Here is a 57,671-nt window from a genome sequence, read left to right as displayed (position 1 = left end):
GTTCCAGCCCGTCGAGCACCACGCCCGCTTTCACGTAACGACGGCCCGGTTCATAAAGCCGCTCCAGCAGGCGCCGCCCGTAGGCGAGTAGCCGCAAGGTGTCACTGATCGGTCCACTCGGCAGCGTGAGCGTGGCCGAACGGGTATAGGGCGGCGGCACGCGGGTATCGTAGCGGTCCTGGGTGAGAAAAACCGTCAGTAGATGGGCCTGGTCACCCTGGGCGCGCAGCTTCTCGGCCGCCCGGCTCAGGTACGTGCTCACCGCACCCCACAGATCCTCCACAGCCGTGAGCCGCTGCCCAAAGCTGCGGGAGCACCTGATGCTCTGGCGGGCCAGCGTACCATCTTCGCTGGCCTGCAGGCCCTGACAGGGCTGCCCGCGCAGTTCCTGCACGACGCGCCACCCGACCACGCCACCCAGGTGTTTGCGGGCCCAGCCTTCCGAGACCTGGCTTAGCGCCCACGCTGTACCGATGCCATGGGCCGTGAGCAGCTGGGCGTACTGACGGCCGATACCCCACACGTCGGCGGCGGGCAGGGCCCGTAGCGCCCGCTCCCGGCGGCTCGGGGTATCCAGGCGCAGGATGCCCTGCAGCTCGGGGTATTTCTTGGCCAACCGGTTGGCCACCTTGGCCAGGGTCTTGGTCGGGGCCATGCCCACGCAGGTGGGGATGCCCGTGCAGGCCAGCACGTCGCGGCGCAGGGCCTGGGCGCGGCTGTCCAAGGTGCCGCACCAGGTTGTGAGCCCGTGCAGGTCCAGAAAGGCTTCGTCGATGCTGTAGACTTCCACGGCCGGCACCTGCTCGGCGAGGCGGGCCATCACGCGCCGGCTCATGTCCCCGTACAGGGCGTAGTTCGAGCTCAGCGCGTGGCCCTGGTGCTGGCGCAGCAGCGCGCGCACCTGGAAGTGGGGCGCCCCCATGACGATGCCCAGGGCCTTGGCCTCGGCGCTGCGGCTCACCACGTTATGGTCAGCCGGGGAATCGCTCCCCCGGCTGCCACTTCAGAACCGTGCGTGAGACTTTCACCTCACACGGCTCCTCGTTGTGCACCGCTACTGCGGGCTGCCATACTGCCGTCCTGCCTGGTCTTTTGGTCGTGACAGTGCCGGTGCAGCAGTTGCAGGTTCGCCAACTCCTCCTTGCCGCCACGTATTCGGGGTACGCGGTGGTCCTGTTCGAGTACGTCCGTATCCGTAAAGTAGAGCTTGCACCACCCGCAGCGCCCTGCCTGGCGCTTCAGCAGCGCACTCGTGCGCCGGCTCAAGCCGTGGTAGTCCCGCAGGCGGGCGCCCCAGTATGTCCATCGACCGTCGAAGGGGGAGCGGCTGCCCGCCACTTTGACGTGTCGTTTGATACGGGTGAGGCTATGCGTGTGCAGCCGCACGCCCTCCGGCGTGTTGAATTTCCAACTGCCTTGCTCTAGCCGCCAGTATTTGTGGACGATACGGCGTGTGTGCCTGCCGCTGTGCCGACGTGTGGCCCAGCGACGCAGCTTGTGGTGCAGGGTATAATCCAGTCGGGAGAAGACGTCTTTGGCCACCACGCCCGCGTAGTAGGCGCACCAGCCGCGTATCACCGGGTTCAGTTCCCGGATCAGAGCGGCCTGGGGTGAGCCACGCTGCCGGTACACGATTTCACCTAACCGGCGGTCGTGGCGCTGCTGCGCGGTACGCGAGGGCTTAATAAGCGTCTTGTATCCCAACGGGATGCCCCGTGGGCTCTTCCCCGAGTGGGTACGCCCCACCGGGAATTGCCGGACCGTCATGCCCAGAAAATCGAAGCCGGCCGCCTGCTGCGGCGCGTGGTGCAGGGTGTGCACGACGCGCGTTTTGGCCGGTTTCATGGCCAGTCCCAACGGCGCCAGCCAGTCCGCCAGCACCTGCCGACACGCTTCCACGACGTGTCGGTCTTCGTGCAGGACCACGAAGTCGTCGGCGTAGCGGATCAGGGTTACTTTCGGACTCAGGCGGGTGCGGCTGATGCGCCGTTGCCGGAAGTGCGTCTGGATGACCGTTTCCATGCCGTGGAGGGCGATGTTGGCCAGCAGCGGCGAGATGACACCCCCTTGCGGGGTGCCGGCTTCGACCGGCTGAAACACGTCGCCGTCCAGTACCCCGGCCCGCAACCAGCCGTTCAGCAGGCGTCGGAACAAGGGCATGGTGGCCACTTTGGCTAAGAGCCGTTCGTGGTCGATGCGGTCAAAACACTTCTCGATATCGGCGTCCAGTACCCACTTTGCCCGCTGGTTGATGCAGTTGTAGATGGCCCCTATGGCGTCGTGCGCTGACCGGCCGGGTCGGAAACCGTAGCTGTTGGGCTCAAACCGGGCTTCCCACTCGGGTTCCAGCGCCAGCTTGACCAGGGCCTGCAAGGCCCGGTCGCGCATGACGGGAATGCCCAAGGGGCGCTTTTCGGTCGAACCCGGCTTGGGTATCCAGACCCGGCGCAGGGGCTTGGCCGCGCACCGGAACGAAAGCTGACGGCTGAGCCGCAGGCGCTGCGTGTCGGTGAGCGATTTTACCCCGTCGATGCCGGCCGTGCGTTTGCCTTGGTTGTCCTGGGTGACTTTGCGAACGGCCAGGAGTTTGGCCGCCCGGGACTTACTCAACAGTTTTTGGAGTTGGCGCACCTGGCGGGAATCCCCCCGGAGGCTGGCCTGGTAAATGCGTTTTTGCAGTCTGAAAACCGTGCGCTGGAGTTTCTTCCAGGGCAGGGCCTTCCATTCATCCATCTGCGGGGAGGCAGTGTCCATCGTCTTGACTGCTACTGGCTACATGTACCGATACACAACGGGCGCAAGTGGGCATATCCGCCGGCTTTCCCGGCGGCGTTGGCTTCTTGCGCCATCCTGCCACGGGCCGGCATGTAGCTGGCTGCCCACTGCCGAAGCAGAGCCGTCCCGTGGTTTCCCTGTTCCATCTGTCTGTTTCACGAAAGGGTAGCGCCCCACTTTGTCACCGGGTTGTGCTGCGAATGAGCAGCGATGGTCGGAAACGCATTACCACCGCTCGACAACCAGTCCCTTTTTGGGCAAGCTTCTCATACTGGCTAAGCTTGGTCAACGTAACGATGAGTAGTGGATTCAGAATTCTTGCGCATGCTTTCACACTTGCGGGGATGGCCGGCCAGTCTCCGGCGTACCCGCGTTCTTTCCCGCTTCACCCGCCCAATTTGCCACGTCGGGCCGATGGGGAAAGCGTTTTCGCCCGCTCATCAGGGCGGCAGAGAATTGAACTCTGCACCAGACAGATAGTTATTCTTCAGCCCGAGCTAAAGAACGCCTGCTTAGGTAGTTCGCAGGCAACAGGTCGCACGTTGCCATCGTTATTGCTCAGGACCACGACGGGGCGGCCGTCGAGGCGGGGCTGGAAGACCCGCTCGCAGGAAACGTAGAAATTGTTGCCGTCGACGAGGCCGTACATAGAGGAAGGGGCCGCCGCGGGCGACTAAAGAAATGAGAGTGAAACGGCAGGAAGCGCTTGGGGGCTAATCACGGCTACGCAGCAGGGCCGTGAGCTTGCCAGGCAACAGTTCGTGTACCACATGCGTCACCACGCCCCAGATGCGCAAGCTCTCGGGCTCGGTAATTTCGTAATCAGGGTAGGCTGGGTTCTCAGCCTGCAACCACCAGCTACTCCCCCGCCGTACGAGGCGCTTGACGGTGCATTCGCCCTCGACGACGGCCACCACGATGTGGTTGTGGTCGGCCTCCAAGTGTTTATCGACGGCGAGCAGGTCGCCGGCGTGGATTTCCGCACCCTGCATGCTCTCGCCAGCGACGCGCACCAGATATGTAGCCTCGGGATGGCGGAAAAGCAGGTGATTTAGGTCGAACAGCTCTTCTAGCTCATCAGAGGCGGGTGAGGGAAAGCCTGCCGGCACGAGGCAGGCAAACAAAGGAAGCCACACGGTGGTGGTAGGGCTACTAACCTTGATTAATTCAATGGTTGTCATACGGCACGAAATCAGGACAGGAACAGCAAGTATACTAAAAATATTAGCATATTGTTTGCGTTCCGTTTCATGAAGTACATAAACTTTGCACATAAACAATTTTTTAAAATGTGTATGACATCGGCTAACGATATACTATGCAGATTTTTATCCTTCTTCAGCATAGGTTACTTTCTAAATAATCAACTAAATATTATAGTAATTAACGAACAACTTCTAGCTAAATAGGACCTGAAAAGCGATTTTTCACTGCTCAATTACGAGTAGGTACAGCTACTTGCGCATCAGGTAGATTCCTATTTCTAATTTTCAGGTCGCATACTACAGAGACATTTTAGAGACGGCGGCTCTACTTCACATTCCCAGGCCTATGGCACTGGATTTCATTTTGCCTAAATCACAAATGTTGGGCAGTTGGGAGAACGGTGTGGCTTACAAAAATTTGTTGATTTTTATGCCATAACTTGTTGTATAATAGTCAACGTTATATAATAAAATTTCGTATATTCATTACACAAATAATTGACAAACAGATTATTATGTTTCAAGTTATGAAAAAGCACCTACCTCCCTCCTCCCCTACACGGCCTGACGTGTATCAATTGGTCACCGACCGCTTGCTGGCCGCTTTGGAAGCGGGCGTTATTCCGTGGCGCAAGCCGTGGAACCATCAGTATGGGTTGCCGCGCAATTACGTCAGCAACCGGGCCTACAGTGGAATTAATGCTTTTCTGCTGCACATAGCGAACGACGGCCTCCCCTTTTTTGTGACGTTCCGCCAAGCCCGCGCGTTAGGGGGATATATTCGCAAAGGTGCGAAGGGGCTGCCAGTCATCTACTACCATACGCTGGTCAAAGAAGACCCTGAAACGGGCGAGCAGCAACGCCTCCCGTTTATCAAGCATTACATAGTATTCAATATTACGGATGTAGAAGGCGTAAACCTTGCACTTCCGCCAGCATCTGCTACTATGCAGCATGCCCCCTTAACGGCCGGTGAAGCCATTGTGAGCGGCTGGGCGAACCGGCCTTTACTGTGCTTGGGTGCCCGCAATGCCAGCTACAGCCCGTTACTGGATTGCGTACGCTTGCCCCTGTTGAAGCATTTTCATAGCGCGGAGGAATACTACGCAACCCTATTTCACGAATTGACGCCCGCCACCGGGCATCCCAAGCGCCTGCACCGACCCGATTTGGAGGAAGCGCTTCGCCCTAATGGCCAAGCAGGCTATGCACGGGAGGAACTAACCGCTGAAATGGGGGCGGCTTTTCTCTGCGCGCATGCCGGCTTCGATCCGGCCCGCACCACAGACAACGCCGCAGCCTACGTGCAGTTCTGGCTCGACCAGCTTCACGGAGACAAAAAATTAGTGGTGCAAGCAGCCAGCCGTGCGCAACGTGCCACTGAGTTGATTTTGGGTATCCTCCCAAGTGAGTCGGCTCTTGAAGCCCCCTGTGCGCCTGCCGCAGCTGCCTAGCAGCTCCGGCAACTAGGGGATCTTAGTGAGCAGCGTATCCCCATTCTGATATTAGGAGGAGTTAAGAATCTTTTTTTCTGTAAATAACTGATTTCTGCTGCGTAGCTCTTATCTTTCATAAGCTACCTGGTTTTGTGAAGAGGAAGCTTATTTCTCTCGGTGCTTAGGCGTATTATTGCCCTGCTTTCATCTCTCTGCCTCCCCTGCCGGAGCCCCGTTTAACGCTACTACATAACGCGTTTCCGATTTTCTCTTCTGAAAGAAACCAGTTGGTTCGACCTGCCCTGCTTTGACCTATTCTATTGCAACCACGAAAAAATGAGTATTCACTTCATTGCTTCTTGGTCTAATGTTATCTACTCCTCCATTTTCGGTTCCCTCCGCCGTTGTGGGCCAACCCTATGCGTGCGCGAACGATAACCCAGGGACAGAACGCGCCCAGGCGGTATTCACCAAAGGCTTCATTAATTTCCTCTATTACTTTCCAGCGCCGACCCCTGACGACAAAGCCTTCTTTTCCTGCGCGCCACTGTACTACGGAGCCGCTATCCTCGGCACCGGTTTGCCCTTTGTCGCCTGTGAATTCGCCGGCACCGGCTGGGCCTTTGAAAGTGGCTTGAATCTGCTGGATATGACCGAGGCAGAAGCCGCCCGATGGCTGAGAACTAAATCGGGTACCGTGCTGGAGCTAATTCTACTAGAGGCCACAAGCAATATGGTCTTGGCAGTACGGTCTATTCGTCCTCATCCGACTTTTGTAAGCCGCCTTCGCCGCAGCCTAGCACAACAACGCCCCAGTTTTTCGACGAGCCCAGCCGTTCTGGCCGCGCAGGCCGCCGCGCTGCTTCACCGTCGCTCCTGCCCCGGCCGCTTACTAGATGAAGCTACTGCATACCGCTCTGCCGTTACACAAGGAGAGTCAGCCCGTATTGAGCATTTATTAATTCATTAATTCTATAATTAATGAATTATGTAATTCACTTCGTGCGCTGGTTGGCGAAGTACTGTTCTTGCATTTTTTCCTTCCGAAACGGTTGAGGCTATCTACTTACAACGGTTGTTGCGTAGTAGGTGTGCTACCTCATCCTACTTGTTTGCTGCTTGATGCCTCCCTCCCGACGCACCTCCCCACGACCAAAAGTCACCGTAAATCAAGCTGAACCCGTGCCGCCGGAACAAGCCCAAGCGCTTGCTACGCCTCTTTACTATACCCCCACTGCAACGCAGATTCACACACTCAGCGAACTACTGGATGCTACGAAGCTGACCGTGCGGGAACTCACTGCAGCCTGGAAGCTGGATTACCGTTCCATTCAAAAACGGCGAAAGCATCCGGAGTTAGTAACGGTAGTGCAGGTATACCGCCTAGCCCTTATTGTCAACTTGGCACCCGACGTTCTTTTTGAACTCATTCGAAGGGAACTGGTTGCGAAGGGTGAGCTACCTGAGACCAAGCTAGCAGACTCTGACCACGCTTAACCCTATCCAGTTGGCTTATAGGGGCTATATAAGCCTGCATAAGTATAAGAAAGACTGCCTACCCCCTCCCCTACCCCATCGTAGCCGGTGCAAAGGACAAGCAGGCAGCGTTTCTTACTCAATCGCGCTAGCCGCTATTCCGCAGCAGGCAGTATTCCTTGTTTGCGCAGGTGCTTGATATAAAACCGAAGTGCCTCTTCCGTAAAACTCCGGTGGGACTTCTTTTCCCCTTGCCGCCGGAGCGTAACGAGGTGCTCGGCTACTTCCAGGTTGAGGCTGGCGCCAATGTACACCGCAACCCGCTCGGTTTCCCCTTCCGCCGTATGCACCGGTGGCCGGCCGCGCCGTGCCGGAGCAGTAGCTGGCTTTTCGGCGGCGGGCTTGCGCTTGCTAACGGGGGCTGATGCAACTGGTGGTGAAGGTGGCGTTAGATCATCCTCGTTTTCTACGGCCGGTGCAGCTTCCTCGGCGGGCGGATTCGGCATTTGACTGCGAGCGGAGGCGGCAATATCCGGATCCGTGGATTCCAGGGTTGCTAAGGCTTCGGCAGGGGTGAGGCGGGGCCGCCGGGGGCTTTGGGCTGCTTTGGATGGAGGTAATTTCATGGCAGGTAGGAGAAGTTAGGCGGCGGATTCGGCCGTAAGCCCCGTGCGCGCAATTAATTCATCACATAAGGCACGCAATTCGTTTGCGGCCGTTTTCTCGCCCCCGCGCCAACGCAAGAACGAGGGTTCCAAGTGGCTGTACAAGGTGGAAGCACGTTTAAAAATGGCCCGCTCGCTCAAGAAGGCATTCAGGCGCGGAATCTGATATTCCTCAATCATTTTATCCAGCTCCTCCTCTTCCTTCGCGCGGGTCCGTTTGTTGGCTACCCCATAGAACTCAAAGGGTAGGTTTCGCTCCGCGTAGCGCTGCTTGATGCCCGCCAGCACATGCAGAAAAGAAATGGTGCTCTGCCGCTCCCCTAAGTCAGAAAGCAACGGCACCAGGATAATGTCGCAGCCCGACAGTACCTCAATCATGGTAGTGTTATCGGCCCGGCCAGCCATATCCACGAAAGCGACATCGTACTGTCCCTCTACGCTGTCCAGGTAGTCGAACACCTTGGCCATGGGCTGATAAACGATGGGATACGGGAAATCCGCTTCCGGATTGGCCGTTCGTAACTCGTCCAGCCACGGTTGATCCTGCTCAGTGCGACGGTCGCTGATAGTCTTCTGTGAGTCGGCCTCTACTACCAGCACGCGCAGGTCATAGGTAACAGCTAGGGCAGAGGCAAGCAGCATGGTGAGGGCCGACTTTCCGGCACCTCCTTTCTGGGTGGCTACGCTGATAATTTTTCCCATAGGTTCGAGAAGCAAGTAAGAAGAATGTGCGCAGCAAATATAATTATTGAATTCAAAAAATCATGAGTGTTTTATTCTTATAATTCATATGCATATTAATTAATGAATTTATGAATTACTTAAAACATGGACTAACAACATCAATATATAATGAATTTATGATTTATTAATTTTTTGAATTCATTATATACATATACAATCATTTCTTTAATTAAAGTATTTTGTATTTATAGAATTCTTTAATTAGGGAGAAAGGAAGTATACTCTACATTCATTGTATTTAATGAATTCATTAAATATTTAACTCATTAAATTACAATCAACATAACAACAGGCGATTACCGCTGCTACATGCGAGCTTATAGACCTCATTATGAACCTGGAGAGGTGGGTTAGCACGTGCCATCTTAAGAACAACAGTAGCAATCCTGTACTGAATAGATGGTTGGCTCAGTACTCATCCGTATTGAGAAGCGCTGCTATACAGAGTGGTTTCTGTAACTTGATTTAGCAAGAAGACCATCGCGCATCTCAAGCTAACTATCTGACTATATGCATTTTACATTAAATAAAAAGGTCAGGTCGGATAATTTTCAGCGTAACATATTGAATATCAGCATTTTTTTGGATAAATTCTTCTACTAAAACCAACTCAGAAGATGGCAGGGGAAGATCAGCGGATGAACGTCAAACTACCAGCAAGTACCCACGCGGTAGCAGCGAAAGAAGCCTTACGGTGGAAGCTTTCCATCCAAGATTACACCGATGCCGCGGTGCGGTATTTCGCCACGCGCAAGCTGAATCCCCAAGCCACTATCGCGCGCGAAGGAGAGCTTATCATGGGCCAAGTACACCAGGTAGGCGAGCGGGTGTTCCGCTACCTGAAAGAACAAGAGCGCGGTATACACGCGGAAGTATTATCAGAGCTGGTGAGGACACGCGTAACGCAGGAGCGTACGCTCCAAATGCTGACGGCAGTGGTTGGCCGGCTGAATAACTGGTCTCCTACAGACATTCACGAGCTGCTGCTAACAGCCCAAAAGGAGATAGAGACCATGGTCGATTTGGTGTTGACTGACCTGCAAAAAGTAGCACCGGAAGCGAGAAAACAGTCTACCAATACACCTAAATAAGACCTCAAATACTAGTGATATGTATTGCAAGATTATCGACCCGCGCACGCATGGAAAGCAAGCTTATCAAAATACCGGCAGCGTGGTACGCACAATAAACTACTTGGTTAAAGAAGCTAAGAAGGATGGGCACGAACCCCAGTTTTTCACAGTTACTCAGGATGGGATAGGAGCAGATGAGATAAAGCAAGCCATAGATCGTAATAGCAAAGGACTACGGAAGGAGCAAGCCAAGTTTTACTCTTTGGTTATCAGCCCGAACGCTAGGGAGCTAGACGTTATTGGTAACGACCTAGAGAAACTGAAGGCTTACACACGGGCCAGAATGGAGCACTACGCGCAGAACTTTGCACTACCCGCAGGAAAGAGACTACAGAGCGCTGATTTGGTGTGGGGAGCTATCCTGCACCAAGAGCGCACCTATCGGGGAACAGACCAGGCCGTAACAGCCGGCAGCGCTAAAGTAGGCGAGCGGCGGGAAGGCTTGCAAACACATGTGCACATCCTCGTGTCGGCCCGCGACGCTACCCGGAAGATTACCCTGAATCCGCAGGGGCCGAAAAAGCGCTTCGACATGATAGAGTGGCAAAACAGTGGGCCGGCCCATTTCGCTCAACAGTTTGGGCCACCGGACTTAGCGGGCCAGTTACGCACCTTCGGTTTTCCTACCGTCAATGAGTTACGGAACGGCGTAAAAGAAGCCATTGCACGCGCGCAGCAACGACGGCAACGGGAGCGTGCAGAAAGCTCGGCAGGCGAGCAGCGACGAATCCAGCACATTGCCGATAGGGTAGGAGAGATGAATCAGCGTTTGGCGCCAGAGCAGCGACTTGAGACGGACCGTATTACACAGATTGGCCAGCAAAGAAGCTATGACAAAACGTTTTATAGCCGCTTAGCTAGGCTCGAGCAACGGGTGGAAGCGGGTGTGCCGGTTGATAACGCCTATTTTCTGTTGCGTACCGGAAGAGAGCGGGAGGAAGCGTCGACAATTGGACGCGGCATGGGAGCTTTGCTGCGGCAGATAGTGCAAAATGAGCGGGACATCAACCGCTACCGAACACAGGATATTGGTGAAAGACACAATCGGGACAAAGGAGAAATTGATTTGTATTAGCACCAAATAGCTTCTCCCTACAACCGCAATTCGCCTAAGGCTGGCATAGAAGCAGCTGGTACACGATCCTCTATAATATCTTACGCCCAACTAAATAAGAACCTGTAAGCAAATACTGAGAAAGATTCTTACCTTATAATAGTTTGTCCAAAGTATCACCACTATTTATCTATATGAGCCAGACACCGACTCCCCGACCACCTGATAAGTTGAGTGTTACAGTCGTTGCGGCTATCATATTGCTACTTACAGCAGGTGGCGAGTATTACACTCTAACAACACCGAAGGCTGCTACCGGAATACGGACGGTTGAAGCAAGCAAGGCACATAGCTCACCTGCCGGAAGACAACCCGAGGTAGTGAGCAGAACAAGTAGCGCGACACAGAGCCAGGCACCTCCCAAATTCGCGGGTATTGAAGAGAAACTGACGCAGCGGGTGCAGGTAGGCATCCAGCGATTTTATGCAGCCTTTGGGCTATACGTTCGCCTCAGCGTAGTAGGGCTGGCAGTGGCGATGCTGTTCTTGCAGAAGGCGCGGGAGGCCAGCGTTACCAACAGCCGCAAACGACCGGCCGGCCGGCTTGTGCGAAAAATCAGCTGGGTGGTTTGCGGCTTGCTTCTTCTGGGTACTTATGTACTGGTCACCATTCAAACTTACAGCACAGAGGTTATTGCAGTACTTTACCCAGCTACTGTTAGCATCCTGCTACTGAGCAGTATGGTGGTTGGTAGTCTGCGAGCTGCGCTGAAGAGAACGGCTTTCGGTTTAGGGAGTGAGGCAAGGGCCCAGAAAACCAGGTACGGAGTCAGTTTTCAGACACGAGATGGCGGCTGGGTGAACATCCCTAATCCGTATCGGGGAACGTTGGTATTCGGCGGCGCTGGGGCGGGCAAAACATATTCCATTGGCGAGCCCATGGTTGAGCAATTCATTCAAAATGGAATGTGCGGCCTCATCTACGACTTTAAGTTTCCGGTGCTGGCCAGTGCGGCGCAGAAAGCAATTGTTGTGGCCGAGCAGCGGTATAAGCGTAAGAAAGAAAGCTTATTATACCGAGTTAGCTCATTGGCAGGAATAGCCCGTCCACTGACCGAGGTAGGGCGGCTGCGGCATCACATCATCAACTTCTCGGATATGGAACGGACGGAGAAAGTCAATCCTATCCGGCCGGAGAACATGCCCGTCATTGCCTACGCCGCCGATGCGAGCAAGACGATACTGAAGAACCTAAACCCCGGTACGCACCGAGGCAGCGACGATTTCTTCGAGGCCAGCGCAGGTGCTTATCTAACGGCTATCATCTGGTTTTACCGGCAGAACTTCCCGCAGTTCTGCACACTGCCGCACGTGGTGGCCACTGCTGTATATTCTAACTATAAACACGTGCTCAGCATGCTCAGCACCGATACAGAATGTGCGGCCCTCATTGCCAGTTTGGTTACCGCCGTGCAGGAGAAGGCCGGCAAGCAGCTGGCGGGGGTAATTGCTACGCTGCAGCTGGCGCTCAGCACCATCAACAGCCCCGAAATCGTGTGGGTACTGAGTCCGGATGAGGAGAGGGGAGAGGGGTTTTCGCTGAACCTGAATGATCCGCAGGAGCCCAAGCTACTCACCATTGGCAACGATGCTTCTCTTAAAGCCACCTTTTCCCCGCTGGTTGCTTTAATCATTGGGACGGCGCTCAAGCTGATGAACCAGCAGTATAAGCATCCCAGCTTTGTGTTCCTGGATGAAGCGGCTACCATCATCATTCCGGACCTGGAGGCCCTCCCGGCCACGGCCCGTAGCAACGAGGTGGCCATGGTGTACATGACCCAGGACAAGTCGCAGATGGTGGATGCGATGGGTGCGGATAAAACAGAAGTGCTGGTGTCCAACCTGAACAATCAGCTGATTGGCAAGGTAAACTCCATGACCACCGCAGAGTACGTGTCGAAGATGATGGGGAAGCAGGACAAGGAGATGGTATCCGTGAGTGCGGGTAAGTCGCAGGGCGGGGCGACGAAGGGGAGCCACACCAACCGTAGCCTCAGTCACAGCGTGAACTTCCAGGAGCGCAGCATCATTCAGCCCACGGACATGATTTCCTTGGAACAAGGAGAGTTTGTGGGGCAGACGGTAGAAACCAATCAGCCTTTTTTCCGGGCGACCTTTGTACGTCAAGAGCACCCAGGAAAGCATCCCATTCAACCTTTCGTCCAGTTCTCGCTAACACCAGACACAGCGGAGTCAAACAGTGAGCAGAAGATAGCCGAAGCGCCCGGGCAAGCACAAGAAAACCTGTCTGCTGAAGCCGATGAAAAGCCAGCCATTTCGCAGCTTAGCTTGTTGGAACGTCGGAAATTAGCTCGCCAGGAGGCTAGGCGTCCAACGGATCCATCTGTGCAAAAGAGAATTATAGATAAGAATTTCGAATGGATTCAGGAAGACGTGTATACCGTTATTCATTCCTTCTACAATCGACTGGGGGCGGCCGAAGCCCCGAATAATTCCTATCAATACTAATGCAAATAACCCGCTGCGGCAAGGCATTTGTTGCGGCACTTTGCTTGTTAATCACGTATAAACGAATACCTTAACAGCTAACAATATGCATTCCGGCACTTTCAATCCCAAGTTTGCGGCGAATGAGCAGACGCCAGAGCAACGACAACACATCGTGGAACAGGCGTTGGCTATTAGCCGCAGCCAGGATCGGGAACCAAGTGCGGAAGCGCATGCCCAATATGCCCGCTACGTACAAGGCGAGCTAACAATGGAAGAGGTAGTAGCTGAGATTATGCAAGGGAAGATCTTGCGAGCGGCCAGTGGTTTTGCGCAGACCGGCCGTTAGCTTTATTTTTTTGTGGCCTTTTGCCGTAGCCTGTCGACGTATGTTTCTCGGGTCGTTTTCAGATAAGACAGCCTAGTACAACCGGATGGATGGTTTCCTTGACGAAACAACAGGGGTATTAAAAAATAAGCTAGGCGTTGTCTCCGCTAAAGAATTAGCGCTACACGAAGCCGATTTTTCCGTTCCGCGCATGGCGCAGCTGCTGGGCGGGGCTAAGGAGCTAGCCGCTACATTCGATGCGGCCTACTTTCGGGCTATCCACCAGCACATATTTCAGGATGTGTACCAGTGGGCCGGGCAAACCCGAGCAGCGGGGGCGTTCCAAGGGGAAAAACGCACGTTCGCTCACGCGAACGAAAACGAGCTCCAGCCGCGCGTAATGCGCTATGCTCCCTACACGCAGATTGAGCAGCGCTTGGACGCTATCGGCGAGCAGTTGCAGCGGGAAAATGTCCTTCGCGGGCACTCCTCAAAAGATACGTTTGCGGCGCGCGTCGCCTATTATTTCGATCAATTCAACCACACGCACGGCTTTCGGGAGGGGAATGGCCGCACGCTGCAAATAGCCTTTACCCAGCTCGGGAAAGAGGCTGGCTACGCTGTGGACTTTAGCAAGGTAGATCCACACGAGTTAAATAAGGCGCGGGATTTAGCCATACTTCGACCAGCTGGCCCCGATCACCCCACCCAGAACCTGGCGGCGCTGACGCAGCTGTTCAAACAGATTAGCGAGCCCTTACCCGGGCCGGCGGCTATTGCTGCCCGCGAGCCGCAGCAGGCCCGGCCCGTGCTGGAGCCCTCGCCCATACTGAGCATGATGGAGAAGTTGCGCGTGATGCAGGCCAGCTCCTACGAAGTAGGGGTAGGCCTGCGCGACATAGACAAGGGAGACGCTACCCGCGGTACGCAGTTGGTGCGACAGGTAAACGATGTAATTTTTCAGCCCTACCGCGTAGCCGAACTGGGCAACCAGATCCGGGCGGCCGCACGGGAAGTAGGAACGCATCCCGTGCTAAGCCAAGATGCGGAACTGGTGAAGGACACCCAGCGCTTGGCTGCTACTGTTATAGTTGTTCAGCACGTTGTGGCGCGCGAAACCTTTGTGGAGAAGGCGGGTAAGCTAGCGGAAAGTCTTACGTCACACTGGCCCAAAGAAGCGGAAAGCTTGCGCCAGGTAGCAGCTGCAGTAGAGCATAACGCCCCATTAGGTGTCGAAAATGGCAAGCCTGTGAATGTAGCCCTAGGATTGGCTCTGCAATCAACCGAGTTACGGAACGTTGGTCAGGAACTACACCATGCTACCAAAACATTGGTAGAGTTGCAGCAGCATCCCAGCATTGCCCAGCAGCTAGCCGTGCGTGCTCCCGGCAAAGACGCGGGTGGCTTGGAACGGTAAATTAGGTCACGCAAATCAATTGATCAGTAAAGATGGTAGCGTAGCCCCACCCCGTAGAAGCCTGGCCAACGGTCGATAAGAGCGCCCCCAAACAAGGCGCTTTTAGTAGCGGTACCGACCAGCGAGAAACGATTCCCGAAGAAGACATCCAGTTCCGCTCCAGCTTGTGGCCCGACGGTAGCGCGTTGCGGATCTGTGCCCCCGTCCTGGCCATTGGTACCATTTTCACCGGTGCGTTCATAGCGCCCGACAACACCTACCAGCAGATGCAGATAAGCCGTTTCGCCAAGCCGGAACAGCTGCGGGGCAGCCAGCGCCGTGAGTCCGTAAGCTGAGTATTCGCCCTTAAGCCCTAGTGTGCCCCGCTCTCGAGTAGCGCCAAGGCGTAGAGACAAAGCATTGCTCACGAATCGATTATAGCTGATTTCCGCGTACGTACCCTTCTCGGTTCTACCGTAATGCACGCCTATTGCTCCCACTCCCTTGATATGGCGCTGGGCCAGCGCAGGGAGCCATGTACCCGCGCCCACCATCAGGCAACCCACCAGTATCAGCGTCTTCATCGTCTGGCTAGTTTCGGGTGCGTTGTTCGTCCAGCCGAATCAGAGATTGCGCCATCATGTTGTCGGCGTAGGCGGCCGAGGCAATCTGCTTGGCCTGCGACATAGTGGCGGACTCGGCAATCAGTCGGTCAGCCTCCTGGCGGAGCTTCATGGCTTCCACCATGTTGTTGTTGGCGGTATTCATGGAGGCAATGCGTTCGGCCTCCGTCATAGAATAACGGTTGGGGTTCTTCAGCGTGGCTTGCAGCTCCACGCTCTGGGCCGTCATTTCGTCGGCAATCTTGTAGTACTGAAAGGCCGTCTCGATCTTCTTCTTATTGACGCTTTCTTCCAAAGCAATAGTAGAGGCCACCTGTTCAGTACCCGACTGCTTATACTCATCATACGTCAGGCGTTTGGTGCTCGTCACATCTTGCTTATCAAACACTTCAAAAACGGTGGCCACATCCTTCTGCTGCGCACTTTCCAACGCTTCCCTCAGGCGTTTGGCGCTATTCAGGCTGGGATAGTAGGCGCTGCTCCGACCGATGCCGCTCAAGGCCATACCGTACGCGTAGAGCTGCGCCGGATTGGAAAGTCGCAAATCCTTCACGCTTGCCACCTTTTTTAAGTCCTCCTGAATTTGCTGCTGCAAGGCCAAACCGCGGCTCTGCAGGTCTTTGATGTCGCCGCTGATGTCGCGAATTTTGCCGGAGATGTCGCGAGTAACGCCCGCAATATCTTTGGCATCGACGATGACTTTGTAGTTCTGTATTGTCTCAGCCCACTCCTTCAACTGCTTGGCAAACTGCGCGATGTGCGCGCCCATGTGCAGTGGATCATTCACGACAAACTGGGCGTAGGAGGGACCAGCAGGGGTTAATAAGGCAGCACTGGCTGCCAGGAGCACCAAAAACTTCTTTGCGTTCGGGTTCATGTGACAAAAAGAGTGAAGGTGAGAACTACTTACTTGTCGTTGTTGAGAAAGGGCAGCGGAGCACCACCGGCATTGCTACTGCCTGTCTCCGTATTGCTTACCTGCCCCGCTGTGGCGGTGGTGATAAGGATAGGATAGCCGTCCGGCAACAGCACGTCACGCAACCTCGACCCGGAGCGCGGCAAACGCTGAATGATCGAGGTACCTACCCGGGCCGCGATACCGGCCGTACTATTGGCAGCGGATTGCGACCGGTCAATGGCGGCGCCCAATTCGTTGAAGCCTGCCTGCTGCGCGCTCAGCTGTATGCCTGTATTGGGGTTAACTGGCGCCTTCTTGCTCGGGTCAATCATAATGCCTGGCAAGTAGTTGTAGTCAAATATTTTAGCCTCTACTCGGTAGGCAGCTAATCGATTGACGGTGATTGTTACCTGGTTGCTGTTAACCGAAACAATACCCGCGAAGACGGTATTTTTAGGAAACGTGACGCCGCTGACTACGGCGTCTTCCGCGAGTCGGAGCAGCACGACGGAGCCCGAGCGTACTTTCTGCGCGCCGTTGACCAGGCACTTATAAAAAACTTCGGGCACTAACTCGCCACTGCCCGTCCCGGCACTTCCTTGCCTGATCGTGTAGAAACCATCCATGCCAGGTAGAGCATTCAGCGCGGCAGTGCCCGCAGCTCTGTTCACTACAGCTGGCTCCCGGTAGCGCCGCCCGGTCATTTGCTCGTACACTTTGCGGGAAGCCTCTGGGGCCGCCGCCAGCATCTGGTTTACGTCCTCGTTGGTTTCGTACGGCACTCCGTCCGGTGCAACAGCGGCTGGTGACACCCGCGCTGCACGTACCCCACGGGCCTTACCAGCACTCAATTGTGCAGGAGCCGGAGTGCTACTCCTGCGAGTCTTAACTACTGCGGCCGGTGTCGGCTTCGCAGGCGATGCCGGCGGTAGTAGGACAGGCTCCGAAGGGCTGGTAATAGCTATCATCTGTTGCCGTTGCGTGCGCTGCTGGGCTGCCCTTCCCACCGTATCAACCGGGAAGGCGGTGTGCGCCAGCTGATCGGCGGTTGGTTTGACTTCCGTGCTGGCTTCGCGTCGCTCTATGTCTTCGCGGTGCGCCATCACTTCCGAAGCGGACGGCGGGGCTACTTCCTCCGTGGCAGGCTTTGGTACCACTTGCGCAATATTTGCCGAAGAGCCGGCAATAGGATCTTTGCTCGCCTGATCCTCGCGCACCAGCATTCGGGCGTAGAGCACCAGCCCACCAATCAGGCACATCAGAATCAAAAGAATAAGAGCCCACCAGTATGTTCGGGCAATTTGGCCCAGACTAACACTCTTCTTCTTAGGAGCAGTAACGGGCTGCCGAGGCTCTCCCATGACGGGCGTGCTTTCAGCTACGGGCAACTCGGCACCATCACCTTCATACACAGTATTCATTGGCTTGCAGCAGCGCCGTTACAGAGTGGAAGCTGTGTTGACTACTTTGGATGGCACCGGCAGCCGAAGTACCCGCGCCCCATTCAGTTCGCGTAAGGTCACTTCCAGAAAACCCTGGTCCGTGGCGGCAAATAGGGGGATGGCGTAGAGTAGGTAGCCCGTGCTATTGCCGGCAATGATCTGGTTAGAAAGGCCGCCCGATGGAGCCAGTGGACGCCGGGCTTCATTCTTTTTCTTCCCCAAAAACTTCTTATCCGTATTCTCGACGAGTTCGAAATCGGTGAAATCCACGTTGTAGTCAATCGAGGATTTGTTGATGACTTTCAGCCGTAGATAGGTGAAATTCTTATCGTTGCGAATGTTGGCCAGGGACAATACCAAGCGGTTATCCATCACCGCCACCGCCTGGTGCTCTTCCTTGGCTTTGTCGAGTAAGGCCAGCTTATCTTCTAGTTGAGCTTTCTGCTCTGGGTCGCGGTCTAGTGCCAAAGCATTTGGGGGAAGACCCGTGGCAGGATTCTGGAAGTCGTACAGTTGAAGAACTGGGCTTTTAACAAACACTAAGCGGCCCATCCAGTATTTGCTGCCGTGCCGAACCAGGATAGGGGTAGGAGGCGGGTTTTTGCGGCGGGCTCGAACGAAGACGGCGTTAGCCTCAATCTTCACTAAGTAGTTGTTCAGCATGCCAACATCCACCAGGCTCACGCCCGCAGGAAACACCAGGTAAGTAGTTGAGCTATCTGACACGGCCACGTCCTGCAACGGGGTAGTCGACGCGGTGCTGGGCCGGGTTTCCGGCCGAACGACGGCTTCCTGCGCTAGCTTGGCCGTACCAAGCGGTAGGGGAGCGGACAACGGACGTCGGGCAGCTGGTCGCCCAATGATTTGGGCTGTTGCAGCAGTAGAAAACGACAAGGCTAACAGTAGCGAGGTGGCAGCTAGCCACGCTGAAGTAATAGTTTTCATAAGCGTAGACTGACAGAGTAGAGGTTACTGGGCCGGCGTGGCGATGCCGTTCTGGCGGGCCGCTTCGGCTTGTTGCGCCGTCCGCTCGGCGGCCTGCTGGGCTAGTAGCTTGCGCTCCTCCTCGGAAATGGGTGGGTTGTAGGGGATGTAGTCGAAATTGCTGAGTAGCAGCCCAAATGGATTTGCTTCCGAGCGGTTGGTCTCAATCAGTGTGAAGCGGGCTGCCAGGGGTAGCGATTTGCTTTGCTGATCCCCAATGAAAATTCGTTGCCGGGTGTAGACGGTACCAGTGTAAGGGCGACGCTCCAGGTGCAGGGCGACGCTGTCTACACTGAGCGTGGCCCGGGCACCGTAACGCACGTAGTTGGCAAACACGTCGCTCTTCTTAAAGCCCTCGTAGATCCGCCGCCCGCCCGCATCATCAATCAGTGGCAGCGCTAAGTCCAAGTGCTGCTTGAAGCTGTACTGATCATGGGAGAACATAGTCGTCATGAACGTGCGCACCAAGTTGCGCGCTTCGAAGGCCGTGTGCTCTTCGGCCGACGTGCCCAGCGCAGAAAAGCTGCCTTGATTGCCTACCACGTACACGCGCTGGCCGCTCACGTTGAACGCGTACCACACCAGAAAGCCTGCCGCCACGACGACCACAGTGCTCAGCACGGCCGAAGCCAGCGCGACGAGCTGCATGGTGGAGAAGGCTTTGTTTAAGTCTTTTACAGGAGCTACTGAAGTTTCCATCCGCAAACTGAGTAAGGAGTGAAAGAACAAACGGTGGTAGAAAGCAGCATGAAGCGAGCAGCCTCACTCTACCGCAAAGGCTTCACTGGCAGCGTAATCTTACCTGCCGCGCTTGGGTAGTAGGGATAGCTAAAGACCACCGTGGGCGATGTGCTGGCGTAACAGTAGAAAAAGCCGCTGACGGTGAAGGTGCGATTAGGCGCAATCAGCTGGGGCGCCCCATATCGCCGAACCATAGCAGAGTCAGTGCTGAGTGATTCGACGATGAACGGCGTGAGTGTATCTCTTTTAGCAGCAACGTAGCGAGAGAGCAGGATGGGGTCACCGCCCATCTTAGCCACGTTGCGCACTACGGCCGTAAAGGGTACCCGATAGCCAGCCAGCTTTACTGGTTCAGCTGCGCTAGTACGTGGCCATTGGGAGGGGCGGTTGAGCAGCATAGGCTTGGCTGCGCCCTGCTCCAAACTCACTAACTCCACGCGCTTTTGGCTGGCAACGCTGGGTAGATCCAAGGTAGCTACCCACGACTCCAGCACAGGCCGGATGTCAACGCTCACGGCTGGTGGCAGAGAGGGTAGTGTACGTTGCTGTGACAAGGCGGAGAGCGGAAAGCAGCTCATTGCAAAAGCAACTGAAAATGCATGGGGAAACGGGAGCTTTTTCATAGACCTATCGGCAATAGTGAAAAAGTAAAATACGTATTAGCGCGTCCAGATGCCAGAGCTACGTTGCTGATAAGTAGGGTTTAACGCTTCCGCCATCGTGACGCGCGGGAGCGAAGCCGCCGCTGAATTCTCAGCTGCTGGGGTCGTAGCAATGTGCTCAGCATTACTATGGCCTTCTGCTGCTCCGCTATTGCCTCCTCCACCGGATCCTGCACTGCGGCCGTTGCCCATTATTCGCCCGAGGGCGCTCGACAGGCCGCCCCCACCAGGAGCTACAACACCTGCCGCCGCTGTGGCAGCTCCTGCCACCATGCCACCAAATGATGCCAAAAATCCTTGCACGGCCGAGCCACCGATGACAAGACTGGTCAGGTAGGGAACCATGAAGTAGAGCACCACAAACGCTACTGACATAATCAGGAAGCTGGTGTCCTGGTCGGCTTGTTGAGTACCGGGTAACATAGGCTCTACCTGCGTCTGCTGCTGGGCGTAGAAGCTGTAGAGCAGATCTAAAACTGCAAAGGTCAATGACCATAAGTGGACGGAGACGAAGTTTTGCAGCCAGTGTTTTGCTAACTGTGCAAAAGCAGGAATAACAGATAAGGACAAGGTGATGGGACCCGAAACGTATAAGAACCCGAGTACGAACTGCCGGATATACAGCATCACATTGCGCACTACTAGTACTGTCGTAGCAGTAAAAAAGCGCGTGAGCAAGCCCACAAAGCTGAATGATTGCCAAGCGTCGTTCAAATTGCTTAGCAACGAACCAGCTCGATCAATAAATTCGGCCATACTAACTGTCTGCCCAGCCGAATTTTGCGTCAGGGACCCCGGCGTGAGTATCTGATAAATAGCCTGCCCGGCTGAGTCACCAGCTGTAGGTAAGCGCAACAACCCTACGAAGCCTCCAATAGCATCGCCAATAAGCGTTGCCCACTCACTGTAAAAGCCGATTAACAGGTAAAGCCACAGTCCTTTCAGTAGAGGACTAAAGTCCATGGAAAGCGAATTGCTTTGCAGATATCCCCGCCCGATGGTCGTAATGAGCGCAATACCCAGAAAGCTCGGCATAAGCACGCCTTGGCAAAGGTGCTGCACCGTAGTAAGCGACTTTTCACAAGCAGTGAAAAACTTGGGGTCAACATCAACGAACAGCAGCAGGGTAGGGGAGATCATAACGCCAGCGCCCCCCGCTGCGCCATCTTATCTTCCACAAACTGATCAACCGCCGGCGCCAGACGCTTCTGCACGAAGGTGGTCATGACAGGCTCATTCGTTTCTGGATGCAGCACCACTCGGCCTTCTTTATCACGCACAGGCACCGCTATTTCCCGCTTGTAGTGCTCTACCAAACGATTCAAATAGTTACGCTCGGTTGGCTTCGAAGAAAGAATGGCATCGAGCTGGGGTGATACTTCCAGGGCGTAAATCTGTCCTTTGGAACCCTGCTTGATGAAAAACTCCCGGAAGCCGTCCCCGCTCTGCACGGAGCGGCACAAGTCCATTTCGTGGGCCGTGAAACCAAGCGGCACCTGTATCCGGTCCAGCGAATCCTTGTTGGAGTGCCGCAGGATGATCTTGGTGGAGCTGTTATCAATCAGGGTGTAGCCAATCCTAGAATCCGTAATTTCCTTGATTCCCTGCGTGATGATGGTGATGCTACCATTCGTTTTGCGAATGGTGCGGTACATACTGACAATGAACTCCTCTAGCACGCCGGCCAGCAGCGCCCACGCCTCATCAAGGGCAATGTATTTGATGTCATCCGGAAATTGGCGAAATAAATCCAGCGCCAATTCCGTAATCAGCATCCCTACGACTGGATACAGGGTAGGGTCGGTCTTTACCTTCGCCAAGTCGAAGCAGATGAGGTGGTATTGACTCAAGTCTTTGTCGCGACGGGCGTTGAGCACTTTCTCGTAGCGCCCACCCGCCACGAACTCCGACAGGATCAAGAAAAGCTGCGGAAAATCGATGTAACGGGAATCAATACCGTGCTGCACGCGCAGCTGATGATCCGCATCCACGACTCCCGTTGGGGCGGGCTGCGACATGCGGTAATGGTAGCTAGTCAGGTAGTCAAAGAAGCCCTGCATGCCCGGAAATTCTTCATCCACCTGCCCCAGCCGCTCGTGCTGGTTGAGGTGCGTCTTGTAGTACTCCTTCAGAAAGCGGCCGATAATGGCCCGCTCCGACTTGTCCAGCTCGATCTTCTGATTGCCGCTGGTCGTGCCCTTCCACAGCGCCGAGATGAGCGTCAAGTGGAAGTTCAGCTTATCATCATTGTAGAGCCACGGCCCAGTATCTCCCTTGCGGGGAATCAGAAAGGGGTTGAATTCAATTGGGTTTTCCGGGTCGTACTCGAAATACGTATTCTCGAAATCTGCACCGTTTAGTGACTGCACCACGTTGCGGTAGGAGCCCAGACCCGCCCCCAGCCCAATATCAATGATGATCTGGCGGGCTCCCTTTTCGAAACGCTGTACGACCAGATTACCAAAGAAGTAGGATTTGCCGGAGCCCGAAGGCCCAATTATCACAGCGTTCTGGTTATCTAGGTTTGTATTGAAGAGATTGACCTTAAGCAAATTGCGAAACCGGTCACACAGGTACTCTCCCTTCTTATCGGAGCGGTAGGAGGTAATCCAGTGCAGGTAGCACAAGGCGCGGTCGGTGGAAGTGGTCAGCCACCGATCCGGAATCTGGTAGGCGTTGCCGGGCAGTAGGCCAAAGTAAAGGTAGAGTGCCAGGAAGCTCTCTACGACCGATTCTGTCCCGAATACCTGCCGGTAGGAGCTGGTGACTTTCTCCACGTTTTCGCGCAGGGCGCGCGCGTCGCTCTCCCATAGCAGCACGGAGGTGTGCAGGCCCACGATGGACTTGTTCTCGGCGCGCACCTCCGCCGTAAACAACTCAATTTCCTCAGAGCGGAGGATATTATCCTGCGTGGCCAAGCGGGCCAGGGATTTGTTCAGCTTTCGGTCATTATCCAGGGATTTAAGAGCTGTGCGCGTGTCATTTACCAGAAAAGCCTGCGTCAGGATATGGGGGCACTGCAGGTAGTGTGTGAGTGGGTAAATCATGGGCTGCGTTACGTTGTAGCCCTTACCACCCGCTACCGCCGGAAAGGAATCGGTGCCCTGCCCAATCATGGAAACCACACTGATCTGATGCTCACCAAGGCGCAAGCCGGTAGCCCCAGCGTTAGACAGTTCCCGAGCCGGTTGGGTGGGCTGGTGCTCAAAGTCCAGATTGAAGTACTGCGCGTACACCCGCCGGATTTCCTTCTCGCTTAGTCGGGTGAGCGTTACCCCCTTCAGTACCCGCAGTGATTGCAGCAGCTCCGCTGAGTTGCGCTCGGCCAGTTCCAGTGTGAGCGGGAGGCTGGCAAACGGATTTTTCTGAATGGCTTCGCCACCGCGCGCAATCAGCGCATTCAAAGCATTGGTGCGCGTCGGTGTTTGCTCTGCCGTTGGGGCAAAGCTGACGAACAGGTAAGAATTATGGTAGAGAACCGGCCGCGGCGCAAAATGCGCATTCATCTTACTCTCGAAGTAAGTAGCTGCTGTATTCTGGTAGCCTGCTACCCGCTCGTAGTATATATCCGTTTTCTGGACGATGGTTTGGGCGGGGAAAATGCGCAGCAGGTTCATCAATGCCTGCTGCGCGCTTTCGTAGTCGTTCTTCTCCCAGCTTTCCATTTCGGCGGGTTCCACCAGAAAGCCGATGCCAACCCGCCCATCTCGGAAAATGACTTTATCCTGCTCAAAGCTAAAGACCGGGTCGGCCTGCCGGAAGGACGTGGTTCTGATCTGTTTCATGTTGCACGGATTCTAAGCCCAGCGCAATTCGTCGGGGTTGCACAAACTGAAAAGCCAGCCACCCCAGCAAGAAGCCGGGCGGTTTGTGCTTTGCCAGATACCGCAGCCCCATCAGAAGGCCCAGGGTGAGCAGAAAAATGATCAGGTAGAGAAGCGTGGGCACATGCACGACCAACGAAGCAACTCCCAGCCCCAGAATAGACCCAATGAAGAGCCCAACGACCAAGCCCAGGTCCTGCAGATTCATCCCCAGAACCTGGGCTGGTCGTTCGATGCTTTTGTATGATTGCATACCGGTAGATGCTACTGTGCTTGCCTACTGTGAAACCCCGCCCGTGCCGCCGATAGCCGAAGCCAGGTCGTTCTTGAAAAACTGGAAGCCAAACCACAGCACCACACCGCCCACCAGCCACCCCAGCGACGACAGCGCATCCGGGGCGCCGTTGGCAAACTTCATGACCACCCGCACCAAGCCAATGCTGATCAGGATGATGAAGACTACCTGAACGATAGTGAAAATAGTCGTTTGCACCTTGTTCAGGGCGGCAGCCGTGCCTCCCTGGGCCAGCGCGGCCTGCTGCGTTGCCAGTAAGGCAAGCAGCAACGCCTGGGCGCGGGCTTCCCAGCGGCTTTTGGGCCGGAAGTAGAGCGTGTGATTGGCCAATTGCAGGCAACTGGTCAGGGTGCGGCCAACCATTGCCTGAGCCGCTGCTTGCAGGGTAACAAGACGTTTACGCATGAGTAGAAGAAATAAAGTGGAAGAATAAACGAGGGGGTATAACCCCATGAAATCAATCCAGCAGTTCTACTAGGCGGTTTCTACCATCACAGGAGCCGTTTCGTCGGGGCTAGTGCAACTGACCGTCGTTTGAAAATCGATAGTAGCGATACCACGCTTCAGGCGCCGCTTCTCTTTGGCTGACATCACTTCCGTAGCAGCGCCAACGACATTATCCAGCAGTGCTGGCGGAAGAGGTGTAACAGTAGCAGCTACCGCAGCATTGGAATCAGATGCGGCCACCTTGGTAGCTAGGTTTGCATTAGCTACGGGTGCCTTTTCAGCAGGAGCAGTAGGCTTTGCGTCTTTTGTTGTCGGAGCGGGTGCGGCAGCTGGGCTCGCGGTAGGCTGAGTGAGGCGATGAGCTGCCGCGTGTTCCGAGATTGGGGAGGAAGTAGTGTTTGGAGTGGTGGGAGAATCAGCTGAGAGTGGGAACGGAGTGGGCAGGTAGTCGGAAAGGGCGTAGGTGAACTGTTTAATAGAGGCGTGATTGGCAGGGATACACATTTCATTTGCCTCTTCTTCTGCTAGCGTACGAGCGGAACTGCTGTAGTATCGCCACCAGATGATGAGCCCAATCAGGAGGGCACTACTGCCAACCGCGCAAATCGGTAAAGCCCAGCTAGTCATAAGAGTATGAGCAAGTATAGAGGATATAATTAGTTCATCCAAAAGTTTATTAAAGTTTTTTTAAAGTTTGTCCAAAGTGTATATTTGATGTAGAGTTCAGCACAAGCTGCGTAGCGGCCAAGGAGTTGACTCGGGATTAATTTGCGTGGGCAGGAATGACCTTGAAATTTTGCCATTACTTTCAAGGTACCCACACCTGAATTCTATCCCGATTCTACCTCGCCCCATTCGTCGCTATGCAGCTGTCCTCCTTTCATCGAGCTTTTCCTAGCCCGCACCTACTCGTTCCCTATTCTGAAGGTCTGCGCTTCGTGCAGATTGCGCTACGCTCCTTCCCGCATGGAGGGCTGAAGGAATGGGCCGCTACCCGTAAGCCGGCTATCAACTACTCGATGCTCGTCACGCTCAAGAACAATAAGCTTCGCAAGCCGGCGCCGCTTTTGGTTCAGCGGATTTTGAAGGAGTTCGACTTTCCCGCCGAGTTGATTGGAACAGACAGCGCGGACAATGAGCGACACTACAAATTCGTGTTCCCGAATCAAGAGCTGCTGGACTTGTTCAACGCCCAGCTAGCTCAGCATGACAACTCAACCAACAACCCCGAGGGAGCATGATCCCGACGAACTCACCCGGTTCAAACAGTCGATAGACTTGGTATCCTACGCGCAGCACCGTTACGGCTACCACATCGACAAAGAGCGCAGCAGTTCCGTCGAACTGTCGCGGCAGGAGGAAAAGCTCGTCGTTACCCGCAAGGGTGACCACCAAGTGTACCTCAATCCGCATGACGAGCGGGACCAAGGAAGCATCATCGATTTTGTGAAGGCCCGGGGTGGGGGAGGGGCGGGGCTGAACCTAGGCCAGGTACGGCAAGAATTGCGCGACTACTTAGGCCAGCCCCAACCCGAACGACAATCGCCTATTTCTGGTCCACCGCGCTCAATAGCTCCAGCACCGAACGAGAATGAGGCGGAACGCCGGGCACGGTTGGTACTGGAGGTGCTGGGCGTGCAGCCCCAACTGACCGACCGCAGCTATTTGCATAAGCGGGGCCTCACCGACGAGACGATTGATAATCCGGCCTTTCAGGGTAGGGTCTTCACGGCGCAGCAGAATGGGCATCGTAATGTAGCTTTCCCGTTGTATAACGAACGGGGTATTGCCAGCGTCGAGCAGAAAAACGAAGGGTTCCGGCAATTGCTGGCAGTGCCCAAAGATGGCATTTTTGCCACGAGCCCCACGGAAGGCAAAGGCACCAAGGTAGAGCGCGTCGTCATTAGTGAGTCGGCCTTGGACAGCATGAGCTATCATCAGCTCAAACAAGAAACGGACCGCCGCAACACCATCTACGTGGCCACCACGGGTACGCCTACCGAGCGCCAGATGGAGTTGATCCAACGCGTGATTGACAAGCACCAGCCCCACGAAGCAGTGCTGGCCAATGATAAAGATGCGGGCGGTCGGCGCTTTAATATCAACTACCTCAATGAGTTGCAGCCCCCGCGCACGGCCAAGGAACTAGAGGGCCATTCAACCTACGAGGATGCAACTCGCTCCGTGCAGTGGCACGCCACGGCAGTAGGAAAATATCACTCGGCTCTACGGGTATCGTTTCAGCACGAAAAAGCGCACGAGGGCGCCACGCACGTCCGGGAGTTGACGGAACGAGTTGGTCGGATCAACGCTACCCAGTATGGCGAAAACTCCATGAGCATGCAGGTGCAACGCACCGGTAGCAAAGAGACGGTGGTGCGCCTCGTGGTGCCGAATGCCGATACGGGCCAGTTGGAAGTTATTGCGCAGGAGCTATACCGTCAGCGGGAAGCCCAACGTGCCGCTGGCCAGGAGAAAGTAGTAGCCAACTTCCTGCGCGTGGAATATCCGCTCAGCAAAGATTATAATCAGGATGTAGAGCTGAAAAACAAAGGGCTGAGTGCTGCCGAAATCAGCCAACAAGGGCAGTTGGAAGCCGAGCAGAAGCAGGCGCAGCAAGCCCAAAAACAGCAGGCAGAAGCACTTCAGCAACAGCAGCGACAAGAAGCACAACGCCGGGAAGCTGAGCGACAACAAGCTGAGAACAGTCCCGAAGTACTTAAGGCCCGCCAGCAGCAGGAGCGTACTACCGTGCGCGTATTGGTGGGGTCAGCGGTAGCGGCCAGCAACGAACCACCGGTAGCGGTGCGCGCTGCTCCTACTCTGGAGGAGGTCCGCCAGCAATTCAAAACAGCCGCTACTGCTGTGTCCAAAGAGTTGGAGGAGGGCGGTCAGGGGGTAGTAGCCGCTCGTTTGCGGGAAGTCGTGCGGGTAATTGATCAAGAGCTCCACCTCACCGGCGCTTCGCGGGTAGTGGTAGGGCACGCACTGGATAGCACGGAAAAAGTGCGTGGGCTGGCTGACAGTCCGCAAACGGAGGTACTACGGACGGCTGTACGCATTCTGGAAAACCCAGGGCTTCAAGGCGAAAAAACCATGACGAGCGCCGCTACGGCTGCCCCCGTACATGTTTCTGAACAGTCAGCGGCCGATGTAGCAGCTGTCCGGCAAAGAAGGCAAGAAGACAAAGCTTTTGATGCTGCGGTGCAGGCAATCGTTGCGGGCAACAGCCAGCAAAAAGCGATGTTGCTGATCGATGAAGAACGGCCGGCTGAAGGCAAAACCACGCAGGCGCAGCAGATTGCCAAGCTTCTGCAACAAACAGGTGCCTTCGTAGGGGAGTTGCAGGCTACGCTTGCCAGCGGCCGCATCCGAACAGAAGTAGCCGTAACCTACGATCTGCGTCAAGAACAGGCACCGGTTATCAGTCAAACCCTGGATGCCCTGGAAAAAACAGCCCGTGTAATCGTTACGGAGCGGGAGCAGGATAAAACCTTACGCCGGGATCCGCAGCTCTACACGGCTCTGCGTGAGGCGGGGGTGGTCTTGCTCAAAGAATTTGAGGCTGCTCAGCCAGCGCCAGCCCGACGGGTAGCGCCAGAGCAAGAGAGTAGTAACGCTGGAAAATCACCTAGTAGAAGCGTTGAGGTAGAAGCCAGCAAAAGCTCTACAAATGACGCACACACTGTCGAAAAGGTAGCGACCATCCACGTGCAAGAATTAACTCCCACACCAACTAATCGGGCTGAACGACTACAAGCGGTTTTGGAGAAGGCGGGCATTGTGCAAACAGGGGAGATAACCAGCATTACCGATGCACAGGGTATTCGTCACAGTTCCTTTCCGGTGCACTACCGCATCGACCAGCCTACTATCGCCCAAGTACATCAGACACTTACGAACGCCGCGCACAACTACCCGGGCATTCGCGTAGAAGAACAGGAACAGGATACAGTAGACCGGCAGCGCGCAGCTGCTCAAGCACCATTACAACCTGTTCCTGTTACGCGAAAGAAGGAAGAGGGTATAGTACCTGAGTTGAGTCGAGTACCAATGATGGTAATCGAGGCACCACAATTCGCGAAGGAGCTTGCCTCTTTACCAACGCGTGAGGCTACTTCAACTACAACAGGTCAGGCAGTAGGGCGTGAAATTGCGGGCTATGTAGTCGTGCAGGAGCCAGCTACGCACCCCTTAGCGCCCAGCAATACCGTGTATGCGGCAGCCATTCAGGAAACATTAGCAGGACGTGGAGCGCTGGCGTCGCTACCACTTGGTGAGCGGCCGTACGCAACCAATGAGGGTGTACAAGAAAACCGGGTGCACTTCTCCTTCCGTCAAGACCAACCCGAAGCGGCCGCACTTAGTAAGACGCTGGATCAGTTAGCTCGTCAGCCCGGAATTCGCGTAGTTGACTACGAGGTAGACCAGGCAGCCCGGCGGCAGCAGCTCTATGAGGCGCAGGCGGTACCGGTTGCGCTGCTGACAATACCGGAGCGTATGCAGCCATTGGGCCAGCGCCAAGCATTGGTAGAAGTGAGAGGTGATCAGTCGCTAGAAACTGCCCTGCAAATCCAATCGTCCTTGTCCCAAAAGGGTGCGCAGGTGAGTGACATAGCCACGGTCGCCCAGCCGTTCACGCAGGAGCCTCTGCGCCACTTAGAAGTAGTGTATCGAGTAGATCATCCTCACGTAGTAGCTATTAGTCAAACCTTAGATGAGCTATCTACTCGCGGCGATACGATTCAAGTGCATGAGTTCAATGGGGTTATTCACAGCCGTCAGCATGCTACACAGGTAGTGCAACAAGCGCACTTTGAACAGCTAACCGACAAGCAGCTCACACCTGATAAGAACCACGACAGTACCGCACGGGAAGAAAGAACACTACCTGCTACTAAACAAACTAACAGTGAAGACGTTACACAATCAGCGGAAAAGATTGCACTAGTGCGCGTAGCGGAGCCTTTAGAACGGGCAGAATCTGAAACCTCGAAGGCGACACGTATCCAGCAGGATTTGCAGCAGGCAGGTGCAACTGTAGGCGAAATAAGAAGTAGTGAGAAAGGAAGCCAACGCTACAGCGAAATTCCTATCCTGTATACTACTGGACAGCCACAAATTGAGCGGGTTAGTCAGACATTAGATAAAGTCGGGCAGCAGATGGGAGTCACAGTAGAAGAATCGCCGTCAGATCGCGCTGAACGGCGGCAAGCTGCCCTATTCGCTACAGTACCTAGTAGAGTTAAGGAAGCTGAAATTGAACGCTGATTATGTTCAACTTTGTGCACTTACTCATAAACAATTACTAATCAACAGATTGAATGAAAAGAGCTACATGTATTATGTAGCATGTTTCGTCTTCGAGCGCTTATAAAAGCTATTAGTTGGAATAGTCTTGCTCTTGAGAGAGGATAGGACAATTCGCTAACTAATAGCTTTTATAAGTCTAAAGGTACCTTGCTTACTCCTTTTGAGTCTTATCAATGCCTTTAGCGGCGAGTCGTGGCAACAGTTGAATACCGTAACCAAGCGGGTGCCTTTAATCAGGAATTAGATGATTTTCTAACATTCTATTGTATAGTTATCAGCACTGTATCAATGTGGTAATGTGTACCTGCACAACTAACTGTTAGTTTTGACGAATCCTACTGAAAAGACTTATAAAACCTATTAATTAGACTAAATAGCTTACATGCTATAACCTCAAATGTGAGTGATACAAGCACTTCGCAGTAGAAAAAAGCAAAAAAATCTTTAAAAAGTGCAATCCCTTTTTTTACTACTTTGTGCCTCCTTTTTTGTTGTTTTTCCTCGTCTCATCCTCAACCACACACCTTTTATAAGCTTTTGTACCCCACCTTCAACAATCTTGTGAGTATTTATGATTTTACTAGTATTTGCAGAGGCCATAAACTGCATATTATCAGTCATTTACAAGCAAAATATAATAGGTTTTATAAGTGAAACAATAGAGTTTATAAGCTTAGTAATAGCTTTTATAAGCTTAGTAATAGGTTTCATAAGTCTAAAGAATAGCTTTCATAAGCTAATTAATAGGTAAGATATGCACATCTATTAATTATATCATGTGATTGATTCTCATGAGTCATAAGTATCAAGTCAGCAAGGATGCCATCACGTCATTCCATTCCAAACTAATAGAATTTATAAGTCTTGACAAAAGCTGCGGATGGCTAACTAATAGGTTTCATAAGCCGAACTAATAGGTTTTATAAGTGAGAGGCGACTTATAAAACCTATTACTAATAGACCAATATTATGTATCTATTATTTCCCGGTTAAAAGTGTATGTTTGCTTACTCTATGCTCTAGAATTATTACCTATGGCTGCGTCTGAGACTCTATCGCCAATTGAAATTCGTCAGCACAATGCGCTAACGACCGCACGCTACGAAATGAGCGCCTGCGAGATGGATATTGTCTTTTCCCTGCTCTCCAAGCTCACGAAACACGACCAGGCCGGCACGATCTACGAGATTCGTGTGCAGGAACTAATGGAGCTCACCGGCCGCACCTGGAACTACAAGCAACTACTCGAATCCACCGAGAACCTCAATAGTAGGGTCTACCATATTGACACTGGCAAGACCCTGTTGCAAGTCAGCCTACTTGCTTCTGCCCTGTACCGCAAGGGGGAGGGCACCATTGAACTGGAGATTTCCGAGCGCATGCGCCCGTATTTGATTGATCTGAAAAGCAATTTCACTAGCTACCGCTTGCAGGCTGCTTTTAATCTTTCCAGCAAGTATGCGAAGCGCATCTACCAGCTTGCCTCCCAGTGGAAGGACATCGGCGAGACGAAAACATACTCTTTGGATGAGTTCAAGGCCATGCTCAAGCTCAAGGACCCGACCGGCAAGGAGCCCGAGCAGTATGCGCAGATTTCTGCCTTACAGAAATACGTGCTGGACATCGCCACCACCCAGATCAATGAACACACAGATCTGAGTATTAAGTATGAACTGCTGAAAAAAGGCCGTTCCTATCAGAGCATCAAGTTTTACGTGAGTCAGGTAAGACCTCAGCAGTTGCCCATTCCCTTTGAGTTGGCTGCCGAGGACGCAAAAGCTCAAGCCGCCCGCAAGCACCTGGAAAATCTGGGCATTGAGGAGCCAAGCCTCGTGCAGCAGATACTGCAATCCACTACGCACATTGAGGCCTTGTTTTCTTTTATCTTTAAGCTCAAGACCGACAAGATCAAAGCTACGAAGAACCCTGGCGGCTTGTTCCTTAAGATGCAAGGGCTGCGGTAGTTAGCTTGAAAATACGCTACGCTTTTTTCAAGGCCGACCTACTAGACGGCCAACGATTGGGTTTGGCTCAGCCTGAAGGATGAAACTACACTCTACCGATAGGCAGTGTTGTAGCTGCGCTGCGCCTGCCTGTTTCAAGGACACAACGTAGCAGGCGCCAGTGCGTATCTGCTGAGATTACTCACGTAGAACGATTCCGATGGGGCGACCCCTACTCCAAGCTGTGCAAACCGGTGACCTCGCGCCGGACGGTGTGTTACCCAGCGGCTCACCGTTATCCTCGTTGCGCGGTCAGCCCGTCATCCTGGCGTTTGCCCCCGACGAGTGGAACCCGATGCTGGCCCACCAGAGCACTATTTTTGCGCGTTTGTCGCAGGAATTCGGCGGCGGAGCGGCCTTTGTCGACACGGCAACAGACGACTGGCATTCGCTGGACTGCCGCAGCACGCTGGCGGCGCAGTTCGGCGTAGCCGGGCAGCGCGCACTGTTTCTGCTGGATGAGCAGGGCGTGGTACGCTGGAAAACGGTGGTATCCCCCGGCCAAGACCTGCAGTCAGGCCAAGTACTGACCGCCCTGGAAGCGTTGTATGCTTCACCCGTAACAGCCGATAACGAGAAGGCGGCAAGTGGGGGACTTTCGCGCCGCACCTTTGTGACGGCGACACTGGCGGCGGCCGCGTTGCTGCTGCTACCCGGTTGCGGGAGCAGTGCATCTGATTCGCACACCGTGGAAACGGCCGCCGCGGGAACGAGCAGTGACCAAGTTCCCGTGGTGCTCACCATCAACGGCCTGTCCCACCAGCTGCAGCTCGACCCACGCGTGGCCCTACTCGATGCGCTGCGCGAAAACCTGCACCTGACGGGCACCAAAAAAGGCTGCGACCATGGCCAGTGTGGGGCCTGCACCGTACATCTCGACGGGCAAAGCGCCCTCTCGTGCCTGACGCTGGCCGTCATGAGCCAGGGCAAGAACATCACCACCATTGAAGGATTAGCGCAAGGGGACAAGTTGCACCCGGTGCAAGAAGCGTTTCTGCAACACGATGCCTTTCAATGTGGCTACTGCACGCCGGGGCAGATCATGGCGGCCGCGGCCCTGCTGCAGGACCCGCACACCCCCACGGGCTCGGCTGTGGAGCTTCGCGAAGCTATGAGCGGCAACCTGTGCCGTTGCGCGGCCTACCCTAATATCATCGCCGCCATCCAGGCCGTCCAGCGGGCGTAACGCCGACCTAGCCTATGCATCCTTTTCAGTATCAGCGCGCCGAAAGCACCGACCAGGCCGTGGCCGCCGTGGCCCAGAATCCGGGCGCGACCTTCATTGCCGGCGGTACCTCGCACGTCGATTTGCTGAAGGAAGGCGTGCACCGGCCCACGTTGTTGGTCGATGTATCAGCCCTGCCGCTTCAGCAGATTACCCCGTTGGCAGGCGGCCTGCGTATCGGCGCGGGCGTTTCCAACACCGTGGCGGCCTACCATCCCACTATCCAGCAGCAGTATACGGCCGTGAGCGAAGCGCTGCTGGCGGGTGCCTCGGTGCAGATTCGCAACGTGGCCTCCATGGCGGGCAACCCGTTGCAGCGTACCCGCTGCCCGTATTTCCGCGACCCGACCCAGGCCTGCAACAAGCGTGAACCCGGCAGCGGCTGCGCGGCTCTGAACGGCTACAACCACGTGCATGCCCTGTTCGGGGCTTCCACCGCCTGCATCGCTACCCATCCCAGCGACGTAGCGGTGGCCTTGGCCGCGCTCGATGCCCAGGTGCAAACCAGCGGCCCTACTGGCCCGCGTACCATTGCCTTTCCCGAGCTGCACCGCCTGCCGGGCACTACCCCCCACCTCGACACGGTGCTGACGCACGGGGAGCTGATTACCAGCCTTGACCTGCCGGCTTTTGCCGGCCGCTCGCACTACCTCAAGGTGCGGGAGCGTGCCTCCTACGCCTATGCGCTGGTGTCGTGCGCCGTCGCGCTGGAACTAGACGGCCAGACTATTCGCCGGGTGCGCGTGGCGCTGGGCGGAGTGGCCCATAAGCCCTGGCGGTTGCACAAAATGGAAGCGATGCTCGCGGGACAGGTACCCACGGAAAAACTGTTTCGCACGGCCGCCGACGCGGCCTTTGCCGACGCCAAGCCGCTGGCGCATAACGCCTACAAGATTCCGATGGGCCGCAACCTGCTAGTGCGGGCCTTGCTGGAAACCAGCGGCCTGCGGCCCCTGGCCGGACCAGCCGGCACGGCCTTCGCGGCCAGTGTGGGCGGCATGGCCGGCCAGTTAGCCGGGCCTCGCTAGTTCCTCCTTCCATATTTATCACAACCCGATACTGATGCAAGCCACTGGACAACCTCTTCCCCGCGTAGACGGACGCCTGAAAGTCACCGGCGCGGCGCGCTACACCGCCGAGTGGGAAGTGCCGGGTTTGGTGTACGGCGCCGTGGTGGACAGTGCCCGGGCGCACGGCACAGTGCGCGCGTTGGACACCAGTGCGGCGCGTAAAGCGCCCGGCGTGCTAGCCGTTCTGACCCACGACAATGCCCCCCGCCTGCACCCCATTCCCGAGAAGGTTGGGGGCACCTTGTTCCGGGGCGAAGGGGGTATCACGGAGACCCGTCAGCCGCTGCAGAACGCCACGGTGGAATACGCCGGCCAGCCGCTGGCGGTGGTGGTGGCCGATACCCACGAGCGGGCCCGGTATGCGGCCACGTTGGTGCGCGTCACCTACGACGAGCAGCCACCCGAGCTGGCGATGGCTGCCGCCAGCCGCACCACCCGGCCCGAAACCTTTTTGGGTAACGACGAGGAGAAGTTGCAGGTGACGGTAGGGGACCCCAATGCCGCGTTGGCGGCCGCGCCGGTGCAGCTGCGGCAGGTCTACGAATCCGCCATTACCCACCACAACCCCATTGAACAACTGGCGACTATTGCACGCTGGGAGAAGCGTAACGGCGCCGATTTTCTTACCCTCTACGATACCACGCGTGGCCTGGAAGTAGTGCAGGAGATAATGGCTACGTCGTTGGGGTTGCCTCAGGACAGCGTGCACATTATTTGCCCCTTTATTGGGGGCGCATTTGGGTCCAAGGGCTGGCTATATGCGCCGCCGCTGCTCACGGCCATGGCGGCGCAGGTGGTGGGCCGGCCAGTGAAGATTGAGTGGCGCCGGCAGGACATGTTTGCTGTGGCCGGGCAACGCCCCAGCACCCGGCAAACCCTGTCGTTGGGAGCCACGCGCGACGGCAACATCACGGCCCTGCGCCACGACACGCTCACGCACTCGTCTCAGTCCAGCGGCTACACCGAGCCCTGCGCCCGGGTGTCGCGGATGCTGTACGCGGTGCCCAATATGGGCTTTACCCACCAACTCGCGCATTTGCACTTGCCCTCTCCCTGCCCCATGCGTGGGCCGGGTGAAACCGTAGGCGGCTGGGCGCTGGAGTGCGCCCTGGACGAGTTGGCCGCCAAGCTGCAGCTGGACCCCGTGGAGCTGCGCCTGCGCAACTACGCGGAGCAGAACCCCGAAACCGGCAAGCCCTGGTCGAGCAAGCACCTGCGCGAATGCTACGCGCGGGGCCGGCAACTGATCGGCTGGGATGCGCGCAACCCGCAGCCGCGCTCCATGCGCGACGGCAGCCAGCTGCTGGGCTACGGCATGGCCACGACCATGTACCCGGCCGGGAGGAAGGAGGCCCAGGCCCGCGCCACGATTTTCGCCGACGGGCGGGCGCTGGTGCAAAGCGCCACCCACGAGCTGGGCAACGGCGCCTACACCATCTTCCGGCAGATCAGCGCCGATGCCTTGGCGCTACCCGTCGAGCAGGTGCGCTTCGAATTAGGCGATTCCTCGCTGCCCTCGGCCCCCACGACGGGCGGCTCCACGACCACGGCGACGGTCGGCCCGGCCGCACAGGCGGCGGCCCGGGCGGTGCTGGAGGCACTCAAACGCATCGCTGTGCGCGATGCGCAGTCGCCGCTGTTTGGGGCGGCGGCCGAGGCCATTGAAGCCCGGCAGGGCCGTCTGGTTCTGCAAGCAAACCCTGCTACAGGCGAAACGTACGGCGAAATCCTGCGTCGGGCTAAGCTACCTTCTGTCGTTGCGACGGACGGGGCGAAGCCGGGCGACGAGCGGGATACGTACTCGTTCTACTCCTTTGGAGCCGTATTCGCCCAGGTGCGGGTCGACGAGGCCAGCGGTTCCATTCGGGTGGCCCGGCTGTGTGGGGTGTACGATGTAGGCCGGCTAATGAACCCGCAGACCGCGCGTTCACAAATCCTTGGGGGCATGTCCATGGGGGTAGGGGCGGCCCTGCTGGAAGCCACCCACTACGACTCCCGGAACGGGCGGGCCGTGGTGCGCAACCTAGCCGACTACCACGTACCCAGCATGGCCGACACACCCGACATTCAGGTAGAGTGGCTCCACATCCCTGACCCCCATATCAGCGAACTGGGCGCACGCGGCATCGGGGAAATTGGCTGCGTCGGCACCGCCGCGGCCATCACCAACGCGGTCTATCACGCCACGGGCCGGCGCTACCGCTCTATCCCCCTTACCCCCGATAAAGTACTGCAAACGTAACCCCAAGCATTACGGCTTCTTAGCTTCTGACGTAGCACCCCATCACCAGCAAACCAAGCGTTGGCTATATCCCTACGCTAAACGCTTGGTAGTGTGGCTACCCTCCCGCCCGTGGGCACGCCTAGGAGGAGAATGTAGCGGTAAATCGTGGCACGGCCTACGCCCAGCAACTGACCGATTTCGGCTACCGTTTTGTCCTGCTGCAGATACAATGTTTTCGCCGCCTGCGCTTTCGACAGCGCTTCTTTTGAAAGCCCCTTGGGCCGGCCGCCCTGCCGACCGCGGGCCCGCGCAGCCGTTAAGCCCGCTTTAGTGCGTTCCCGAATGATATCGCGCTCGAATTCCGCTAGGGAAGCAAACAGGTTAAACATAAGCCTGCCCTGGGCAGTGGTCGTATCCAGGTGGTCCTGAAGACTGATGAACTGCACCCCGCGCTCCTGAAAACCGGTCACCAAGGTCACCAGGTCTTTGAGCGAGCGCCCGAGTCGGTCGAGTTTCCACACCACGAGGGTATCCCCCGCGCGAAGCCGCGTGAGTAAGTGTTGTAGCGCCGGCCGCTCTTTCACTGAAGATACTTTTTCCTGGGCTATCTCATCGCAGCCATAGGCTTGTAAGGCATCGGTCTGTAGGTGCAACTGCTGGTCAGCGGTGCTCACGCGGGCGTAGCCAAAAATCATCGGTGTGTTCTCAGAAAGTCAAAGGGCACGAAGATACTGAGCTGTTGATTGCTGAGAACAGGAAGCGAGACAAAACTAAGCAGACAGACCGCTACCGGATCGGCGGCGGTGGGCGTCTTAGAAAAACGTCCCTATTTTGAGATGCTCAGCTCGCGCAAAATTTGTCCTTACAGCCCTACCGAGGCTTTAGGTTCGTACGCTTGCGCTACCCTAAACAGGATTATGAGGATTATAAGGTAGCAAACCAGCCGTTAGCAGCCTGCCTGTTTAACGCCTACATTTGGCGGCATCATTTCCCTCATTATCCTGTCCGCATGCCGCCTGCTATCCACGAGAACCAGAATACCGAATGGAAAGAGTTCTGGCGCGACGAGTATATCAAGTGGCTCTGCGGCTTTGCCAATGCGCAAGGCGGCACGCTTCTAATCGGGGTAAATGACGACGGCCAGGTAGTGGGCATTGCCAACAGCCGCCAGCTGCTAGAGGAAATACCCAATAAGGTCCGCGACTTGCTTGGCATCCTCGTGGATGTGCACAGCCGGCAGGAGGGGGAGCGAAGCTATCTGGAAATTGTCGTGGAGCCCTATCCATATCCCATCAGCTACAAAGGCCAGTACCACTACCGCAGCGGCAGTACCAAGCAGGAGCTAAAGGGAGCGGCTCTCGACAAATTCCTGCTGCGCAAGCAGGGCAAGCACTGGGACGGGGTACCCGTGCCGGGGGCCGACGTCGCCGCGCTGAGTTCTCCGGCGCTGGAGCTGTTCCGCCAGCGCGCCCGCCGCAGCGGCCGTGTCGATGCCGATGTGCTATTGGACGCGGACAGTATGCTGCTGGATAATCTGCATTTGGTGGAAGGAGACTACTTGAAGCGGGCCGCCATTCTGCTGTTTCACCCTACTCCGGAGCGATTTGTGACGGGGGCGTATCTGAAAATTGGCCGCTTCGCCACCGATGATGACCTACGCTACCAGGACGAAGTGCACGGCCCCCTATTTGATCAGATTGAAAAAGGGTTGGACCTGCTGCTGACCAAGTATCTGGCTGCTGGTATCACCTATGAGGGCGCCCACCGGCGGGAGGAGTTTCTGTTTCCGCAAGAGGCGCTGCGTGAGGCCCTGCTGAACGCCCTGGCGCATAAGGATTACAGCGGCGGCGCACCGGTGCAGATCAGCATATACGACGACCGGGTGATCTTTTGGAACGATGGCCACCTGCCTGAGCACTGGACCGTCGAAAACCTCACCCGCAAGTATCCTTCGCGGCCGTTCAACCCGGACCTGGCCAATACGCTGTTTCGGGCGGGCTACATTGAATCGTGGGGCCGGGGCACGCTCAAAATGATAGCCGAATGCCGTCGCCATGCGCTGCCGCTGCCGCGCTACCGCTTCGAGACGGGGGGCTGCTCCGTCGAATTTTTCAAGTACACGGAAGCCTCCTGGCAGGTACAGGGCCTGCGCAACGAATTGGTTACCATTATGCTGTCGGTTCAGGCTTCGGGAGCCATTACCAATTCGGCGGTGCAGCAGCTCGTGGATGTGAGCAAATCCACCGCCACGCGCTTTCTGAATGAGTTGGAGCGTCTCGGCTTCCTGCAAAGATCAGGGACTACTGGGGTGGGCACTGAGTACGTGTTAAAGGGTTCACGCCAGCTGACGGTAATCTGAAAGCACTAAAAAAATGTCCTAAATAGATCTGGACGCTGATTCCAGTGCTATGTAGTGCGAAGTAGTAAGGGTTCACTATGGGTTCATTTGACACACTAGTTGGCTGCTCACTTCGGTGTCAAGGAGCGTTTACTTCCTGAAAATGCTCACTTATAGCACATACGCGAGGCGACCTTTTGCCATGCAGAGGCAAAAGCAGCGCAAGGTAGGAGGCAGTAGTTATGGAGTACTGATACGACCAATCCTTGGGCGAGAGAATAGGCAGGGCAGCTGATATCGCAGTGCTTCAGAGCGTGTCGATACAGGAATAAAAACTGCTTTCACTTCGCTCGAAGCCTTCCTGCTCGGCTATGCGGCGCATCTCGGCTAGTAGTCCCGCACACTCCTCCCTCACAATGTCGTATCGTATTTGGCTTTATAGAAGAGTAATTGCATTTTATAATAATTCTACTAAATAATTATATCATATATAGATACAATATTCTATATTTACCCGGTAAGAGCAGCAATTCTTTATCCTATTCGTTGTTAGTTAATATTTCACGTGGTCATGTGGCGGTGCAGTTTACAGCGACAAAGCAGGCTACTTTACTGCTTTTGCCTGGTGGTACTATTAGGTCTGCTTCAAAGCAGTAAGGGGTACGCTCAAACGGCACCCGCTCCAGCTGCAAAACAGAAGTCTGCTCCTCCCAACGTGCCCGCTGGTACACTCCCGGCGTCTAAAATAGAGGAGGCGTTGCGCATGCTGCTGCACACGACCTCTGCCAACCCGGATCAGATGGCCACACAAACGGTACTAGAAATCGAAGGACTGGTTATCGACCAAACGTTAACTAAGATAGGGCACGACTTCTATAGCCTCTTTTACGCGCAGTGGGATGTGCCAGCATCGTTGGGAGCGTACACAGTCGTTGTGCGGGAAAGGCCCAACAGAGGAATAAGCGCCCTTATTTCCATTGAGGCCAATGACGACATGATAGTCGAGATGCCTTTATTGCCTAACTACGAAGCGATGGAAGAGGCAGTGACCTATGCACTTGGCTTGACCATAGCACACTTGGTGACTGTCCATAACGTCAGTCAGCAATTGGAAAAAGCAGCCGATGACCCTGGTACCGAGGTGTATTAGGTATTTAAATCCTTCTTATGCTACTCATTCTATAGTATGAAGCTAGTTATGCTGAAAGCATTCTTGATTGGAAGCATAGTAACCATAGCCAGCCAGCAGGCGGCAGCCCAGGATATGGTGTACAGACCCATCAATCCGGCGTTTGGCGGCGATACATTCAATTATCAATGGCTGCAAAGCTCGGCGCAGGCCCAGAACTCGCTGAAGGACCCCGCCGCGCCGCAGGCCTACACGCCGTTAGATCCGCTGCAGCAGTTTCAGCAAAGTTTGAATCAACAAATCTTGGGACAGCTGGCCCAGCGCCTCGTTGGCAACCAGTTTGGCGCGGGCACCGATCCGCTGAAACCCGGCAACTATACGGTGGGTACCTACCAGATTGGCATTAACCCGAATGGCGGGGGCTTTTCCATCAACATTCTGGATACGAGCACAGGTAATCAGACAACGATTACCATTCCAGCTTTATAAGTCAGCGGCTGTGCAATGAGGATAGCTGCTGGGTTTTATCGTTGTATTGTGGCTGTTTGGCTACTCGCCCTGAGTGGTTGTGCCGCGTACTTTCATCAACCGCTGGGGGAAGAGCGGGCCCGTCTCGGGGCGGAGTTGCAAGGCAACAGCCTGTTGCAGCAGCTGCCCGCGCCCAAGGAGCGCCTGGTGGTAGCCGTCTACAAGTTTCGGGACCAGACCGGGCAGTACAAGCCTACAGACAACGGCAATGGCTTTTCGACAGCCGTTACGCAAGGCGCCACGAGTATTCTCTTGCGGGCGCTAGAAGAGTCACGGTGGTTCAACGCCATTGAGCGCGAAAACCTGGGCAATCTGCTTAATGAGCGCAAGATTATCCGGTCCAGCCGGGCCGAGTATTCGCAGCTCACAGGCAAACCACAGCCCGTGCTACCCTCGCTGCTGTTTGCGGGCGTGATTCTGGAAGGGGGCATCATCTCTTACGATGCTAACGTGCTGACCGGCGGGGTAGGCCTACGTTACTTTGGGGCGGGTGCCTCCGGGCAATACCGGCAGGATCGGGTTACGGTCTACCTGCGGGCAATTAGCACCAGCACTGGGGAGATTCTCAAGACTGTATATACTACCCGCACGATTCTTTCCCAGCAAGTAGGCGCCAGTCTGTTCCGGTTCGTGAAGTTTCAGCGGCTGCTGGAGGCGGAAACGGGGTTTTCATACAACGAGCCCACTGAAATAGCGGTGAAGGATGCCATTGAGAAATCGGTGCAGGCGCTGGTGTATGAAGGCATACACGACGGACTATGGAGCCCGCGTTCTTCAGCCGACAGCACCGGACCGGGTATTACGCAGTACTACCAGGAAAAAGTGGCGAATCAGCAAATTGATTTGCTGGGACGCGAGCAGCACGACCGGCGGGGCGTGTGGGGAGTAGCAGGAAGCGGGGCCGTGGTGCGTTACAGCGGCGACCTAAGTCGTCCGCAGGTGCAAGGCGGCGGCGCGGTTTCGCTGCTCTACCAGGGAGCTTCGGTGGGACGGTGGGGCGCGGCGCTGCACGTTGGGCAATTTGCTTTGGGAGCAGGCGACTACTTCCATCAACGATTCACCTACGCCGAATTGTGCGGGCAGTACCGGCTGTTTCCCCGCGAGCAATTTACGCCCTACGTGTTCGGCGGCGGCGGCCTTACCGTGCGCACCCCCCGACGCAGCACCGCCCTGTTGCCGCACGTAGTAGGCGGGGCGGGAGTGGAAGCGCTGCTTACCGATCAAGTTGGGCTGGGCTTGGGCATTGATACGCACTACTACTTCTCCGATCGGCTGGATCAGCTACCACTGGGGCGCTACAACGATTTCTACTGGAGCGTGCGAGCTACCCTGACCTTCTATTTTTATCCTCCTAAAAGATAAGCGGGCTGCTTCGGCGGAAGACTTTCTTTTCATTTTCACTCTTTTTATTCTTACCACTCTCATGCAAAAACTTACCTTTTTAGCCGCCGCGCTGCTGACAGCGGGCACGGCCAGGGCGCAGAACAACACGCACCAGTCAAGTACCACCGGTGCCGACAACTCGGTGAGCCTGGTGCAGACGGGCCAGTACAACGCGGCGCAGGCCACGGTTACGGGAGATGGTAATACGGTGGGAGCCACGCAGAACGGCACCAGCAACCGCAGCACGCAGACGATAGCAGGTGTCGCCAACCAAGCGACCCTCGCGCAAATGGGTAGTAATAACACAACGACCCAAAGCGTGAATGGTACCAACAACCAAATAACTGCTGCGCAAAATGGCACCTATAACGCGGGAACCCAGAGTGTGAATGGTGAAAGTAACCGGGTAAGCTTTATACAAAACGGCACCTACAACACAGGTACCCAAAATGTAAATGGTTTTAATAATGAGGCTACCCTGTCGCAAACAGGCAGCTACAACCAGGCCACGCAGACGCAAACGAACTCTACTGATGTATCACGCGCAACGCTTACACAAATAGGTACCAGTAATATGGCCATTCAGCAGCAAAAATACAGCACTTACAACACTATCAGCTTATCGCAGACTGGCACGGGCAACAATGCCAAACAGCAGCAGACAGGCTTTCCAAATTCAGGTGTAGGGGCCACGCAAACCGGGAATTATAATACGGTTATTCAGTATCAGACAACCGGCTATGATGGATCCAGCGCTCAAGTGGCACAAATTGGTGATTTCAACTACGCTAATCAAATGCATTCCGGTGACAATACTGGTTCAATTAAACAAGTAGGTAGCAGCAACCGCGCTACCCAGGAGCATGGCGGTGGTGGCCGATTTGGTGGCCAAAATGGTGATATCAGCCAAACCGGCAACCGTAATCAGGCAAGCCAGAAGCAAACGTTTGGCTCAAACGGCGCTACTGCCAGCCAAAACGGGAACGATAATACAATCACGCAGACACAAGGTGCGTTAGCTAGCCAAGTGTCTGCCACGCAGACAGGAAGTAATAATATAGTGGTGCAGACGCAACAGGAACTTAATTTTGATTACGGTGCGTCCGCCTCCGCTACCCAGTCTGGTACTAGCAATCGGGCGACGCAAACGCAAACCGGTGCTAGTGACAGCAAGACTTCTATTAGCCAATTAGGTAACCGCAACACTGCTACGCAGCAGCATAATAGGGGCTATTTCATTGCCACCACTACCCAAAACGGGAATGATAACAGGGCTACTCAGGTACAAACAATGGGGTACGCTACGGCCACTATTCTTCAGAATGGCAATAGCAATCAAGCCGCGCAAAAACAAGAAAATAGTAGTTACACAACTGCGCGGATAACGCAGCAGGGTAGCGGTAACCAAGCCAGCCAAACCCAGACCAATAGCTTCAACGAGGCCATAATTGAGCAGAATGGCTCGGGCAACACAGCGACGCAAACGCAGGCGGGCGCTGGCGGCGCCGATATGGCCCGCATGCGCATCCTGCAAGAGGGCACGGGCCATCAGGCCATCCAGCTGGATGAGGGTGGGGTAGACAACCAGTTCCTGATCCAGCAGAGCGGCGCTTCCAACTATGCCCGGCAACAGCAGAGCGGGGAGAACAACTCCGCCAGCACCTACCAGGGCTTGTCGGGCAACCGCAACGAGGTGTATCAGTCGGGCACCAACAACGTGTCGGTGGTGCGCCAGAACCGGTAGGCCACCTGACTGCTAGCGCTAAACGATAACACGGCTTCCATGCAACAGTTAAGTTGTGAGTTGTTAATATCAGATTACTTGATTTACTGATATTAACAACTCACAACTTAACTGTTGGCAGAGGCGACATTTTTATAAGACTATGAAAATAAGTGCAGTAGGTTTACTGACGATACTAGGTTTGGTAGCAACCGTGCAGCAAGGCTGGGCGCAGGAAGTGCGTAATACGTCCTTAAATGCCGAGCAGCAGCTTTTGGAGCAACTGATTACTGAGCGAAGCGTGCTCCAAAGAGCCGCCGCACCCACCAGCTTGCTCAACGTGACCCAACTCACGCAACAAGGTGCCGGCAATGCGGCGCACATTGTGCAGGTAGGAAGCAGCAACGTAACCCTGGTCTCCCAGGTCGGAGTTGACAACGTGGTGAACAGTACCATCTCCGGTCAGCACACGCGTTCCGAAATCGTACAGCAGGGGGCGCGCAACGTGGTAGACCAACAACTTACGGTTGATGGGCGTCGGTATGCAGTGCTACAGCAGGGGTTGGACAACCAACTGAAGCAGGTAGAAAGCGGGGCTCAGGCGCCGCCCGGCTATCAGGTGCAGATGGTGGGCAATGGAATGAAGATCAGTATTCAGCAAGGCCAGGCTGCGTATCGTCCCTGATGAGCAGGTTTACACTACTCCTGCTAACTTTTTGTGGCCGTGCGCCTCGTACGGTGGAGTAGTCTCTGCCCAGATTTACCTTTTCTATGTTTAGCTTCTTTCGGGCCGTAGGCGTATGGCTAGTAATAGGTTTCATTAGTCAGCTGCTAATAGCCTGTGAGTCGACCACGGTGGAGCCAGCGCGCTATGGCTCCTTAGAAGGAGTAGTCCTGGAAAGTCGGAACAACACGCCAGTGGTCAATGCGGTGGTGACTACGAATCCGGCTACCTCTTCCTTCCTCACCGACGCGCAAGGCAAGTTTACACTGCCTGCTCTGACCACGGGAAAGTATACGCTCTCGATTCGCAAAGCCGAGTACAGCCCGCAGGACATAGCCGTAACCATCAGCGAGGCGGCGCCAACGGCTGTCACAGTGGTGCTGGAACGCGCCAACAGCGCTAATCGTCCGCCCAATGCGCCTACGCTTCCTAGTCCGGCCGATGAGGTGACCAACGTAGCCCCTATAACACTGGCATTGCGTTGGCGGGTAACCGACCCCGATGGTCAGAGCGATTCGCTGCGTAGCGACGTGATACTCTACGAAAGCACTTCCACCACTCGGCGGCAGCTGCTGAGTAACTCCCGCGATACGAGCGTAACGGTCTCCAACCTGAAATTCAATACCATTTACTTCTGGCAAGTGACTGTGCGCGACCAAGCCGGCGCAACCGTACGCGGCCCAGTGTGGAGTTTTCAGACCGCTACTCTACCCGAACACCGCTACTTATACGTACGAGAGGAGAACGGCAATACGGATATTTACGCGGCAGATGTGGCCGGTGCTGGCTACCGCCTGACGACCTCACCATTTATCGAAACGGCGCCCCAACTGAGTCCTAACCGCGACCGGATTGCCTACACGTCGAATGCGACTGGGCAGTTTCAGCTGTACACGATGGATCGGGATGGCACCAATGCGCGGCGCATCACAACCCTCGCGGTGGAGGGCTACTCCAATCCTGGCATCGGCTACCGCTGGTCGCCTGATGGTGCGCAACTTGTGTACGCCCATTACGATCAGCTCTACCGTATCAACCGCGATGGAACCGGCCTGACATTGCTGGCCACGGCGCCCGCCGGCCGCCACTTCCGCGAGTGCGACTGGACCGCCCAAGGCAATCGGCTACTGGTACAAACGATTGGTTCCAACGTTTTTGATTCTGAAATCTATCTACTGAACGCCGATGGTTCGAATCCCACGTTGCTGGTCAGCAATCTGCCAGGCCGCGTCGATTCTCCTTCCTTCAGCCTGGACGGCCGGCAACTGCTGTATTCGCATGATGTAGCTGGCCTAAATGACGTAAACGGCCGGCAGCTAGATGCGCACCTCTTCCTGCAAAATCTGGATGGTACGGGCATAGTGGACCTTTCTGGTGCAACGACTAGTACACTCGTGGGCAAGCCAGCGGGCACGAATGATGTAGCCCCACGCTTCTCGCCCGATGGTAGCAAAGTCATCTTCGTGAATAGGGTCAATGACAACCTGAGTCCGCCCGAAATATGGACTATAGATCTGTCACGCCAGAATCGCGTGCGCCTATTTGCTAACGCCTTTTTGCCGGACTGGAAGTAAACCAGTGTAGCAGAGTTTGCGCAGCTTATCTGCTGGGCTGCTTATCATGTACTGAAATAGTTGCCCATTGTCATTGTGCACACACGTCTTACTCGTTCAGAAAAGAGTTCTTTTCTGAACGAGTAAGACGTGTTCAGATTACCTAGTAGAAAACAGCCCCAAAAACCTGCGTTTTTGGGGCTGTTTGCGTGGGTACTAAAAGTGTTCAGAATAGATTTCTAATTTGAACACACTAGTCAATACATGCATACTCATGGGTAAGAAAAAGTTAGATGTCAGTGACACGGCGATAGACGTGGCAGGTGGAGTACTTGGAGCTGCTATCGGATTAATTCCAGGACACAACACTGCACTGATGGGCGCAGCACTCAGCCCTATTTTCTCAGCTGCATTGAAGGATTTGAGAATGCGTGTATCCTCTAACCGAGAGCAACAGCGCCTTGATAGTGCGACGGTTTATGTGGCAGATAGTATTATAAAGAATATACAAGCTGGCAAAATCGTTAGGCAAGACGACTTCTTTCAAGGAGAAAACAACTTTACAAGTGAAGGTGCAGAGCTTTTAGAGGGGGTCTTGTTAAAATGTAGAGCTCAATACCAAGAAAAAAAAGTGCAGCTTATTGCTAACATATTTAAGAATGTTGCTTTTGATGCTACTATTTCAGCACAGATGGCATATCAAGTTCTGAGTATGGCTGATGGACTCACTTACCAGAACCTTTGCTTACTATCTTATTTTGGTAGAAGGCAAGACTTTCTAGAATTTCAAATACTCAAAGAGCCTTTTAGTATGTACCCAGATGCCTTTGGCATCGACACATGGGTTGTTGCGCATGACATACTAGAGTTATACAATAGAGGTATTTTATCTAGCCAGAGTGGCTTTATGGAAAGCACCTCTATTACACCTAGTAATATTGGATTAACTGTTCGTGGTAAAGGGGCTTTTGATTTGATGGACTTAAACAGTATTTCTAATGATGATGTGCTTGCTGTTATTAGACCTTTAGAGTATAAGGCACACTTCGGAACAGGCCGTTTTGGCCTTATAAATGGTGAAAAACCATTAGCATAAGTGTTCTTTTCTAAACGGTTTTAGTGACTGCCTTAGCGCCCCCGAAAACGCGGTTTTTCGGGGGCGTTTTTACATAGGTAGTCTGAACACCTATCTTAGAGAAAAGAAACTCAACCCAGACTGTGCATTCTATTATGAACGACGATGGATTAGATACACCTAGCTCAAGTGCATTAGACAAAGCTCACGCTGTTGTAGTTGTTGCAGCAGGGAGTATTCCTATCGTCGGATCTACTATAGGAGAGGTATACAAATGGTTAGTCCCTTCACCATTGGAGAGAAGAATAGCGGATTGGCAAGATGCTGTAACAGATACTCTACGCATGCTGGTGGAACGTCGTGGAATCGATTTGGATAGCTTAGGAGCAAATGAAGAGTTTATTTCTCTTTTGATCAGCACGTCATCTGTTGCTTTGAAAACGCATCAGAAGGAAAAAAGAAAAATGCTAAAGAATGCTTTATTGAATTCCTTCCTGCATGAAGTAAACTATGATATAGCAGCTACATACATTGATCTCATAGATCGGCTAACTCCTACTCATATCGCACTGCTAAAATTCATCAGCGGAAATCAAGCATTAGTAGGAGCAACAGAGTCGGTTGATGATATATACAGTATTATCAAAGAGCTTTTAAACACGAGCAGTTTCTTTAAAGAAATAGAGCTGTCAACATTCAGAGCGTTGCTCCAAGCGTTAGAACAGACTGGGCTAGTTATCCCAAGCGATGGGTATTTGTTGCCAATAGATCAGGTGCAAGTACCTTCTATTCTACTTACCGAAGACAGTGGTGAGTCTGGTCTGCCTTCTGTGTTGCTAACCCAATTCGGTACGGGTTTTATTCGCTTCATATAGGAAGAATGAGGGTAGCCCTATATGCACGCGTGTCCACTGGCGATAAAGATCAGGATCCGGAGAACCAACTGATCGTACTGCGGCGCGAGGCCCAGCGCGCTGGCGACGTGATCTATAAAGAGTACATCGATCAGGAGTCCGGGCGCAAGAGCAGCCGGAAGGCTTTTCAAGAAATGATGCGTGATGCCCAGAAGCGGCACTTCGAGTTGGTGCGCGTTTGGGATTTGAGCCGCTTCAGCCGCGAGGGCATCGAGAAGGTGTTCGAGCACACGTCTTTTTTGGAGCAGTGTGGCGTGGCCTTCTGAAGCTACTCGGAGCCTCTGCTCAATACCGTTGGGCCGATGCGTGAGCTGATGAAAGCCATGGTGGCCTGGGCTGCTGGTTACTACTCGCAGCGCCTGAGCGAAAACGTGCGGGCGGGCTTGGCCAGGAAGCGGCTCAAGGCCGAGGAGAAAGGGGAGGAGTACACCCACGGCCGCCGGGCAGTGGCGCCGGCACTTGTCACTCGGATCCAGGAGTTGCAGGCGCAGGGATTGAGCGTTCGGAAGATTAGTAAGGAGTTAGTCTTGCCTGTGTACACAAGTACTTAAAGAAATTGGTTGAATAGCTCTGTGGCAAGCTAACTATCCATTTATATGTTTTGCTATATAAACGGATAAGCGTTAAAAGATAAAACCATTGGGTGTTAAATCTTCTTATTTTTGATGTTGTGAAAATCAGCAATGAGTTTTCTTAAAACAGTATAAAAACGATAATATGATTGTATTATTTCCTTTGTGACTACAGCTAAGGATTCAATTTTAGTATGATTATCTAAATAAGTTATGACAAATTGCTTGTCATTATATCGAATATTTAACTTACCATGTGTATAAATATTTCGATCTAAAATAAACTGGTTGAAATTTCTCCTAAGCGTTTTATTAGCTAAATGTCTAGTAGCATTGTCTTTTTTTAGGTGCTCAACAAATATGTCTTTAAGTTTCATAAAATCATAAGATCCTACTAACTTGTTAGAACCTGATGATTTATGTAATATATACCCAACAGCAGTGTGAAGCTTATTCTTAATGTCTTCAGCGTTGTTAATGCATGTATTGATTAATTCTTGAAAAAGAACATATTTCTCTATTTTTTCAGGTGATGGAGCGAAGTGAGCAACCTGCACTGTTCCTTCTGTACCTGGCTTCCATTCCTCAGTATTGAAGAATATAGTTGGGATAGTGCCATATTTAGCTATGCCATGTACTGAGTCTTGATAAGTATAGCTATATTCTGATGTTGCTTTAATAAAGCGATTAGTTAATACGATTCGTTCTGGGCTCAATAATTCCATGCTATAATAGATAAAACCGCCACTGAAACTGCCACTAAAAAATAAAAAAGGCCCTTTGCAAGAAGCTGAGGGCCTTTTTAGTGGTCGCGCCAGGAACTGAACCTAGTTTTTGGCAGTGTACCAATGAAGCCATTGAAGTAGAGCTACAATACTTGACAATTCTTGTAATTCTCTCATAAGAGACGCGCAATGAACGTCACATAGGTGGTCAGTCAATAATCTCCTTTTGTCATCTTGTATCATTACTTAAACGCAGATTTAAGATATAGTACAAGTCTGTAAATGAGAAATTTATGTGTTATGATTTGTGGGTTATAGCTTGTATAATAATAGTGTACGACTATTCTTTACCACAATTTCCACGAAGTTTCTGTCGGCTTAGAGGCTTTTGCTCAACTTCCACCAGGGGTTGCTTGGGTAGCAGATAGGCCCCTCAAAACTAGCGTCCTATAGGCCTATCGGATGTTTCTTGGCCAGTCTGTGGGCGGTTGCATACACTTCTTTCATCCGTGACCAACAGAAGGCCATGTAGCCAGCATCTCAGCTACTAGAATAATCGGTTTCGTAATCGGTTGTCTGGCCATCGGTTGCATCCGGACTCTTTCGGTCAGGAGAGGGCTGGAACATTTTCCGTAACCACCACCGCGGCGCCGGCATGGTGAGAGCCGGATCATCATCGGCACGTTTTTTCCATGTACGTGCTACTGCACCGGACACTCCCTGCCTTCGCCAACCGCAGGCGTTGCCCCCACTCCTCTGCGATGAAAAAAACCGTTACCTCTTTACTGCTCGCCGGCAGCCTGGTGTTCGCCGCTGCCACCGCGCATGCCCAGGCCAGCTTCCGCATCGGTCCCCATGTGGGCTACAACTGGTCTTTCGGCCGCTTCGACTACCCCCACTCCGACTACAAGACCGTCATTAACTCCGCTCGTAGCGGCGGGGAGGGAGGCGTTGTTGCCCAGGTCGGCTTGACTACCCACTGGACCGTGCAACCTGCGGTGCTCTACGCCCAAAAGGGCTTTGCCTTCGTTGAAAAGGCCTACGACGCGCCCTACAACTATTCCTATCAAGGAAAATACCGTTTTCGCTTTAACTACCTGACCGTACCCCTTAACGTGGTGTACGGCCAACAGCCCGGTGGTCAGGGCCTGCAGGTGTTCGCCGGCCCATACGTGGGCTGGCTATTGGGCGGCCGGTACACGTCTTCGCAAAGCGGCCGGTACGGGGGGAGCGGCCCCGCGCGCGCGCAGTCCCATGCGGGGGCGGTGAAGGCGGGCGATACCTACGACAACCGCCCCGATGGCCCCTACGTCTCCCGGGGGCTGGACGCCGGCCTGCAAGTGGGACTGGGCTACGGCTTTGCCGGCGGGCTGCAAGTGCAGGCGGGCTACAGCCAGGGCCTGCGCAACCTCGGTGCCAAGTACGCCCCTGGTCTCACGAGTCAAGCCCCGCCCACCTATCGAAGCCATGCCTTCCAGTTCGCAGCAGCCTATTTCGTCGACTTCAAGCAGTAGGGTGCGCTTTCCGCCGAAGGATTTGTTGGCAAGAGCCAGCAGCCGGGGTAGTGGCATTCTGCAAACGTCCAGGGCGGTTGCGGAGCGCCGCTTCGGATGTGGTGGTAGGAGCGTACGGCTGAGTGCCTCCGGTGAGTGAAACAGCGGTACCATTGTTTTCCGCTTCTCTTGGCGAGAGACAGGTCCCGTTGTGCGTACGCGTACGCGTTCGGCAACCGCTACGGCTGTCTTGTGGCCGCTTCGCGTACCTGAACGGCCCTACAACGGCGTCCGGCCCGCGCGGCTTGTTCTCTCAATACCCCCACGTATGGCGTACATCCAGGCGGATGTCATCCGGGCGCTGCTCTCTATAGAGCTGCAGGGACTCGTGGATCAGGCGATAGACCAGCGGATGCGAATCAGGCCGAGGGGAGTGCACCTGCACCTTCTTCACCCGCCTATCCGTGCCCTGCAAGACGATGGAAAAATGGATGCCGTCCAAAATGATCCCTTTGCGGTTTTCTGCGTGGCGTTCCAGCTGCTCCACACTGCTGGCATACACGGAGTCGAGCAACTGGGCAAAGCGATGAGTAGGGGGGATGGTGACGGGCAGACGATCCCACGTGTACACGGTATTGCACTCCTCGGCAGCCATCGCCCGGCGATGCAAAGTGTCTCTTTCCGCCGCCGGCAGCGTGTGTAGGTTCCCGGCTTTGATAACGGCTTGCAACGCCTGAATCGCGGGATCAGCCGCTAGGATAGTCGTGCGCAGGCTATCGAATTGGCCAAAGCGTAGCTGGATACGATCTGCCTCACGGGTCACGTGGAGCAAGTAGTCGGCATAATAGTTAGAAGCCGCCTTGATGGTAATGGAGTAGCCAGGGTGGCGAGGCGGCGGGTGCACGGCACAAGCGCTGACCAGCAGACTGGCCGCAGTAAGACATGCTTGGTAACTTCTTCGCATCGTGCGATACGTAGTCAGTGGAGCGAATGAGAACAAAACTAGCTGTGATCCCTACCTTGGCCCCATGAAACGCTACAGCTTGCTTGTGGGATGCTTTTTTCTGAGTGGATCGGCGCCAGGTCAACGGCCTACCTGGCAAGTATACCCAATCGATCAGCAGTTGGCCGTGTATCTGCCAGCCCCGCCGCGGGAGCTCGATGTCCCCAAGACCATGGCTGTTCTCAAGCCCAAGCAGCAATTAGACCCGAAAATGAAGGCCTCCCAGGGGTTTGTCGCGGAGGACAAGGTGGCTCTTTATACGGTCATCAAGGTGCCACTGGACAAACCCGCTGAGTTGCCATCAACCTACGCGGAACGCGTGGCATACTATAAAGCCCGCACGATTCCGATACTAACCGCTCAACGAGAGTTGTTAGCCCAAGAGATCAGCAGCAAGGATGGCGTCGACCTGGTCACCGTCAAAACGAGAGGGTTTGATCCCACGGGAAGTGTTCAGGTGAAGTATGTGCGGATGCTGACGATTGGAAAAGCCGTGTATCAGCTCCATTTCACGCCGCTCGATAAGCGTGGGGACCAGTGCGCTGCGCAACGCCAGAAGTTCTTCGACATCGTCCTGCTGCCTGCGCAGAAGTAATCTTCATTTCACGCTTCTGCTGCCCCAACCAGCGGCGCCAACGCCTGGGCCTTCCATGAGACGAGCAGCTGGATGGAACAGCGCAAGCGCAGCACATTGGTGCGAAAGGCCGCCTCATCCGTATCCCGCCTAGTCGGTTTGAGAAGATAGACATTCCTTTCCGGTAACGCACTGGGTCGCACGGACTGCTGCCCTGTCTTGTAGCTTGTATCATTACTTGAACGTCGGATCGTGTTATGATACTACCGGCGGGCGTGCCAAGGCATGCCACACAGTGTGCTGATAAAAAACTCCTCCGCAATAATGTAGTCACGGCCAATCAGCAGCAGTTGAAAGGGGGAGGTAGAAGGGTGCTGGGGTATGCTATACGTTTCCACCTCGTAGCGAGCGCAGATACGCGCGATGGCCTGGGCGACCGGAAGCGGGACACTCTGGAGAATGATACCGCCGGTGCGCGTCAGGTTCGGCAGCACATTATAATCTGCCAACTGCTGCTCACACCACGTCCAGGTGTGGCGGTAGAAGTCATACCATTTGGCGGGATGCTGCTGCAGTTCGTGTCGGATGGCGCGTCGTAGCGTGGGCGCGTCGGCTACGTCGCGGAAAGTGGCCCGGGCGAGCAGCATGGTCAGCGGCACGTGGAGCGCCTCGAGTAAGGGGTGCTGTGGGGGAAACGAGACGGGGCCATAGGTGCCACGCTGCAGACGGCAGGTGAGTTTGCCGCGGAAGTCAATGCGGTGTACCTCCGTGTCGGTGACTAATTCGAGGAAGGTGCTCTGAATATAGCGGATTCGCCCTGCGGGATACCACTGCGCAAACTGCGTTAACATGCCACCAAGTTACCACGTCTATGTAGATTGGTGACACGGACGAAATGGCAGCTAATAGGAGTAGGCTTTGGTGGGGCGGCGCAAAAGTTACATTCTAAGGAGGGTGGTCCTCAAGCTGTAACGTGGGCCTTAAGCACTGCTCACCTATCATTGGCTTGTTGTGGATAATGAAAAAGCTCCGCTTGCGACGGAGCTTTCAGCTATATGCTACTTTAGGGACAGATTAGCGTACGAAAAAGCCTTTGGCTAGCCAGGCGTCCACGTTCTGCGAGCGCACAAAGCGGGTTTCGACATGCCCCCACGCATCCACGTGGTACATGATGGTCTTGCCCGCCTCGCGGGCCTGTAGCGCCGCCAGGTGTTCGGCCGGTGACAGGGAGGGAGCGGGTGATTCCGCAGGTTTACGCACCCGCGGGCGTTTGGTAGAGTAAGACATAGTAGAATAACACGCCTACCATCTGAAGGTTCCTGCTCCCCGCACCGTCGCTCGTCACCTCTAGGTAGGACAAAGTGGGGCAAAGCCTTTGCTATGCTTACCTATGGTACATCTTCGTAGTTGTTACAAGCCCAGCTTCTGGGCAGCATTGTGCTGGCGCACATTGTCGAGGCGGGTGTAGCGCCGGATCATCTCGCTCGTTTTGTGCTTGGTCTGGTTCATCACCTCCGAGTCATCGGCGCCGGCTAGCTTGGCCACCGTCACAAAGGAAGCGCGCAGCGAGTGGGCCGAGAACTTCACCCCTAAATAGCGCTGTACAATTAAGTTCAGGTGATGATCCGTCAGGCGCCGCTCGGTCAGGCGCCCGCCTTTGCGGAACGAGACGAACACGGGCCCTTCCGTGCGGCCCAGCCGTTGCAGCCACGCTTGGAGCGTGCGGATGGGGCAGAGCGTAAACTCGGGCGAGTAGAAGATGGCCTTTTCCTCGGCGGCCCCCAACTGGTTGGTCTTGCTCTTAGCCAGGTTGACAATGAGTCCTTCCTCGGAAAAGGAAAGGTCCTCGATATTCAGCGCCGACAGCTCGGAGCGGCGAAAGGCGCCGGTAAAACCCAGCAGCAGAATCACCCGGTCGCGCAGCCCAGAAAGGGTCTTCGCATCGATACTTTTCACGGTGCGTTTGAAATTCGCCAGCGTGAAGGCGGGCGCTTGCTTCTGCCGCACGCCCTTCAGGCGCGCGATGCCCTCGAGCAGCACCTTGAACTTCTTGTCATCGGTGGGCGAGTCCAGCCCCCGTAACGCGTGGGCTTTGCTGATGGCGGCGCAGTGGCGCTGGATGGTCGCTACTTTCTTACCCGACTCTGCGAGGTGCGTCACAAAGCCAGCGAGCGTATCGATCGAGGCGGGCAGCGGTTCCAACGCGTGCTCCTGGCACCAGGCCCCGAAGCGCTGCAAATCGCCGGCGTAGGCCTTGGCCGTATTGGGCGCCCCCGACAAGCCGGCCGCCACGTATTTGGCCGTGTGTTCCGTGAGATCGACGAGCGACAGACTCGAAGGTGTCGGGGCGGACACAGCGGGCAGCTTTTTCATGTGGCTATATATAATAGGAGTAGGCGAGCGATTTTAACGGCAAAGTAGTCAAAATTGATAAGGTTCGATAACTCTTACTTATCGAACCTTATTGTTTTTCGTACTTTGCAGCCAAAATCGTTCGGCTACTCCTAATTATATATAGGCACCATCAAGCGCGCTAGTTTTTTTACCATGAGTGAGTTGATTCCAGTCCCCGCAATGTTGCCCGCAGGCTTGTCTTCTGTCTCCGATGTGGTGGCCCGCTACGTGGCCGTCGGCCTAGCCGGCGCGGCCAATACGCGCCGGGCGTACGTGGCCGACCTACGCACCTTCGAGCAGTACTGCTGAGATCAAGACTTTGAGGACCTGCCCGCCGCTGTGACCACCGTGGCCCAGTACGTAACGCACCTAGCCGACCAGCCCCGCAAATCACTCGCGTACTAGGCAAGCGCTAGCGGCAAGCCCCGGCCTTTTCGGACGACGAACTCAAGCGCGCCATCAACCAGCTGGACTTGGCCACACCAGCCGGACTGCGCGACCGGGCGCTGCTACTGCTGGGCTTTGCCGGCGCCTTCCGCCGCTCTGAACTGGTGGCCCTGAACGTGGAACACCTTAAGCTCACCCCGCAAGCGCTGCTGATCCATCTGGACAAGAACAAGACCAACCAGTACGGCGAGGTGGAGGACAAAGCTGTCTTCTATGCCCCCGACGACCGCTACTGCCCCGTGCGCTCGATGCAGGCTTGGGTCGCGGTGCTCGGCCGCGACACGGGGCCGCTGCTCGTGTCCCTGAAACGGGTGCCCAAGCAAGTAGCCCAACCCTCCACCTTTCGCCTCTCCGACATCAGCGCCAACAAACTCGTGCAGCAGCACTTGGGCGGGCAGTACACGGCCCACTCGCTCCGTGCGTCCTTTGTCACCATTGCCGTGGAGGCGGGGCAGTCGAACAAGGCCATTAAGAACTAGACCAAGCAGAAGACCAATGCCATGATCGAGTGCTACGCCCACTTAGAGGATGTCAAGCGCTTCAACGCCACCAAATTCCTCGGCTTGTGAGCGTATCCCCAGTAGGAATTGCTTCGGAGTGTTTTTCGACAGGTTTGTATTTTCTGTACGTAGCAGTCTAACATAGGCCTATGCATGTGGGGCTGCTCTGTTAGATGAGTAACCCCACCAAACCAAGAGACGAGCTTGTACTCAAATTACTAAGCTGTTACCCAGTGCTTTCCCAGTCCCATAACGCCCCTTTTCGAACATGTTTGGTTGTACAAGAAAAGGAGCGACTCATCGCTGTCCCAAGGTTGGGGCCTTGCTGGCTGGTTTTGCCACCAGCGGCGTGTTGCTGAGTTGCTGCCACGTGCTACCCTGCGCCGAACGCAATTTTATAGAAGTCAGCGGCTTGCTAGCGAAGAAAATACTGGTCATCACCGTCAGGCCCTGGTCGGCGAACAGCTCCACAGAGGCCGCATCGAGGTAGAGTGTCAGCTCGGTGCCGGCGGCCGTGCTCAGGCGCGGGGCCGTGGCACGCCCCGTAAACTTGGGGCTGAAGTTGTTTTTACCAGCCTTGCTGCGGTCAATGAAATACTGTTTGGCCGCTTTATCGTACCCTACTATCAGCTCCTCCCCGGCCACATTGCCCAGCACTAGCTCAAAATCATTCAACTGCTTGGTGCTGAGTGTCAGGCGGTGCTTGTCGGTGGTGCTGTTGAGGCGGGCGGTAAGGTCGGTGGGCGCTTTTACCGTTATATTCTGTAGGGTGGTGGCCTTGCCGGCCAGGGTGCGCAGCTCGGAGACGGGCTGCGAGGTGAGGTAGATTTCACTACCCACTTGGCGCAAACCCAGCTCGCGCGGGATGGTTGTGGCGCTACGCCAGGGCGAGGTAGGCACCTGGTTGGCGTACTCCCAGTTGCTCATCCAACCCAGAAACAGGCGGCGGTTGCCGGTGTTATTCCACGTTACGCCGGCGTACTCGTCGGGGCCGTAGTCGGCCCACTTGGTGTTGGCGTTGAGGGGCGTGAAGGTTTTGCCATCAAACTGGCCCACAAAATACTGCGTGGCCGAGCCACCGTTGGGACCACCCGGGTTTAGGTTCACGATGAGCACCCAATACGTTTTGCCGTTGAGCATAAGCGGAAACAGATCGGGGCACTCCCATACGCCGCCATGGGCGCCCAGCTTCTCGCCAAACTCGCTCAGTTTGGTCCACTCTTTCAGGTTAGGCGAGGAGTAGAACGTGATGCGGTCCTTGGTCGCCAAGGTCATCACCCACTGCTTAGCGGGCTCATTCCAGCTCACTTTTGGGTCACGGAAGTCCACAATGCCAGGATTGGGCAGAACGGGGTTGCCGGCATATTTAGTCCACGTCTTGCCCGCGTCGAGGCTGTAGGCCAGGCTTTGGTATTGGTGCTTGTTCTGCCCTTTTTTCTCCTCTTCCGGGCTGTGGTGGGTGAAGATGGCGACCAACGCATTCTTACCGAAACCGGCCGTGTTATCGGCATCTACCACAGCCGAGCCCGAGAAAATGTAGCCCAGGCTATCAGGGGCGAGAGCAATGGGCTGCTCCTGCCAGCGCACCATGTCGGGGCTGGTGGCGTGGCCCCAGTGCATAGGTCCCCAGACCATACCCTGGGGGTAGTACTGGAAGAACAAGTGGTAGGTGCCCTGATAATAGACCATGCCATTGGGGTCGTTCATCCAGTGCGCAGTCGGCGTGAAATGGTAGGCTGGGCGATACTGCGGGGTAGCCGGCGGCACGGCGGCTTGCTGGGCGAAGGAGGTAGTCGTCAGGAGCGCGCCGCTAAGAAGGGCCAGTAACTTTTTCATGATCGAACGAAGGGCGAAAGGAATAGGAAGTAGCTTACGCCGTTTGCGGCGCGAGCAGTTTGGCCACGTCGGCGGCGGTGATGGCGGGCGTGGCGCCTTGGTGAGTAGCCACTAGCGCCCCCGCCGCGCAGGCAAAGCGCAGCATAGCGTCCGGCTTGTCGCCGGCTAGCCAGCCTTTCAGCAAGGCCGCCAAAAAGGCGTCGCCACTGCCAATGGTGTCGCGCACCTGCACGGGTAGGCCGGGAGCCCGGTAGAGCTGCCCGCCGGTGTAGAGTAGGGCGCCATCGGCG

The 57,671-nt window shown here is 55.1% G+C and carries 51 protein-coding genes and 1 pseudogene (2 of these 52 running past the window's edge); 28 read left to right on the top strand and 24 right to left on the bottom strand.

Annotated elements, in window-relative coordinates; genetic code table 11:
• The 4 genes and pseudogenes from F1C16_RS20710 to F1C16_RS20695 all read right to left on the bottom strand — a co-directional run.
• On the bottom strand, positions 1-961 hold the 5' portion of the coding sequence (locus F1C16_RS20710) for a Y-family DNA polymerase (protein ID WP_374940609.1). The gene continues 248 nt to the left of window position 1, outside the view; 961 of the gene's 1,209 nt are visible here — the first part of the coding sequence; it begins with the start codon at positions 959-961; its stop codon lies off the left edge, out of view.
• 68 nt (positions 962-1,029) lie between these two features.
• A complete protein-coding gene (ltrA, locus tag F1C16_RS20705) occupies positions 1,030-2,733 on the bottom strand; it encodes a group II intron reverse transcriptase/maturase (RefSeq protein ID WP_258049166.1) in 1,704 nt (567 codons plus the stop codon).
• Between the two features lie 586 nt (positions 2,734-3,319).
• Positions 3,320-3,424, bottom strand: a pseudogene (locus F1C16_RS23425) (hypothetical protein); the annotation flags it as partial.
• Positions 3,425-3,488: 64 nt separating this feature from the next.
• Entirely contained in the window at positions 3,489-3,956 is a 468-nt protein-coding gene (locus tag F1C16_RS20695; protein WP_185284485.1) for a LexA family transcriptional regulator, read from the bottom strand.
• Positions 3,957-4,507: 551 nt separating this feature from the next.
• Between F1C16_RS20695 and F1C16_RS20690 the strand changes: the two genes are divergently transcribed.
• Both F1C16_RS20690 and F1C16_RS20685 read left to right on the top strand, forming a co-directional pair.
• On the top strand, positions 4,508-5,434 hold the full coding sequence (locus tag F1C16_RS20690) for an ArdC family protein (protein ID WP_185284484.1): 927 nt from the start codon (positions 4,508-4,510) through the stop codon (positions 5,432-5,434).
• 388 nt (positions 5,435-5,822) lie between these two features.
• Positions 5,823-6,386, top strand: coding sequence for a hypothetical protein (locus F1C16_RS20685; protein ID WP_185284483.1), 564 nt, complete (start codon positions 5,823-5,825; stop codon positions 6,384-6,386).
• 661 nt (positions 6,387-7,047) lie between these two features.
• Here F1C16_RS20685 and F1C16_RS20680 read toward each other — a convergent pair.
• Together F1C16_RS20680 and F1C16_RS20675 are read right to left on the bottom strand one after the other, a co-directional pair.
• Positions 7,048-7,518 carry a hypothetical protein gene (locus tag F1C16_RS20680; protein ID WP_185284482.1) on the bottom strand — a complete coding sequence of 157 codons (471 nt, stop codon included), beginning with the start codon at positions 7,516-7,518 and terminating at the stop codon, positions 7,048-7,050.
• A gap of 15 nt (positions 7,519-7,533) precedes the next feature.
• Positions 7,534-8,259 carry a ParA family protein gene (locus tag F1C16_RS20675; RefSeq protein WP_185284481.1) on the bottom strand — a complete coding sequence of 242 codons (726 nt, stop codon included), beginning with the start codon at positions 8,257-8,259 and terminating at the stop codon, positions 7,534-7,536.
• A 659-nt stretch (positions 8,260-8,918) separates the two neighbouring features.
• Here F1C16_RS20675 and F1C16_RS20670 point away from each other — a divergent pair.
• The 5 genes from F1C16_RS20670 to F1C16_RS20650 all read left to right on the top strand — a co-directional run bounded on the left by F1C16_RS20670 (position 8,919) and on the right by F1C16_RS20650 (position 14,740).
• On the top strand, positions 8,919-9,392 hold the full coding sequence (locus F1C16_RS20670; protein ID WP_185284480.1) for a hypothetical protein: 474 nt from the start codon (positions 8,919-8,921) through the stop codon (positions 9,390-9,392).
• Positions 9,393-9,411: 19 nt separating this feature from the next.
• The gene (locus F1C16_RS20665; RefSeq protein ID WP_185284479.1) at positions 9,412-10,509 is read left to right on the top strand and encodes a DUF5712 family protein; all 1,098 of its coding nucleotides are present in this window, start codon (positions 9,412-9,414) and stop codon (positions 10,507-10,509) included.
• Positions 10,510-11,426: 917 nt separating this feature from the next.
• A complete protein-coding gene (locus F1C16_RS20660) occupies positions 11,427-13,016 on the top strand; it encodes a TraM recognition domain-containing protein (RefSeq protein ID WP_185284478.1) in 1,590 nt (529 codons plus the stop codon).
• Positions 13,017-13,101: 85 nt separating this feature from the next.
• Positions 13,102-13,344 carry an antitoxin VbhA family protein gene (locus tag F1C16_RS20655; RefSeq protein WP_185284477.1) on the top strand — a complete coding sequence of 81 codons (243 nt, stop codon included), beginning with the start codon at positions 13,102-13,104 and terminating at the stop codon, positions 13,342-13,344.
• A 190-nt stretch (positions 13,345-13,534) separates the two neighbouring features.
• On the top strand, positions 13,535-14,740 hold the full coding sequence (locus tag F1C16_RS20650) for a Fic family protein (protein WP_185284476.1): 1,206 nt from the start codon (positions 13,535-13,537) through the stop codon (positions 14,738-14,740).
• A 23-nt stretch (positions 14,741-14,763) separates the two neighbouring features.
• Here F1C16_RS20650 and F1C16_RS20645 read toward each other — a convergent pair whose 3' ends face one another.
• From F1C16_RS20645 to F1C16_RS20610, 8 genes are all read right to left on the bottom strand, one after another.
• Positions 14,764-15,303: a hypothetical protein gene (locus F1C16_RS20645; RefSeq protein WP_185284475.1), complete on the bottom strand. Its 540-nt coding sequence runs from the start codon at positions 15,301-15,303 to the stop codon at positions 14,764-14,766.
• A gap of 7 nt (positions 15,304-15,310) precedes the next feature.
• Positions 15,311-16,219, bottom strand: a complete 909-nt coding sequence (locus F1C16_RS20640; RefSeq protein ID WP_185284474.1) for a hypothetical protein — start codon at positions 16,217-16,219, stop codon at positions 15,311-15,313.
• A 29-nt stretch (positions 16,220-16,248) separates the two neighbouring features.
• Positions 16,249-17,661: a conjugative transposon protein TraM gene (gene traM / locus F1C16_RS20635; protein ID WP_185284473.1), complete on the bottom strand. Its 1,413-nt coding sequence runs from the start codon at positions 17,659-17,661 to the stop codon at positions 16,249-16,251.
• 18 nt (positions 17,662-17,679) lie between these two features.
• Positions 17,680-18,627 carry a DUF4138 domain-containing protein gene (locus tag F1C16_RS20630; protein WP_185284472.1) on the bottom strand — a complete coding sequence of 316 codons (948 nt, stop codon included), beginning with the start codon at positions 18,625-18,627 and terminating at the stop codon, positions 17,680-17,682.
• Between the two features lie 24 nt (positions 18,628-18,651).
• Positions 18,652-19,365 carry a conjugal transfer protein TraK gene (locus F1C16_RS20625; RefSeq protein ID WP_185284471.1) on the bottom strand — a complete coding sequence of 238 codons (714 nt, stop codon included), beginning with the start codon at positions 19,363-19,365 and terminating at the stop codon, positions 18,652-18,654.
• 68 nt (positions 19,366-19,433) lie between these two features.
• Complete coding sequence (locus tag F1C16_RS20620; RefSeq protein ID WP_185284470.1) at positions 19,434-19,922, bottom strand: hypothetical protein; 489 nt, start codon at positions 19,920-19,922, stop codon at positions 19,434-19,436.
• 144 nt (positions 19,923-20,066) lie between these two features.
• Positions 20,067-21,209 (bottom strand): hypothetical protein, encoded by a 1,143-nt coding sequence (locus F1C16_RS20615; RefSeq protein WP_185284469.1) that lies wholly within the window; start codon positions 21,207-21,209, stop codon positions 20,067-20,069.
• A complete protein-coding gene (locus tag F1C16_RS20610; protein WP_185284468.1) occupies positions 21,206-23,854 on the bottom strand; it encodes a VirB4 family type IV secretion system protein in 2,649 nt (882 codons plus the stop codon). The genes F1C16_RS20615 and F1C16_RS20610 overlap by 4 nt, the downstream gene beginning before the upstream one ends.
• 37 nt (positions 23,855-23,891) lie before the next feature.
• Here F1C16_RS20610 and F1C16_RS20605 point away from each other — a divergent pair, with 37 nt between their 5' ends.
• A complete protein-coding gene (locus tag F1C16_RS20605; RefSeq protein ID WP_185284467.1) occupies positions 23,892-24,140 on the top strand; it encodes a hypothetical protein in 249 nt (82 codons plus the stop codon).
• 30 nt (positions 24,141-24,170) lie between these two features.
• On the opposite strand, the gene F1C16_RS20600 is transcribed toward F1C16_RS20605, so the two are convergent.
• The gene (locus F1C16_RS20600) at positions 24,171-24,593 is read right to left on the bottom strand and encodes a hypothetical protein (RefSeq protein ID WP_185284466.1); all 423 of its coding nucleotides are present in this window, start codon (positions 24,591-24,593) and stop codon (positions 24,171-24,173) included.
• A 69-nt stretch (positions 24,594-24,662) separates the two neighbouring features.
• Positions 24,663-24,875 carry a hypothetical protein gene (locus F1C16_RS20595; RefSeq protein ID WP_185284465.1) on the bottom strand — a complete coding sequence of 71 codons (213 nt, stop codon included), beginning with the start codon at positions 24,873-24,875 and terminating at the stop codon, positions 24,663-24,665.
• 623 nt (positions 24,876-25,498) lie between these two features.
• On the opposite strand from F1C16_RS20595, the gene F1C16_RS20590 reads away from it, so the two are divergent.
• The 6 genes from F1C16_RS20590 to F1C16_RS20565 all read left to right on the top strand — a co-directional run bounded on the left by F1C16_RS20590 (position 25,499) and on the right by F1C16_RS20565 (position 36,488).
• Positions 25,499-25,876: a hypothetical protein gene (locus F1C16_RS20590; protein WP_185284464.1), complete on the top strand. Its 378-nt coding sequence runs from the start codon at positions 25,499-25,501 to the stop codon at positions 25,874-25,876.
• Positions 25,842-29,906 (top strand): toprim domain-containing protein, encoded by a 4,065-nt coding sequence (locus F1C16_RS20585; protein WP_185284463.1) that lies wholly within the window; start codon positions 25,842-25,844, stop codon positions 29,904-29,906. The genes F1C16_RS20590 and F1C16_RS20585 overlap by 35 nt, the downstream gene beginning before the upstream one ends.
• Before the next feature lie 1,076 nt (positions 29,907-30,982).
• Positions 30,983-31,912: a replication initiation protein gene (locus F1C16_RS20580; protein ID WP_185284462.1), complete on the top strand. Its 930-nt coding sequence runs from the start codon at positions 30,983-30,985 to the stop codon at positions 31,910-31,912.
• 223 nt (positions 31,913-32,135) lie between these two features.
• Positions 32,136-33,137 carry a 2Fe-2S iron-sulfur cluster-binding protein gene (locus F1C16_RS23420; RefSeq protein ID WP_374940608.1) on the top strand — a complete coding sequence of 334 codons (1,002 nt, stop codon included), beginning with the start codon at positions 32,136-32,138 and terminating at the stop codon, positions 33,135-33,137.
• A 14-nt stretch (positions 33,138-33,151) separates the two neighbouring features.
• Positions 33,152-34,204, top strand: a complete 1,053-nt coding sequence (locus tag F1C16_RS20570; protein WP_185284461.1) for a xanthine dehydrogenase family protein subunit M — start codon at positions 33,152-33,154, stop codon at positions 34,202-34,204.
• A gap of 34 nt (positions 34,205-34,238) precedes the next feature.
• A complete protein-coding gene (locus F1C16_RS20565) occupies positions 34,239-36,488 on the top strand; it encodes a xanthine dehydrogenase family protein molybdopterin-binding subunit (RefSeq protein WP_185284460.1) in 2,250 nt (749 codons plus the stop codon).
• A 77-nt stretch (positions 36,489-36,565) separates the two neighbouring features.
• Here the strand turns inward: F1C16_RS20565 and F1C16_RS20560 are convergent, their stop codons facing one another.
• Positions 36,566-37,165, bottom strand: coding sequence for a recombinase family protein (locus F1C16_RS20560; RefSeq protein WP_185284459.1), 600 nt, complete (start codon positions 37,163-37,165; stop codon positions 36,566-36,568).
• Positions 37,166-37,479: 314 nt separating this feature from the next.
• On the opposite strand from F1C16_RS20560, the gene F1C16_RS20555 reads away from it, so the two are divergent.
• The 11 genes from F1C16_RS20555 (at position 37,480) to F1C16_RS20505 (ending at position 48,388) form a co-directional block, all read left to right on the top strand.
• Positions 37,480-38,829, top strand: coding sequence for an ATP-binding protein (locus F1C16_RS20555; RefSeq protein WP_258049154.1), 1,350 nt, complete (start codon positions 37,480-37,482; stop codon positions 38,827-38,829).
• 742 nt (positions 38,830-39,571) lie between these two features.
• Positions 39,572-39,958 (top strand): CsgE family curli-type amyloid fiber assembly protein, encoded by a 387-nt coding sequence (locus tag F1C16_RS20550; RefSeq protein ID WP_185284458.1) that lies wholly within the window; start codon positions 39,572-39,574, stop codon positions 39,956-39,958.
• Between the two features lie 36 nt (positions 39,959-39,994).
• Positions 39,995-40,426 carry a curli production assembly/transport component CsgF gene (locus tag F1C16_RS20545; protein ID WP_185284457.1) on the top strand — a complete coding sequence of 144 codons (432 nt, stop codon included), beginning with the start codon at positions 39,995-39,997 and terminating at the stop codon, positions 40,424-40,426.
• Between the two features lie 48 nt (positions 40,427-40,474).
• Positions 40,475-41,827: a CsgG/HfaB family protein gene (locus F1C16_RS20540; RefSeq protein ID WP_258049153.1), complete on the top strand. Its 1,353-nt coding sequence runs from the start codon at positions 40,475-40,477 to the stop codon at positions 41,825-41,827.
• A gap of 61 nt (positions 41,828-41,888) precedes the next feature.
• Positions 41,889-43,592, top strand: a complete 1,704-nt coding sequence (locus tag F1C16_RS20535) for a hypothetical protein (RefSeq protein WP_185284455.1) — start codon at positions 41,889-41,891, stop codon at positions 43,590-43,592.
• A 142-nt stretch (positions 43,593-43,734) separates the two neighbouring features.
• Positions 43,735-44,256, top strand: a complete 522-nt coding sequence (locus F1C16_RS20530) for a hypothetical protein (RefSeq protein WP_185284454.1) — start codon at positions 43,735-43,737, stop codon at positions 44,254-44,256.
• Between the two features lie 86 nt (positions 44,257-44,342).
• Complete coding sequence (locus tag F1C16_RS20525; RefSeq protein ID WP_185284453.1) at positions 44,343-45,869, top strand: carboxypeptidase regulatory-like domain-containing protein; 1,527 nt, start codon at positions 44,343-44,345, stop codon at positions 45,867-45,869.
• A gap of 253 nt (positions 45,870-46,122) precedes the next feature.
• Positions 46,123-46,944, top strand: coding sequence for a hypothetical protein (locus F1C16_RS20520; RefSeq protein WP_185284452.1), 822 nt, complete (start codon positions 46,123-46,125; stop codon positions 46,942-46,944).
• 134 nt (positions 46,945-47,078) lie between these two features.
• On the top strand, positions 47,079-47,798 hold the full coding sequence (locus F1C16_RS20515; RefSeq protein ID WP_185284451.1) for a hypothetical protein: 720 nt from the start codon (positions 47,079-47,081) through the stop codon (positions 47,796-47,798).
• Positions 47,799-47,803: 5 nt separating this feature from the next.
• A complete protein-coding gene (locus F1C16_RS20510) occupies positions 47,804-48,103 on the top strand; it encodes a recombinase family protein (protein ID WP_258049152.1) in 300 nt (99 codons plus the stop codon).
• Positions 48,104-48,139: 36 nt separating this feature from the next.
• On the top strand, positions 48,140-48,388 hold the full coding sequence (locus tag F1C16_RS20505) for a hypothetical protein (RefSeq protein ID WP_185284449.1): 249 nt from the start codon (positions 48,140-48,142) through the stop codon (positions 48,386-48,388).
• Between the two features lie 95 nt (positions 48,389-48,483).
• Here F1C16_RS20505 and F1C16_RS20500 read toward each other — a convergent pair whose 3' ends face one another.
• Positions 48,484-49,134 (bottom strand): hypothetical protein, encoded by a 651-nt coding sequence (locus tag F1C16_RS20500; protein WP_185284448.1) that lies wholly within the window; start codon positions 49,132-49,134, stop codon positions 48,484-48,486.
• 692 nt (positions 49,135-49,826) lie between these two features.
• Here F1C16_RS20500 and F1C16_RS20495 point away from each other — a divergent pair.
• Entirely contained in the window at positions 49,827-50,648 is an 822-nt protein-coding gene (locus tag F1C16_RS20495) for a porin family protein (RefSeq protein ID WP_308461662.1), read from the top strand.
• 292 nt (positions 50,649-50,940) lie between these two features.
• Here F1C16_RS20495 and F1C16_RS20490 read toward each other — a convergent pair whose 3' ends face one another.
• Positions 50,941-51,591 (bottom strand): hypothetical protein, encoded by a 651-nt coding sequence (locus F1C16_RS20490; RefSeq protein ID WP_185284446.1) that lies wholly within the window; start codon positions 51,589-51,591, stop codon positions 50,941-50,943.
• 64 nt (positions 51,592-51,655) lie between these two features.
• Here F1C16_RS20490 and F1C16_RS20485 point away from each other — a divergent pair, with 64 nt between their 5' ends.
• A complete protein-coding gene (locus F1C16_RS20485) occupies positions 51,656-52,225 on the top strand; it encodes a hypothetical protein (protein ID WP_185284445.1) in 570 nt (189 codons plus the stop codon).
• 242 nt (positions 52,226-52,467) lie between these two features.
• Here the strand turns inward: F1C16_RS20485 and F1C16_RS20480 are convergent, their stop codons facing one another.
• From F1C16_RS20480 to F1C16_RS20470, 3 genes are all read right to left on the bottom strand, one after another.
• Positions 52,468-53,055 carry a hypothetical protein gene (locus tag F1C16_RS20480; protein ID WP_185284444.1) on the bottom strand — a complete coding sequence of 196 codons (588 nt, stop codon included), beginning with the start codon at positions 53,053-53,055 and terminating at the stop codon, positions 52,468-52,470.
• A 223-nt stretch (positions 53,056-53,278) separates the two neighbouring features.
• Complete coding sequence (locus F1C16_RS20475) at positions 53,279-53,491, bottom strand: hypothetical protein (protein WP_185284443.1); 213 nt, start codon at positions 53,489-53,491, stop codon at positions 53,279-53,281.
• Between the two features lie 123 nt (positions 53,492-53,614).
• Positions 53,615-54,577, bottom strand: coding sequence for a site-specific integrase (locus F1C16_RS20470; RefSeq protein WP_185284442.1), 963 nt, complete (start codon positions 54,575-54,577; stop codon positions 53,615-53,617).
• Positions 54,578-55,071: 494 nt separating this feature from the next.
• Here F1C16_RS20470 and F1C16_RS23155 point away from each other — a divergent pair, with 494 nt between their 5' ends.
• A complete protein-coding gene (locus F1C16_RS23155; RefSeq protein ID WP_246455540.1) occupies positions 55,072-55,524 on the top strand; it encodes a tyrosine-type recombinase/integrase in 453 nt (150 codons plus the stop codon).
• A gap of 318 nt (positions 55,525-55,842) precedes the next feature.
• Here F1C16_RS23155 and F1C16_RS20460 read toward each other — a convergent pair whose 3' ends face one another.
• Together F1C16_RS20460 and F1C16_RS20455 are read right to left on the bottom strand one after the other, a co-directional pair.
• Complete coding sequence (locus F1C16_RS20460) at positions 55,843-57,381, bottom strand: glycoside hydrolase family 32 protein (protein ID WP_185284441.1); 1,539 nt, start codon at positions 57,379-57,381, stop codon at positions 55,843-55,845.
• Positions 57,382-57,415: 34 nt separating this feature from the next.
• Positions 57,416-57,671 carry the 3' portion of a carbohydrate kinase gene (locus F1C16_RS20455; protein WP_185284440.1) on the bottom strand. 641 nt of this gene lie beyond the right edge of the window, so only the last 256 of its 897 coding nucleotides appear in the window; its start codon lies beyond the right edge, outside the window — the gene reads right to left on this strand; the stop codon is at positions 57,416-57,418.

It is taken from the genome of Hymenobacter sp. NBH84 (assembly GCF_014217645.1).
Taxonomy (GTDB): Bacteria; Bacteroidota; Bacteroidia; order Cytophagales; family Hymenobacteraceae; genus Hymenobacter; species Hymenobacter profundi.
The sequence above is the reverse complement of the archived record's forward strand: the minus strand, read 5'-3'. Positions and strand labels throughout refer to the sequence as shown.

Bases quoted from the DNA above. Each gene is read 5' to 3' on its own strand.
- F1C16_RS20490 (WP_185284446.1), bottom strand. From the start codon at position 51,591: ATGCGAAGAAGTTACCAAGCATGTCTTACTGCGGCCAGTCTGCTGGTC.
- F1C16_RS20580 (WP_185284462.1), top strand. From the start codon at position 30,983: ATGGCTGCGTCTGAGACTCTATCGCCAATTGAAATTCGTCAGCACAAT.
- F1C16_RS20630 (WP_185284472.1), bottom strand. From the start codon at position 18,627: ATGAAAACTATTACTTCAGCGTGGCTAGCTGCCACCTCGCTACTGTTA.
- F1C16_RS20680 (WP_185284482.1), bottom strand. From the start codon at position 7,518: ATGAAATTACCTCCATCCAAAGCAGCCCAAAGCCCCCGGCGGCCCCGC.
- F1C16_RS20545 (WP_185284457.1), top strand. From the start codon at position 39,995: ATGAAGCTAGTTATGCTGAAAGCATTCTTGATTGGAAGCATAGTAACC.
- F1C16_RS20650 (WP_185284476.1), top strand. From the start codon at position 13,535: ATGGCGCAGCTGCTGGGCGGGGCTAAGGAGCTAGCCGCTACATTCGAT.
- F1C16_RS20505 (WP_185284449.1), top strand. From the start codon at position 48,140: ATGCGTGAGCTGATGAAAGCCATGGTGGCCTGGGCTGCTGGTTACTAC.
- F1C16_RS20565 (WP_185284460.1), top strand. From the start codon at position 34,239: ATGCAAGCCACTGGACAACCTCTTCCCCGCGTAGACGGACGCCTGAAA.
- F1C16_RS20645 (WP_185284475.1), bottom strand. From the start codon at position 15,303: ATGAAGACGCTGATACTGGTGGGTTGCCTGATGGTGGGCGCGGGTACA.
- F1C16_RS20530 (WP_185284454.1), top strand. From the start codon at position 43,735: ATGAAAATAAGTGCAGTAGGTTTACTGACGATACTAGGTTTGGTAGCA.
- F1C16_RS20585 (WP_185284463.1), top strand. From the start codon at position 25,842: ATGACAACTCAACCAACAACCCCGAGGGAGCATGATCCCGACGAACTC.
- F1C16_RS20625 (WP_185284471.1), bottom strand. From the start codon at position 19,365: ATGGAAACTTCAGTAGCTCCTGTAAAAGACTTAAACAAAGCCTTCTCC.
- F1C16_RS20470 (WP_185284442.1), bottom strand. From the start codon at position 54,577: ATGAAAAAGCTGCCCGCTGTGTCCGCCCCGACACCTTCGAGTCTGTCG.
- F1C16_RS20510 (WP_258049152.1), top strand. From the start codon at position 47,804: ATGAGGGTAGCCCTATATGCACGCGTGTCCACTGGCGATAAAGATCAG.
- F1C16_RS20495 (WP_308461662.1), top strand. From the start codon at position 49,827: ATGTACGTGCTACTGCACCGGACACTCCCTGCCTTCGCCAACCGCAGG.
- F1C16_RS20640 (WP_185284474.1), bottom strand. From the start codon at position 16,219: ATGAACCCGAACGCAAAGAAGTTTTTGGTGCTCCTGGCAGCCAGTGCT.
- F1C16_RS20660 (WP_185284478.1), top strand. From the start codon at position 11,427: ATGGTTGAGCAATTCATTCAAAATGGAATGTGCGGCCTCATCTACGAC.
- F1C16_RS20675 (WP_185284481.1), bottom strand. From the start codon at position 8,259: ATGGGAAAAATTATCAGCGTAGCCACCCAGAAAGGAGGTGCCGGAAAG.
- F1C16_RS20520 (WP_185284452.1), top strand. From the start codon at position 46,123: ATGGGTAAGAAAAAGTTAGATGTCAGTGACACGGCGATAGACGTGGCA.
- F1C16_RS20525 (WP_185284453.1), top strand. From the start codon at position 44,343: ATGTTTAGCTTCTTTCGGGCCGTAGGCGTATGGCTAGTAATAGGTTTC.
- F1C16_RS20590 (WP_185284464.1), top strand. From the start codon at position 25,499: ATGCAGCTGTCCTCCTTTCATCGAGCTTTTCCTAGCCCGCACCTACTC.
- F1C16_RS20550 (WP_185284458.1), top strand. From the start codon at position 39,572: ATGCTGCTGCACACGACCTCTGCCAACCCGGATCAGATGGCCACACAA.
- F1C16_RS20655 (WP_185284477.1), top strand. From the start codon at position 13,102: ATGCATTCCGGCACTTTCAATCCCAAGTTTGCGGCGAATGAGCAGACG.
- F1C16_RS20500 (WP_185284448.1), bottom strand. From the start codon at position 49,134: ATGGAATTATTGAGCCCAGAACGAATCGTATTAACTAATCGCTTTATT.
- F1C16_RS20570 (WP_185284461.1), top strand. From the start codon at position 33,152: ATGCATCCTTTTCAGTATCAGCGCGCCGAAAGCACCGACCAGGCCGTG.
- F1C16_RS20555 (WP_258049154.1), top strand. From the start codon at position 37,480: ATGCCGCCTGCTATCCACGAGAACCAGAATACCGAATGGAAAGAGTTC.
- F1C16_RS20460 (WP_185284441.1), bottom strand. From the start codon at position 57,381: ATGAAAAAGTTACTGGCCCTTCTTAGCGGCGCGCTCCTGACGACTACC.
- F1C16_RS20475 (WP_185284443.1), bottom strand. From the start codon at position 53,491: ATGTCTTACTCTACCAAACGCCCGCGGGTGCGTAAACCTGCGGAATCA.
- F1C16_RS20695 (WP_185284485.1), bottom strand. From the start codon at position 3,956: ATGACAACCATTGAATTAATCAAGGTTAGTAGCCCTACCACCACCGTG.
- F1C16_RS20485 (WP_185284445.1), top strand. From the start codon at position 51,656: ATGAAACGCTACAGCTTGCTTGTGGGATGCTTTTTTCTGAGTGGATCG.
- F1C16_RS20600 (WP_185284466.1), bottom strand. From the start codon at position 24,593: ATGCGTAAACGTCTTGTTACCCTGCAAGCAGCGGCTCAGGCAATGGTT.
- F1C16_RS20515 (WP_185284451.1), top strand. From the start codon at position 47,079: ATGAACGACGATGGATTAGATACACCTAGCTCAAGTGCATTAGACAAA.
- F1C16_RS20480 (WP_185284444.1), bottom strand. From the start codon at position 53,055: ATGTTAACGCAGTTTGCGCAGTGGTATCCCGCAGGGCGAATCCGCTAT.
- ltrA (WP_258049166.1), bottom strand. From the start codon at position 2,733: ATGGATGAATGGAAGGCCCTGCCCTGGAAGAAACTCCAGCGCACGGTT.
- F1C16_RS20610 (WP_185284468.1), bottom strand. From the start codon at position 23,854: ATGAAACAGATCAGAACCACGTCCTTCCGGCAGGCCGACCCGGTCTTT.
- F1C16_RS20670 (WP_185284480.1), top strand. From the start codon at position 8,919: ATGGCAGGGGAAGATCAGCGGATGAACGTCAAACTACCAGCAAGTACC.
- F1C16_RS20665 (WP_185284479.1), top strand. From the start codon at position 9,412: ATGTATTGCAAGATTATCGACCCGCGCACGCATGGAAAGCAAGCTTAT.
- F1C16_RS20615 (WP_185284469.1), bottom strand. From the start codon at position 21,209: ATGATCTCCCCTACCCTGCTGCTGTTCGTTGATGTTGACCCCAAGTTT.
- F1C16_RS20690 (WP_185284484.1), top strand. From the start codon at position 4,508: ATGAAAAAGCACCTACCTCCCTCCTCCCCTACACGGCCTGACGTGTAT.
- traM (WP_185284473.1), bottom strand. From the start codon at position 17,661: ATGAATACTGTGTATGAAGGTGATGGTGCCGAGTTGCCCGTAGCTGAA.
- F1C16_RS20535 (WP_185284455.1), top strand. From the start codon at position 41,889: ATGCAAAAACTTACCTTTTTAGCCGCCGCGCTGCTGACAGCGGGCACG.
- F1C16_RS20560 (WP_185284459.1), bottom strand. From the start codon at position 37,165: ATGATTTTTGGCTACGCCCGCGTGAGCACCGCTGACCAGCAGTTGCAC.